Source organism: Streptomyces sp. NPDC005393 (assembly GCF_040606675.1).
GTDB lineage: Bacteria > Actinomycetota > Actinomycetes > Streptomycetales > Streptomycetaceae > Streptomyces.
This window is the reverse complement of the sequence record NZ_JBEXFG010000002.1, coordinates 55,916-111,209: the sequence shown is the minus strand read 5'-3', so window position 1 is coordinate 111,209 and position 55,294 is coordinate 55,916. Positions and strand designations below refer to the sequence as shown.

Annotated in this window: 51 protein-coding genes and 7 pseudogenes (2 of these 58 cut by a window edge); 28 read left to right on the top strand and 30 right to left on the bottom strand. The window is 71.9% G+C overall.

The genetic code is table 11. The features are described 5' to 3' along the window. The 3 genes from ABZS71_RS03060 to msrB form a co-directional block, all read left to right on the top strand. Window positions 1-120: the 3' end of an indole-3-glycerol phosphate synthase gene (locus tag ABZS71_RS03060; protein ID WP_356207068.1), read on the top strand. Its footprint begins 375 nt before the window's first position; the window shows 120 of its 495 coding nt (coding positions 376-495); its start codon lies beyond the left edge, outside the window; the stop codon is at window positions 118-120. Between the two features lie 93 nt (window positions 121-213). Next, window positions 214-1,635 (top strand): UDP-N-acetylmuramate--L-alanine ligase, encoded by a 1,422-nt coding sequence (murC, locus tag ABZS71_RS03055; protein WP_356207065.1) that lies wholly within the window; start codon window positions 214-216, stop codon window positions 1,633-1,635. A gap of 12 nt (window positions 1,636-1,647) precedes the next feature. Beyond that, window positions 1,648-2,064 carry a peptide-methionine (R)-S-oxide reductase MsrB gene (gene msrB, locus ABZS71_RS03050; protein ID WP_355852322.1) on the top strand — a complete coding sequence of 139 codons (417 nt, stop codon included), beginning with the start codon at window positions 1,648-1,650 and terminating at the stop codon, window positions 2,062-2,064. Here the strand turns inward: msrB and ABZS71_RS03045 are convergent. Next, window positions 2,036-3,004: a TIGR02679 family protein gene (locus ABZS71_RS03045; protein ID WP_356207063.1), complete on the bottom strand. Its 969-nt coding sequence runs from the start codon at window positions 3,002-3,004 to the stop codon at window positions 2,036-2,038. The genes msrB and ABZS71_RS03045 overlap by 29 nt on opposite strands. Before the next feature lie 31 nt (window positions 3,005-3,035). On the opposite strand from ABZS71_RS03045, the pseudogene ABZS71_RS03040 reads away from it, so the two are divergent. Then, window positions 3,036-3,134 (top strand): annotated as a pseudogene (locus ABZS71_RS03040) (SDR family oxidoreductase); the annotation flags it as partial. A gap of 14 nt (window positions 3,135-3,148) precedes the next feature. On the opposite strand, the gene ABZS71_RS03035 reads toward ABZS71_RS03040, so the two are convergent. Continuing rightward, window positions 3,149-3,727 (bottom strand): XRE family transcriptional regulator, encoded by a 579-nt coding sequence (locus tag ABZS71_RS03035; protein ID WP_355852325.1) that lies wholly within the window; start codon window positions 3,725-3,727, stop codon window positions 3,149-3,151. Window positions 3,728-3,829: 102 nt separating this feature from the next. On the opposite strand from ABZS71_RS03035, the gene ABZS71_RS03030 reads away from it, so the two are divergent. Together ABZS71_RS03030 and ABZS71_RS03025 are read left to right on the top strand one after the other, a co-directional pair. Continuing rightward, complete coding sequence (locus ABZS71_RS03030) at window positions 3,830-4,483, top strand: AzlC family ABC transporter permease (RefSeq protein WP_356207060.1); 654 nt, start codon at window positions 3,830-3,832, stop codon at window positions 4,481-4,483. Next, a complete protein-coding gene (locus tag ABZS71_RS03025) occupies window positions 4,480-4,803 on the top strand; it encodes an AzlD domain-containing protein (RefSeq protein WP_356207057.1) in 324 nt (107 codons plus the stop codon). Before ABZS71_RS03030 ends, ABZS71_RS03025 begins: the two co-directional genes overlap by 4 nt. A gap of 50 nt (window positions 4,804-4,853) precedes the next feature. Here the strand turns inward: ABZS71_RS03025 and ABZS71_RS03020 are convergent, their stop codons facing one another. After that, window positions 4,854-5,135, bottom strand: a complete 282-nt coding sequence (locus ABZS71_RS03020) for a helix-turn-helix transcriptional regulator (RefSeq protein ID WP_356207055.1) — start codon at window positions 5,133-5,135, stop codon at window positions 4,854-4,856. Between the two features lie 394 nt (window positions 5,136-5,529). Then, window positions 5,530-5,795: pseudogene (locus ABZS71_RS03015) on the bottom strand (serine--tRNA ligase); the annotation flags it as partial. Here ABZS71_RS03015 and ABZS71_RS03010 point away from each other — a divergent pair. Beyond that, window positions 5,792-6,007, top strand: a pseudogene (locus ABZS71_RS03010) (peptide-methionine (R)-S-oxide reductase); the annotation flags it as partial. The pseudogenes ABZS71_RS03015 and ABZS71_RS03010 sit on opposite strands and share 4 nt — an antisense overlap. Before the next feature lie 15 nt (window positions 6,008-6,022). Here the strand turns inward: ABZS71_RS03010 and treZ are convergent. The 4 genes from treZ to glgX form a co-directional block, all read right to left on the bottom strand. Continuing rightward, complete coding sequence (treZ, locus tag ABZS71_RS03005; protein ID WP_356207053.1) at window positions 6,023-7,786, bottom strand: malto-oligosyltrehalose trehalohydrolase; 1,764 nt, start codon at window positions 7,784-7,786, stop codon at window positions 6,023-6,025. A gap of 440 nt (window positions 7,787-8,226) precedes the next feature. Then, entirely contained in the window at window positions 8,227-8,412 is a 186-nt protein-coding gene (locus ABZS71_RS03000; RefSeq protein ID WP_356207050.1) for a cellulose binding domain-containing protein, read from the bottom strand. Between the two features lie 18 nt (window positions 8,413-8,430). After that, complete coding sequence (gene treY, locus ABZS71_RS02995; protein ID WP_356207047.1) at window positions 8,431-10,950, bottom strand: malto-oligosyltrehalose synthase; 2,520 nt, start codon at window positions 10,948-10,950, stop codon at window positions 8,431-8,433. 123 nt (window positions 10,951-11,073) lie between these two features. Continuing rightward, window positions 11,074-13,221: a glycogen debranching protein GlgX gene (glgX, locus tag ABZS71_RS02990; protein WP_356207043.1), complete on the bottom strand. Its 2,148-nt coding sequence runs from the start codon at window positions 13,219-13,221 to the stop codon at window positions 11,074-11,076. A gap of 233 nt (window positions 13,222-13,454) precedes the next feature. On the opposite strand from glgX, the gene ABZS71_RS02985 reads away from it, so the two are divergent. From ABZS71_RS02985 to ABZS71_RS02960, 6 genes and pseudogenes are all read left to right on the top strand, one after another. Further along, window positions 13,455-14,258, top strand: a complete 804-nt coding sequence (locus tag ABZS71_RS02985; protein WP_356207040.1) for a Tat pathway signal sequence domain protein — start codon at window positions 13,455-13,457, stop codon at window positions 14,256-14,258. Between the two features lie 221 nt (window positions 14,259-14,479). After that, window positions 14,480-15,805: a copper amine oxidase gene (locus ABZS71_RS02980; RefSeq protein WP_356207037.1), complete on the top strand. Its 1,326-nt coding sequence runs from the start codon at window positions 14,480-14,482 to the stop codon at window positions 15,803-15,805. A gap of 89 nt (window positions 15,806-15,894) precedes the next feature. After that, complete coding sequence (locus tag ABZS71_RS02975) at window positions 15,895-17,145, top strand: SAV2148 family HEPN domain-containing protein (protein ID WP_356207034.1); 1,251 nt, start codon at window positions 15,895-15,897, stop codon at window positions 17,143-17,145. Between the two features lie 120 nt (window positions 17,146-17,265). Further along, window positions 17,266-17,403: pseudogene (locus tag ABZS71_RS02970) on the top strand (GNAT family N-acetyltransferase); the annotation flags it as partial. Window positions 17,404-18,168: 765 nt separating this feature from the next. Next, window positions 18,169-18,504 (top strand): annotated as a pseudogene (locus ABZS71_RS02965) (exonuclease domain-containing protein); the annotation flags it as partial. 32 nt (window positions 18,505-18,536) lie between these two features. After that, on the top strand, window positions 18,537-19,250 hold the full coding sequence (locus tag ABZS71_RS02960) for a 3'-5' exonuclease (protein WP_355852358.1): 714 nt from the start codon (window positions 18,537-18,539) through the stop codon (window positions 19,248-19,250). Between the two features lie 91 nt (window positions 19,251-19,341). Here ABZS71_RS02960 and ABZS71_RS02955 read toward each other — a convergent pair whose 3' ends face one another. Both ABZS71_RS02955 and ABZS71_RS02950 read right to left on the bottom strand, forming a co-directional pair. Beyond that, complete coding sequence (locus tag ABZS71_RS02955) at window positions 19,342-20,166, bottom strand: ABC transporter permease (protein WP_356207031.1); 825 nt, start codon at window positions 20,164-20,166, stop codon at window positions 19,342-19,344. Beyond that, on the bottom strand, window positions 20,163-21,083 hold the full coding sequence (locus ABZS71_RS02950) for an ATP-binding cassette domain-containing protein (RefSeq protein WP_355852364.1): 921 nt from the start codon (window positions 21,081-21,083) through the stop codon (window positions 20,163-20,165). Before ABZS71_RS02950 ends, ABZS71_RS02955 begins: the two co-directional genes overlap by 4 nt. Before the next feature lie 205 nt (window positions 21,084-21,288). Between ABZS71_RS02950 and ABZS71_RS02945 the strand changes: the two genes are divergently transcribed. From ABZS71_RS02945 to ABZS71_RS02935, 3 genes and pseudogenes are all read left to right on the top strand, one after another. Continuing rightward, window positions 21,289-22,464, top strand: coding sequence for a sensor histidine kinase (locus ABZS71_RS02945; protein WP_355852367.1), 1,176 nt, complete (start codon window positions 21,289-21,291; stop codon window positions 22,462-22,464). After that, complete coding sequence (locus ABZS71_RS02940; RefSeq protein ID WP_356207028.1) at window positions 22,461-23,123, top strand: response regulator transcription factor; 663 nt, start codon at window positions 22,461-22,463, stop codon at window positions 23,121-23,123. The genes ABZS71_RS02945 and ABZS71_RS02940 overlap by 4 nt, the downstream gene beginning before the upstream one ends. Window positions 23,124-23,192: 69 nt before the next feature. Beyond that, window positions 23,193-23,519 (top strand): annotated as a pseudogene (locus ABZS71_RS02935) (TIGR03086 family metal-binding protein); the annotation flags it as partial. Window positions 23,520-23,537: 18 nt separating this feature from the next. On the opposite strand, the gene ABZS71_RS02930 reads toward ABZS71_RS02935, so the two are convergent. Further along, window positions 23,538-24,452: an aminoglycoside phosphotransferase family protein gene (locus tag ABZS71_RS02930; RefSeq protein WP_356207025.1), complete on the bottom strand. Its 915-nt coding sequence runs from the start codon at window positions 24,450-24,452 to the stop codon at window positions 23,538-23,540. 168 nt (window positions 24,453-24,620) lie between these two features. Between ABZS71_RS02930 and ABZS71_RS02925 the strand changes: the two are divergent. Then, window positions 24,621-25,066, top strand: a pseudogene (locus ABZS71_RS02925) (nucleotide disphospho-sugar-binding domain-containing protein); the annotation flags it as partial. 131 nt (window positions 25,067-25,197) lie between these two features. Further along, complete coding sequence (locus tag ABZS71_RS02920; protein ID WP_356207023.1) at window positions 25,198-26,295, top strand: CDP-alcohol phosphatidyltransferase family protein; 1,098 nt, start codon at window positions 25,198-25,200, stop codon at window positions 26,293-26,295. Here the strand turns inward: ABZS71_RS02920 and ABZS71_RS02915 are convergent. After that, window positions 26,217-26,591, bottom strand: a complete 375-nt coding sequence (locus ABZS71_RS02915) for an rRNA adenine N-6-methyltransferase family protein (protein ID WP_355854637.1) — start codon at window positions 26,589-26,591, stop codon at window positions 26,217-26,219. The genes ABZS71_RS02920 and ABZS71_RS02915 overlap by 79 nt on opposite strands. 148 nt (window positions 26,592-26,739) lie before the next feature. On the opposite strand from ABZS71_RS02915, the gene ABZS71_RS02910 reads away from it, so the two are divergent. Next, entirely contained in the window at window positions 26,740-26,865 is a 126-nt protein-coding gene (locus ABZS71_RS02910; RefSeq protein ID WP_356207020.1) for a hypothetical protein, read from the top strand. Further along, window positions 26,865-27,032, top strand: coding sequence for a hypothetical protein (locus ABZS71_RS02905; protein ID WP_356207017.1), 168 nt, complete (start codon window positions 26,865-26,867; stop codon window positions 27,030-27,032). Before ABZS71_RS02910 ends, ABZS71_RS02905 begins: the two co-directional genes overlap by 1 nt. 55 nt (window positions 27,033-27,087) lie before the next feature. Here ABZS71_RS02905 and ABZS71_RS02900 read toward each other — a convergent pair whose 3' ends face one another. The 14 genes from ABZS71_RS02900 to ABZS71_RS02835 all read right to left on the bottom strand — a co-directional run bounded on the left by ABZS71_RS02900 (window position 27,088) and on the right by ABZS71_RS02835 (window position 39,377). Then, a complete protein-coding gene (locus tag ABZS71_RS02900; RefSeq protein ID WP_356207015.1) occupies window positions 27,088-28,653 on the bottom strand; it encodes a phosphodiester glycosidase family protein in 1,566 nt (521 codons plus the stop codon). A gap of 209 nt (window positions 28,654-28,862) precedes the next feature. Further along, window positions 28,863-29,621 (bottom strand): sirohydrochlorin chelatase, encoded by a 759-nt coding sequence (locus ABZS71_RS02895; RefSeq protein WP_356207013.1) that lies wholly within the window; start codon window positions 29,619-29,621, stop codon window positions 28,863-28,865. 4 nt (window positions 29,622-29,625) lie between these two features. Further along, on the bottom strand, window positions 29,626-30,567 hold the full coding sequence (locus ABZS71_RS02890; RefSeq protein WP_356207010.1) for an ABC transporter permease: 942 nt from the start codon (window positions 30,565-30,567) through the stop codon (window positions 29,626-29,628). Further along, window positions 30,554-31,369 carry an ABC transporter ATP-binding protein gene (locus ABZS71_RS02885; protein WP_355854659.1) on the bottom strand — a complete coding sequence of 272 codons (816 nt, stop codon included), beginning with the start codon at window positions 31,367-31,369 and terminating at the stop codon, window positions 30,554-30,556. Before ABZS71_RS02885 ends, ABZS71_RS02890 begins: the two co-directional genes overlap by 14 nt. Window positions 31,370-31,449: 80 nt before the next feature. After that, complete coding sequence (locus ABZS71_RS02880; protein WP_355854743.1) at window positions 31,450-32,544, bottom strand: aliphatic sulfonate ABC transporter substrate-binding protein; 1,095 nt, start codon at window positions 32,542-32,544, stop codon at window positions 31,450-31,452. Between the two features lie 275 nt (window positions 32,545-32,819). Next, window positions 32,820-34,187: a GTP-binding protein gene (locus tag ABZS71_RS02875; protein ID WP_356207008.1), complete on the bottom strand. Its 1,368-nt coding sequence runs from the start codon at window positions 34,185-34,187 to the stop codon at window positions 32,820-32,822. A 2-nt stretch (window positions 34,188-34,189) separates the two neighbouring features. Beyond that, window positions 34,190-35,137 (bottom strand): sulfate adenylyltransferase subunit CysD, encoded by a 948-nt coding sequence (gene cysD / locus ABZS71_RS02870; RefSeq protein ID WP_356207006.1) that lies wholly within the window; start codon window positions 35,135-35,137, stop codon window positions 34,190-34,192. Continuing rightward, window positions 35,134-35,256, bottom strand: coding sequence for a hypothetical protein (locus ABZS71_RS02865; protein WP_355854668.1), 123 nt, complete (start codon window positions 35,254-35,256; stop codon window positions 35,134-35,136). Before ABZS71_RS02865 ends, cysD begins: the two co-directional genes overlap by 4 nt. After that, window positions 35,253-35,825 carry an adenylyl-sulfate kinase gene (gene cysC / locus ABZS71_RS02860; RefSeq protein WP_355854671.1) on the bottom strand — a complete coding sequence of 191 codons (573 nt, stop codon included), beginning with the start codon at window positions 35,823-35,825 and terminating at the stop codon, window positions 35,253-35,255. Before cysC ends, ABZS71_RS02865 begins: the two co-directional genes overlap by 4 nt. Further along, window positions 35,825-36,550: a phosphoadenylyl-sulfate reductase gene (locus ABZS71_RS02855; RefSeq protein ID WP_356207003.1), complete on the bottom strand. Its 726-nt coding sequence runs from the start codon at window positions 36,548-36,550 to the stop codon at window positions 35,825-35,827. The genes cysC and ABZS71_RS02855 overlap by 1 nt, the downstream gene beginning before the upstream one ends. After that, on the bottom strand, window positions 36,547-36,732 hold the full coding sequence (locus ABZS71_RS02850; protein ID WP_355854677.1) for a hypothetical protein: 186 nt from the start codon (window positions 36,730-36,732) through the stop codon (window positions 36,547-36,549). The genes ABZS71_RS02855 and ABZS71_RS02850 overlap by 4 nt, the downstream gene beginning before the upstream one ends. Then, window positions 36,729-38,423 carry a nitrite/sulfite reductase gene (locus tag ABZS71_RS02845; RefSeq protein WP_356206999.1) on the bottom strand — a complete coding sequence of 565 codons (1,695 nt, stop codon included), beginning with the start codon at window positions 38,421-38,423 and terminating at the stop codon, window positions 36,729-36,731. The genes ABZS71_RS02850 and ABZS71_RS02845 overlap by 4 nt, the downstream gene beginning before the upstream one ends. 244 nt (window positions 38,424-38,667) lie before the next feature. After that, complete coding sequence (locus ABZS71_RS02840; protein WP_309471194.1) at window positions 38,668-38,751, bottom strand: putative leader peptide; 84 nt, start codon at window positions 38,749-38,751, stop codon at window positions 38,668-38,670. A gap of 92 nt (window positions 38,752-38,843) precedes the next feature. Next, window positions 38,844-39,377 carry a GNAT family N-acetyltransferase gene (locus tag ABZS71_RS02835; RefSeq protein WP_355854683.1) on the bottom strand — a complete coding sequence of 178 codons (534 nt, stop codon included), beginning with the start codon at window positions 39,375-39,377 and terminating at the stop codon, window positions 38,844-38,846. 81 nt (window positions 39,378-39,458) lie between these two features. Here ABZS71_RS02835 and ABZS71_RS02830 point away from each other — a divergent pair, with 81 nt between their 5' ends. From ABZS71_RS02830 to ABZS71_RS02815, 4 genes are all read left to right on the top strand, one after another. Further along, entirely contained in the window at window positions 39,459-40,607 is a 1,149-nt protein-coding gene (locus ABZS71_RS02830) for a helix-turn-helix domain-containing protein (protein ID WP_356206996.1), read from the top strand. A 292-nt stretch (window positions 40,608-40,899) separates the two neighbouring features. Continuing rightward, window positions 40,900-41,490, top strand: coding sequence for a hypothetical protein (locus ABZS71_RS02825; RefSeq protein WP_356206993.1), 591 nt, complete (start codon window positions 40,900-40,902; stop codon window positions 41,488-41,490). A 204-nt stretch (window positions 41,491-41,694) separates the two neighbouring features. Continuing rightward, entirely contained in the window at window positions 41,695-42,978 is a 1,284-nt protein-coding gene (locus ABZS71_RS02820; protein ID WP_356206991.1) for a YihY/virulence factor BrkB family protein, read from the top strand. A gap of 396 nt (window positions 42,979-43,374) precedes the next feature. Then, a complete protein-coding gene (locus tag ABZS71_RS02815) occupies window positions 43,375-44,817 on the top strand; it encodes an NAD(P)/FAD-dependent oxidoreductase (RefSeq protein ID WP_356206989.1) in 1,443 nt (480 codons plus the stop codon). A gap of 145 nt (window positions 44,818-44,962) precedes the next feature. Here ABZS71_RS02815 and ABZS71_RS02810 read toward each other — a convergent pair whose 3' ends face one another. Continuing rightward, on the bottom strand, window positions 44,963-45,445 hold the full coding sequence (locus ABZS71_RS02810; RefSeq protein WP_356206986.1) for a DUF456 domain-containing protein: 483 nt from the start codon (window positions 45,443-45,445) through the stop codon (window positions 44,963-44,965). A gap of 98 nt (window positions 45,446-45,543) precedes the next feature. On the opposite strand from ABZS71_RS02810, the gene ABZS71_RS02805 reads away from it, so the two are divergent. Both ABZS71_RS02805 and ABZS71_RS02800 read left to right on the top strand, forming a co-directional pair. After that, the gene (locus ABZS71_RS02805; protein ID WP_356206983.1) at window positions 45,544-46,881 is read left to right on the top strand and encodes a protein phosphatase 2C domain-containing protein; all 1,338 of its coding nucleotides are present in this window, start codon (window positions 45,544-45,546) and stop codon (window positions 46,879-46,881) included. A gap of 74 nt (window positions 46,882-46,955) precedes the next feature. After that, window positions 46,956-48,698, top strand: coding sequence for a pyruvate dehydrogenase (locus tag ABZS71_RS02800; protein WP_355854704.1), 1,743 nt, complete (start codon window positions 46,956-46,958; stop codon window positions 48,696-48,698). Here ABZS71_RS02800 and ABZS71_RS02795 read toward each other — a convergent pair. After that, complete coding sequence (locus ABZS71_RS02795) at window positions 48,695-50,452, bottom strand: sigma factor (RefSeq protein WP_356206980.1); 1,758 nt, start codon at window positions 50,450-50,452, stop codon at window positions 48,695-48,697. The genes ABZS71_RS02800 and ABZS71_RS02795 overlap by 4 nt on opposite strands. An 83-nt stretch (window positions 50,453-50,535) precedes the next feature. Between ABZS71_RS02795 and ABZS71_RS02790 the strand changes: the two genes are divergently transcribed. After that, window positions 50,536-50,823: a hypothetical protein gene (locus ABZS71_RS02790; protein ID WP_355854710.1), complete on the top strand. Its 288-nt coding sequence runs from the start codon at window positions 50,536-50,538 to the stop codon at window positions 50,821-50,823. Window positions 50,824-50,885: 62 nt separating this feature from the next. Here the strand turns inward: ABZS71_RS02790 and ABZS71_RS02785 are convergent, their stop codons facing one another. Then, a complete protein-coding gene (locus ABZS71_RS02785) occupies window positions 50,886-54,014 on the bottom strand; it encodes a glycoside hydrolase family 38 C-terminal domain-containing protein (RefSeq protein ID WP_356206978.1) in 3,129 nt (1,042 codons plus the stop codon). Between the two features lie 231 nt (window positions 54,015-54,245). Between ABZS71_RS02785 and ABZS71_RS02780 the strand changes: the two genes are divergently transcribed. Next, entirely contained in the window at window positions 54,246-54,662 is a 417-nt protein-coding gene (locus ABZS71_RS02780) for an ATP-binding protein (protein WP_355854716.1), read from the top strand. 78 nt (window positions 54,663-54,740) lie between these two features. Here the strand turns inward: ABZS71_RS02780 and ABZS71_RS02775 are convergent, their stop codons facing one another. After that, window positions 54,741-55,294: the end of a DUF2637 domain-containing protein gene (locus tag ABZS71_RS02775; RefSeq protein WP_355854719.1), read on the bottom strand. It continues 610 nt past the right edge of the window; the window shows 554 of its 1,164 coding nt (coding positions 611-1,164); its start codon lies off the right edge, out of view; the stop codon is at window positions 54,741-54,743.

Below are 55,294 nucleotides of genomic sequence, written 5' to 3'. Positions count from 1 at the left end.
TTCGTGGAGGAGTTCTTCCACCGGGACTGGGCTTCCCAGGCGCGCCACAAGGTGGGGGTCCCGGTGCTCAAGCTCTTCTCGCACGCGGAGGACGAGGACCAGACCCCCACGGCCGGCTGACCCGGGCCGTACGGGGCCCGGCCCGGCCGGGCCGTAGGGGGTGCGAGAATCGGGCCGACACCGAGAGAACCGCGAACCAGGGGAGACCCGTACATGGCACCGGCCGGCACTGCCTCCGACGCGCTGGATCGACCGCACTTCATCGGCATCGGCGGCGCCGGGATGTCGGGCGTCGCGAAGGTCCTCGCCATGCGCGGCGCGCGGGTGGCGGGCAGTGACACCAAGGACTCCCCGATCGTCGAGGCGCTGCGCGCGCTCGGCGCGACCGTGCACATCGGCCACGCCGCCGAGCACCTCGCCGCCGACGCCAGCAGCGTCGTCGTCTCCAGCGCCATCCGCGCCGACAACCTCGAACTGGTCACGGCGATCGAGCGCGGCATCCCGGTCGTGCACCGCTCCGACGCGCTCGCCGCGCTGATGGACGGCGCCCGCCCGATCGCCGTCGCGGGCACCCACGGCAAGACGACCACGACCTCGATGCTCGCCGTCTCCCTCGGCACCCTGGGCCTCGACCCGACGTACGTCATCGGCGGCGATCTGGACGCGCCCGGCTCCAGCGCCCACCACGGGACCGGCGAGATCTTCGTCGCGGAGGCCGACGAGAGCGACCGCAGCTTCCACAAGTACGCGCCCGAGGTCGCCATCGTCCTCAATGTGGAGCTCGACCACCACGCCAACTACGCCTCGATGGACGAGATCTACGAGTCGTTCGAGACCTTCGTGGGCCGGATCCGGCCGGGCGGCACGCTCGTCGTCTCCGCCGACCACGCCGGAGCCCGTGAGCTGACCGACCGGGTCAAGGGCCGCGAGGGGCTGCGCGTGCTCACCTACGGCGACGACGAGAGCGCGGACGTGCGCGTGCGGGCCGTCGTCCCGCACGGGCTGACCAGCGAGGTCACCGTGCGGCTCGCGGAATCCCTGGGGGGTGAGGAGATCGTCTTCACCGTCTCCGTCCCGGGCCGCCACTACGCGCACAACGCCGTCGCCGCCCTCACCGCGGGCGCCGCCATCGGCGTCCCCGCCCGCGAGCTCGCCCCCGCCCTCGGCTCGTACACGGGCGTCAAGCGCCGCCTCCAGCTCAAGGGCACCGCGGCCGGGGTGCAGGTCATCGACTCCTACGCGCACCACCCCACCGAGATCGCCGCCGACCTGGAGGCGATCCGCGGTGGCGCCGGGGAGGGCCGGGTCCTGGTGGTCTTCCAGCCGCACCTCTTCAGCCGTACGCAGGAGCTGGGCACCGAGATGGGCGACGCGCTCGCGCTCGCCGACGCCTCCGTCGTCCTCGACATCTACCCCGCCCGCGAGGACCCGGTCCCCGGGATCACCAGTGCTCTGGTCATCGACGCCGCCGCGCGCCGCGGGGCGGATGTGACCGCCGAACACGACCGGGCCGCGATCCCCGAGCTGATCGCCGGAATGGCCAAGCCCGGTGACCTTGTTCTCACCATGGGCGCCGGCGATGTGACCGACCTCGGTCCGGAGATCCTCGCCCGCCTGCAGAGTCCGGAGAGCTGAGGAGGTCCGTCCATGGCGTACGACATCGACAAGCCGGAGGAGCAGTGGCGCGCGGAGCTGAGCCCGCAGGAGTACCACGTCCTGCGGGAGGCCGGCACCGAGCGCGCCTTCACCGGTGAGTACACCGACACCAAGACGACCGGCGTCTACTCCTGCCGGGCGTGCGGGGCGGAACTCTTCCGCTCCGACACGAAGTTCGAGAGCCACTGCGGGTGGCCGAGCTTCTACGACCCGGCGGACTCGTCGGCCGTCGAGCTGATCGAGGACCGCTCGCTCGGCATGGTCCGCACCGAGGTGCGGTGCGCCCGCTGCGGCTCCCATCTGGGGCATGTCTTCGCGGGTGAGGGCTATCCGACCCCGACCGACCAGCGGTACTGCATCAACTCCATCTCGCTGCGGCTCACGCCGGACGGGGACGGTCAGGGCTGAGGTCGGCCAGATCCTCCAGGAGCGCGTCCGCCATCTGCTCCTTCAGGATCGCGACCCCGCTCTTGCGTAGGACGGTGGCGAGCTCCGCGTCCCAGGGGGCGTCGGTGACGCGTCCTGGCGGCGGACCGGTCGGGGCAGCCGTATGCGCCGAGAGGTAGTCGGTGGTGGACATGCGCCAGAGACCGGCCCCGGTGGTGGCACGGACGTACGCGGCGATGCGCAGCCCCTCGCCGTCGAAGTCACCGTGATAGCGCAGGGTGGCACCGGTGGAGGCAAGCCGGCGCAGCAGGAGGACGGCCGCGCTGTTCGGCCAGCCCGCGGTGCAGACCAGGGGCGGGCAGGAGGGGCCGAAGCGGCCTACGGCGAGCGCGACGATGCTCGGGTTCTCCGTGATGTGGACGGGACCCGGTGCCAGCAGCAGTTCGCCCGGGTCGCGGAGCTGGGCCAGGGCGATGTGCGCCGCGTGCCCGGCGTCGGTGAGTGCGGTCAGGGCGCGGGCCACGGCTCCGGTGCCCTCGGGGCGTAGTCCGGCGGTCAGAACGGTGGCGGAGAGGGCGTCGTCGGCAATTCCCGCGAGGGCCCACAGGGCGCGCCGGTCCGCTGCCGAGGCCGGGGGGTCGGTGTCCTGCAGTGCGGCCAGGGCGCGCAGAACCGCGGTGGAGAGGCGGGTGCCGTCGTCGAGTGCGTGCGCGTCGCCGGCGAGCAGCCGCGCCGCGAACACCGGTAGCGGCAGCCCCTCGGCAGGGAGGGCCGCGAGGACGGTCAGGGTGTCGTCCAGGAAGCGTCGGGTGGCAACGACGGAGCCTTGGAGCAGCCCGGTGCGGCGCAACTGCGCTGCCCATGGTGCGAGTGCGGGCTGTCCGGTGAGGACAGGGTGTGTCTCCAGCCAGTCCCACCAGAGCGGTACGCTCGGCGCGTCCGGCCTCACGGACTGCCGCATGGTCGCCCAGGGGGCCGAGGATCGCCTCAGCGAGATCGCGGCGACGATACGGTTCCTGACGTCGGACGATGCCTCGTACATCACCGGTGCCGTCGTCCCCGTGGACGGCGGCATGGGGATGGGGCACTGACCCCCTCCGGGCCCCTACACGTGCTCGCTGACCAGCACGGCCCAGGTGCCCGGCTCCAGTGCGCGGAACACGTGGGGCAGATCGGCCGGGTAGGTGATGGCGTCACCGGGGCCCAGTTCCACGGCGTCGTCGGCCGGCCCCACCAGCGCCCGGCCGGTGCCCAGCACCACGTGCTCCACGACTCCCGGCATGTGCGGATCCGACGTGCGCTGGTGCCCCGGCTCGGCGGTGACGCGGTAGATGTCGCGTCGCGCGCCGGGCGGGCAGGCCGACAGCAGGACGGCGTGGTAGTCGGCCTGGGCGGAGGAGACGGCGGCACCTTCTCCGGCCCTGATCACGTGGACCCGGGGCTGACGGGGTTCGACCAACCGGGAGAACGGCGTGTCCAGCGCAACGCACAGCGCCCAGAGAGTCTCCAGGCTGGGGTTTCCCGAGCCCGACTCCAGTTGGGAGAGAGTGGATTTGGCGATCCCCGCCCGCTGCGCGACCTCGCTGAGGCTCAGACCGGCGCGGCTGCGTTCCCGGCGTAGAGCGGCGGCGATGGCCTTCAGCGGGGGCTTCGTGGAGTCGGCTGTCGGCGGGGGTGTTGTCATCGGTCGTTCGCTCCAGCAGTTGACTGTTCGTCTTGACGAACGACCTTTAGGGCGTTCATCATGAACTCCATGCGTTCGATATGGAGAACTCTAGAGCGCGAAATGCTGCGTGACGTGGCATTGGTGTGTCTGGCGGTCGGTGTCATCGGCCTGTCCTACGGCGCGATCGCGGTGGCATCGGGATTCCCTCTGTGGGTGCCGGTCCTGCTGGGAGTACTCGTCGTCGCGGCGTCCTCGGAGTTCCTGTTCATCGGGATCATCGCCGCGGGCGGCAGTCCGATCGCGGCCGTGCTGGCGGGGCTGCTCGTCAACGCCCGGCACCTGCCCTTCGGGCTGGCGATTCCGGAGGTGATCGGCCGCGGCTGGCGCCGGTTCCTCAGCACGCACCTGATGAATGACGAGACCGTTGTCTTCGCCCTGGCGCAGAAGGACCTGCCCGCCAAGCGTGCCGCGTACCGGCTGTGCGGACTCGGCATCCTGGTGTGCTGGCCGCTCGGCGCCCTCCTGGGCGGCATGGCCGGTTCGGTGATCAAGGACACGGATGCCCTCGGCCTGGACGCCATGTTCCCGGCGGTCATCCTGGCGCTGATCCTGCCGGCCCTGCGCGACCGGAAGACCCGGACCGCGGCCCTTGCCGGTGCCGCACTCGCTCTGGTCGCGACACCGTTCCTGCCGGTCGGGCTGCCCGTCCTGCTGGCGTTGGCCGGCGTCGTCCTGGCGACCGAGGGGGTACGAGAGGACGAAGGCGCGCGATGACGAACACTCCGTTGCTGGTCGGGGCGATGCTCGTGCTGGCCGTCGGAACGTACGCGTTCCGTCTGGCGGGCCCGGCGCTGCGCTCCAGGGTCGAGGTCCCGCCCGCGGTGGAGAAGCTCATGGAGCGCTCCGCGGTGGTGCTACTCACCGCACTGGTCGCCACCACCGCGCTGTTCGAGGCTCATCAGTGGGCGGGGCCGGCCCGCCCGGCCGGAGTGCTGGTGGGATGCCTCCTCGCCTGGCGCAAGGTGCCGTTCGTCGTGGTGGTCCTGGCGGCCGCCGCCTGCACGGCCCTGCTGCGGCTGGCGGGTGTCTCCTGAGCGCGTCCGGTGGCCGTCCGGGGCACGGACGGCGGCGGGAATCCGCCGGATCAGCCGCGTCCGTGGGAGTGCACGAGAGGCGGGGAGCAGGGCGGCGAGGGGAGCACGGGTGAGGTGCGGTTGCTGATGTGCACCGCCCAGGCGAAGGCGACGATCCCCGCCTGCAGGCGCGACTCCACGTCGAGCTTGGCCAGCACCTGTGCCACGTGGGCCTTCACCGTCCGTTCGGTGACTTTCAGGAATGTCGGGATCGAACGGTTCGAAGCACCCTCGGCCAGCAGCCAGAACACTTCGAACTCGCGTTGCGACAAGGCCGAGACCTTGTCGAACAAGGTCCCCCACATGTGGTCGGGCTCCGCGGCGTAAGGCCTTCGGCGGGTGCTGTGCGTAGGGATCAGGGCAGCTTGAGTGGCGTTACGGGGCTCCTGCTCGTGTGAGTCGGCCAGGGAGGCCGAGGCCGCCGCTCCATGGGGCATGCTGACGCCGGAGCGGTCACGTTCGTGGCTGTCTGCCCGGCTGAGAGCACACTGTTCGCCCATGCGTGCCCCAAGCGCCGGGTTCCCGTCCATGAGGTCTGCCTCGGCATCGCCGGCAAGTGGATCGCGGGGACCGAACACCCTTGCGTCCCATAGCCGGTTCTCCGGGGTGCAAGGGTGTTCGGCGTCGGGTCGGCGGCCGTGGGTCAGCTGGGCCTGAGCGTGCGATAGATCTCGTCCCAGTTCTCGCCTATGCCTCCGAGGGCGTTCCGTCCGCCTTGATCCGGCGAAGCCGAGGTACTTGACGAGGGGTTCGGGCAGCAGGACCGAGCCGTCGGCCTGCTGGTGCTGTTCGAGTACGGCGGCCAGGGTGCGGCCGATGGGCAGGCCGGAGCCGTTGACGGTGGCGGCCGGGGTGGGCTTGCCGTTCTCGTCGGGGGTGCGGATGCCGGCGCGGCGGCCCTGGAAGGTGCCGAAGTCGGAGACCGAGGAGATCTCGCGGTAGGTGCTCTGGGTGGCCGTCCTTCTACGACCCGGCCGACTCGTCGGCCGTCGAGCTGATCGAGGACCGCTCGCTCGGCATGGTCCGCACCGAGGTGCGGTGCGCCCGCTGCGGCTCCCATCTGGGGCATGTCTTCGCGGGTGAGGGCTATCCGACCCCGACCGACCAGCGGTACTGCATCAACTCCATCTCGCTGCGGCTGGCCCCCGAGGAGGGCCGAGCGTAGGCGGCGCGGCCCGGGTCAGCCCGGACCGCCGCCGCAGCGCAGTACGGCAGCGGTCTCGGGCGGCAGCCGTAGCCTGCCGTCCGCGCCCGGGAGGTCGACCCGGCGCCAGGCGGCGACCACCTCGGTGATCTCGCCGGACCGGGGGCCGAGCGAGGCGTCGGCCGGCCGGTCGCCCGGGTTGACGATCACGCGGAGCGGACCGCGCTGGAAGCTGAAGCAGCCGTCCGAACCGGAGGAGAGACCCGTATAGGACCAGGCGGGGTCGGTGAGCGCCGCTTCGGCGCGGCGCAGCGCGATCAGCCGGCGGTGCCAGGCGAGCAGCGCCCGGTGCGGCTCCCGCTCCGGCTCCGTCCAGTCGAGACAGGACCGCAGCCGGGTGGCCGGGTCCTGGGGGTCGGGAATGTCGCCCTCCGCCCAGCCGTGAGCGGCGAACTCGCGTCGGCGGCCGTTTCGTACCGCCTCGGCCAGCTCCGGATCCCGGTGGTCGGCGAAGTACTGCCAGGGCGTACGCGCGCCCCACTCCTCGCCCATGAAGAGCATGGGGGTGAAAGGCGAGCACAGTACTACGGTCGCCGCGCAGGCCAGCAGCCCGGGGGAGAGGCTGCCGGAGAGCCGGTCGCCGACCGCGCGATTGCCGATCTGATCGTGCGTCTGGGCATAGCCGAGAAGCCGGTACGCGGGGGTGGTGTGGGTGTTCAGCGGGCTGCCGTGCCGACGGCCGCGGAAGCCCGAGTGGATGCCGTCGTGGAAGAAGCCGCCCATCAGCGTCTTGACGAGGGCTCCGGGCCCCTCGGCGGCGAAGTCGGCGTAGTAGCCCTGCCGCTCACCGGTGAGGAAGGTGTGCAGGGCGTGATGGAAGTCGTCGTTCCACTGCGCGTGCAGACCATGGCCGCCCGCCTCGCGCGGGGTGGTGGTGCGCGGGTCGTTCAGATCCGACTCGCCGATGAGGAAGAGCGGACGGCCGGTCCGGGCGGCCAGCCCCTCCACGGCCGCGGACAGCTCGGTGAGGAAGTGCCGCGCCCGGGTGTCGCGCAGCGCGTGCACCGCGTCCAGGCGCAGCCCGTCGAGCCGGTAGTCGCGCAGCCAGGCGAGCGCGCTGCCGATGAAGTACGCGCGGACCTCGTCCGAGCCGGGGGCGTCCAGGTTGACCGCGGCGCCCCAGGGGGTGTGATGGGTCTCGGTGAAGTACGGGCCGAAGGCCGGGAGATGGTTGCCGGAGGGGCCCAGATGGTTGTGGACCACGTCGAGGACGACGCCGAGGCCGTGCCCGTGCGCGGCGTCCACGAAGCGCGCCAGGCCCTCGGGCCCGCCGTAGGGCTCGTGCACGGCCCAGGGCGCGACGCCGTCGTACCCCCAGCCATGCGTCCCGGGGAACGGGCAGACCGGCATCAGCTCCACATGCGTGATGCCCAACTCGGCCAGATACGGCAGCCGTTCGACGGCCGCGTCGAAGGTGCCCTCATGGGTGAAGGTGCCGATGTGCAGCTCGTACAGCACCGCGCCCGGCAGCGGCCGCCCGAACCACTCCCGCTCCCAGGGGAAGCGGGAGTGGTCGAGGACCGCGCTCAGGCCCTCCGGGCCGTCCGGCTGGCGGCGGGAGCGCGGATCGGGGAGCGGCGGGCCGTCGTCGAGCGCGAAGCCGTAGCGCGTCCCGTGCCCGGCCTCGGCCTCGGCCCGCCACCACCCCCGCCGGGCGGGGTCGCGCTCCATGGGCCGCGTACGGCCCTGCACATGGAGCCCGACCCGCCCGGCGTGCGGCGCCCACACCTCGAACAGCACTGGCGTCTCCTCATATCGACCGGTCGCCTTAAGGCTCCCGACCATGCTGCGGGACGCGGTGCCGGGCGCGCAGCAGGACGAGACCGGTCAGATCAGGTCACTGCGCTCCTGCGTGATGGGATATCGAGCGCGGGGTCGTGCAGGGTGTGGAACAACGACGCGTCGCTCTCGGTGAGCGCGCGGATGACCAGACCGGTCATGGGGATCCTTCCGGGAAGATGATGCGTTCCCGGTCGGATCGGAGACCCGATCAGAGGTGAGGACGCCCTGCGCTCCCGGGTGGAGCTCTCCGGCGTGGCGGCGGCCTTCGTCGAGCTGCTCGGCAGGGCCGGTCTGCCGCCCGCGAGGGGGGAAGGGGCGGCAGACCGGCAAGGATGAGGTGCACCTGACAGGTCACTGAGCGGGTCGGTGCACCTCTGTGGATCACTGCGAGACGCAGACTAGTGCACCATGCGGATCGGCGCTGCCGCCGCGTCCGGGGAACCGCCGCTCGCCGTACAGCCGAAGGTCGTCGACGCCCCGGCCGCCAGTGAGCCGTTCCCGTCGGCGTTGGTGACCGGCGCCGATGAGCCGGTGGCGGTCAGCTTGCCGTTCCAGACGCTGTCGACCCGCTGCCCGGACGGCACCGTCCAGTCGACCGGCCGTCAGCTCCGGGTCAGCAGTGCCACGGGGAGCCGGTCCAGGAGGCCGCCGAGCGGGTACGCCCCCTCGGCCGTCCGCCCGGTCAGCAGATCTCGCCAGCGGCCCGGGGGCAGTGGCAGCCGGGTGGCGCCCCAGCCACCCTCCTCCGCCAGCCGCCGCGACAGCCGGGTGACGACGGTGACGGCCGCGCCCCCCTCACCGCCGCCGCCCTCCCCACCGCCCTTGCCGCTCCCACGGTCCCCGGCCGTCCGTACGAAGGCCACACAGTGCGCCGCCGTCGGCCCCTCGGCGGCCAGCGGCACATACGCGCTCCCCGCCCCGAACCACCCCGGATGCTCACGCCGCAGCCGTAGCGCCGCCGCTGTGAGCATCAGCTTCTCGGCGGAGAGCCCCACCGCCTCCCGCCCCGCGTCCAGCTCCGCGAGCACCTCCGGGCGCAGCTCGGGCGGACGGCGGTTGTCCGGGTCGACGAGGGCCGTATAGGCGTGCTCCGTGCCCATATAAAGGTCGGGAACGCCCGGCATGGTCAGCTGCACCAGGGCCGCACCCAGCGCGTTGGCCCGTGCCGGGGCGTCGAGTTCGGCGCCGATCGCCGCCCACACCGACGCGCCGGGGCCGCCCGGCCCCCCGTCCGCCTTGAGGAAGGCGGCCACCGCCTCCTCGTACGGCGTGTTCCGCTCCGTCCATGTGGTGTGCAGCCCCGCCTCCCGCACGGCCTTCAGCACCGCGGGCACCAGCCGCCCGGTGTCCGCGAGGCCCAGCCCGAGCGCGGTCTGCCATGCCGTCCACGCCGTGTGCGGGTCGGGCACGGTCGGGCCCGCCGACGTCAGCTCCTCCAGCAGCCGCCCCCACCACCCCGGGCATTCGGTGAGCGCCGCGATCCGCGCCCTTACGTCCGCGCTGCGCTTGGTGTCATGCGTGGACAGCACGGTGCCGGTGGCGGGCCAGTCGCGCAGCAGCCGGGCGGCGAAGGCGTGGAAGTCGGCGGGGGAGACGGCCGGCCGCCCGGGGTCGCCGCCGACCTCCGCGGCCGAGAGCAGCGGTGCGTAGCGGTAGAAGGCGGTGTCCTCGACCGACTTGGCACGCAGCGCGGCGGCGGTCTGCGCGAAGCGCGCGCAGAAGTCGCGGTGGTCCGGCCCGTCGCCCAGTCTGCCGAGCGCCGCGTCCCGCACCGTGTCCACCACCCGCGCCTCCTCGCGGACCGTGAAGACCGTCCGGGCATCCCCCGCGGCGAGGGCAAGCAGGTCGGCGTCCGCCGGGCTCGCCGGGGCGTCGGGGGAGGCGTACGGCCGGTAGACCGGCAGCCGCACCAGCAGTTCGCGGATCGCGGTGCGCAGCGCCCAGGGCGCGTGGTCGCGCAGCCGGGGGCCGGCGGCGCAGATGCGGGAGGCGGTGCGCACCAGCCGCGCCACCTCGGCGGCCAGCTCGTGCCTGACCACCTCTTGGGCGGCGCGGCGCACCGTGGCGGCCCAGTCGCCGCCCAGGTCGGCCGGGGGAGCGGCGAAGCCCCGGTAGAGCGCGGTCAGCTTCTCCAGCCCGTCCGGGTCGACGAAGAGGCCGTCGATATGGTGCAGCGCGTCGTAGCCGGTGGTCCCGGCGACGGGCCAGCGCGCGGGCAGCGGCTCGTCGCGGGCGAGGATCTTCTCGACGACGGTCCACCGGCCGCCCCGGCCCCCGCTTGCGCCCCCGTCCTCCGCCGCCCTTCCCCCGTCCTCCGCCGCCCTGACCGCGCGGTCCAGCCGCCGCAGATAGCCCCCTGGGTCGGCGAGGCCGTCCGGGTGGTCCACCCGCAGCCCGTCGATCACCCGGTCGCGCACCAGCTCCAGCAGCGTGGCGTGGGTGGCGGCGAAGACCTCGGGGTCCTCGACCCGCACCGCGATCAGCTCGGAGATGGTGAAGAAGCGCCGGTAGTTGAGCTCGGTGCGGGCCAGCCGCCACCAGCCGAGCCGGTACCACTGGGCGTCCAGCAGTTCGGGCAACGGCAGCGCCTCCGTCCCGGGCCGCAGCGGGAACGCGTGATCGTAGTAGGACAGCGTCCCGTCCACGGCCCGCAGCCGCTCCCACTCGTCGCCGAGCGGCCCGCCGAGCACCGGCAGCAGCACCTTGCCGCCGTGCTCCGACCAGTCGATGTCGAACCACCGGGCGTAGGGCGAGTCGGGCCCCTCCCGCAGCACCCCCCACAGCGGCTTGTTGAGCCGCTCCGGGGCGGGCGCGGCCATATGGTTCGGGACGATGTCGGCGATCAGGCCGAGGCCGTGCTCGTGCGCCGTACGGGCGAGCGCCCGCAGCCCCTCCTCGCCGCCCAGTTCGGCGCGTACGGCCGAGTGGTCGACCACGTCGTAGCCGTGGGTGGAGCCGGGCACCGCCTCCAGCACGGGGGACAGATGCAGATGGGAGACGCCGAGCGAGGCCAGATAGGGGACGGCTCGGCGCGCCGCCTCGAAGGGGAAGGCGGGCTGTAACTGGAGCCGGTAGGTGGCGGTCGGGGCGGCGGGGAGGGGCGCGGTGGGGTCAGGCGTCATATAAACGTATGTACCCACAAGGCGCCCCTCACGAGAGGCCCGCGCCCCCGTACGGGTGCGATCCGCGCCCCCCATACGGCTTACGCGCCCTCTCGATACGGCTTACGCGAGCCCGGATACGGCTTAGGCGGGCCGCTGAAGCACCATCAGGCTGCGGTCCACCAGGGTCAGCCGGTCGCCCGCCGCCACCTTCGCGCCGCTGCCCGGCTCCACGCCCTCCGGCACCGCCGTGTCCACGATGACCTGCCACTGCTTGCCGTGGTCGACCGGCACGGTGAAGTCCAGGGGCTCATGGTGGGCGTTGAACAGCAGCAGAAAGGAGTCATCGCTGATCCGTTCGCCGCGCACCCCGGGCTCGGAGAGCGCGCTGCCGTTGAGGAAGACGGCCAGGGACTTGGCGTGCGCCGCCTGCCAGTCGCGCGGCCGCATCTCCTCGCCCTCGTGGGTGAACCAGGCGATGTCGGACAGCTCGTCGTGGGTGCCCTCCACCGGCCGCCCGTGGAAGAAGCGGCGGCGCCGGAAGACCGGGTGGTCGCGGCGGAGCCACACCAGCGAGCGGGTGAAGCGCAGCAGCTCCAGGGCGGCCTTGTCCTCCTCGTTGCCGTCCTGCCCCTTCTTCACCGGGTGGGGCCACCTCACCCAGGACAGCTCGCTGTCCTGGCAGTAGGCGTTGTTGTTGCCGCCCTGCGTGCGCGCGAACTCGTCGCCGTGGGAGAGCATCGGCACGCCCTGGGAGAGCATCAGGGTCGCGATGAAGTTGCGCATCTGGCGCTCGCGCAGCGCCCGCACCGCCGGATCGTCGGTCTCGCCCTCGGCGCCGCAGTTCCAGGAGCGGTTGTAGCTCTCGCCGTCCTGGTTGTCCTCCCCGTTGGCCTCGTTGCGCTTCTCGCCGTACGAGACCAGGTCGCGCAGGGTGAAGCCGTCGTGGCAGGTGACGAAGTTGACCGAGGCCAGCGGACGGCGCCCGTCGCCCTGGTACAGGTCCGAGGAGCCGGTCAGCCGGGACGCGAACTCGGCCAGCGTGCGCGGCTCACCACGCCACAGATCGCGCACGGTGTCCCGGAACTTTCCGTTCCACTCGGTCCACAGCGGCGGGAAATTGCCGACCTGATAGCCGCCCTCGCCGACGTCCCACGGCTCGGCGATCAGCTTCACCTGGCTGACCACGGGGTCCTGCTGGACCAGGTCGAAGAACGAGGACAGCCGGTCCACCTCGTGGAACTGGCGGGCCAGCGTCGCCGCCAGATCGAAGCGGAAGCCGTCCACCCGCATCTCGGTCACCCAGTAACGCAGCGAGTCCATGATCAGCTGAAGCACATGCGGGCTGCGCATCAGCAGCGAGTTCCCGGTGCCGGTGGTGTCCATGTAATAGCGCCGGTCTTCGGCCAGCCGGTAGTACGAGGCGTTGTCCAGCCCCCGGAAGGAGAGCGTCGGCCCCAGATGGTTGCCCTCGGCGGTGTGGTTGTAGACGACGTCCAGGATGACCTCGATGCCCGCCTGGTGCAGCGCCCGGACGGCCGATTTGAACTCCAGGACCTGCTGTCCCCGGTCGCCCCACGAGGCGTAGGCGTTGTGCGGGGCGAAGAAGCCGATGGTGTTGTAACCCCAGTAGTTGGCCAGCCCCGCGTCGACCAGCCGGTGGTCATGGACGAACTGATGCACGGGCATCAGCTCCAGCGTGGTCACGCCCAGCTCCGTCAGATGTTCGATGATCGCCGGATGGGCGAGCGCCGCGTACGTCCCGCGCAACTCCTCCGGAAGGCCGGGATGGCGCATCGTCAGGCCCTTGACGTGGCTCTCGTAGATGACCGTGCGGTGGTAGTCGGTGCGCGGTGGCCGGTCGTCGCCCCAGTCGAAGTACGGATTGACCACGACCGACGCCATCGTGTGCGGGGCCGAGTCCAGGTCATTGCGCTTGTCGGGCCGGTAGAAGTGGTAGCCGTAGACCTCCTCGCCCCAGTCGATCCGCCCGCTGATCGCCTTCGCGTACGGGTCCAGCAGCAGCTTGGCGGAATTGCAGCGGTGTCCGGCCTCCGGTTCGTAGGGGCCGTGGGCCCGGAAGCCGTAGCGCTGCCCCGGCATGATGCCTGGCAGATAGGCGTGGCGCACGAACGCGTCGGTCTCCCGCAGCTCGACCGCCGTCTCCGAGCCGTCGTCGTGCAGAAGGCACAGCTCGATACGGACGGCGGCCTCGGAGAACACCGCGAAGTTGGTTCCGGCGCCGTCGTAGGTGGCGCCAAGGGGGTAAGCCTGTCCCGGCCAGACCTGCATACGTCGACTCTTCCACTTCTTCTCCGGGGGCCGCGAGCACCCCAGGCACCGGACGGAACCGGACCGACGACGCATCCTTTCCCAACTGGGGGCGGTCAGCCGCAGTTTCGACGGAACTTCCTCAAATGGCAGGCAACCTACGGCCACCTCGGTTCGTCCTACCGGGTGACCTCCGCATACGCGATATCACGCTATGCGGGCTGATGTGACGACAGGGGGGATTGGGGGAGGATGTGCGAAAGATAATCCACCGCCACCTGGGCAAAGTGGTGGCCGGAGCGGCGGTGGCGGTCACCGCCACCGCGATCATGATCGGGGTGACGCTCCCGGACAGCGCCTCCGGCAAGGAGAGCACGGGCGGCGGACCGCAGGGTTCCGCGGCCGAGCAGGGCCAGGCGGCCAAGCAGCTGCCCGGGGTGGTCGAGGACGCGCCCGCCCAGGGGAAGAAGGGCACAGGCCGCGATCCGCTCACCGACGACGAGGTGAAGCGCGCCCAGACCCTCGCGGTCACCCGCGGCTTCCGCGACAGCAGCGAGGACGTCAAGGGCGACAAGGGCCCCGAGCGGCTCTCCACCGACCTCACGGAGCTCGAACCGGCCGATGTGGGCGCCGCCGATCCGCCGCGCCGCGCCGAGGTGACGTACTACGACTACAAGGACGACACCTACGTCACCAAGACGGTCGATCTCGGCACGGGCAAGGTGGCGAGCACCGACACCCAGCACGGTGTCCAGCCGCCGCCCAACCACGACGAGGTCGTGGAGGCCACCCGGCTGCTGCTCGCCGACAAGCTGGGCGACGGGCTGAAGAAGGACTTCAAGGACGCCACCGGCAAGGCGCTGACCAACCCCGGCCAGCTGACCGTCACCGGCTTCGTCCACCGCGCCGGCGTGGACAACCCCGGCCCGGCGTCGCTCAAGGACTGCGGCAAGCACCGCTGTGTGCGGCTGTTCACCCGGGTGGTCAACGGGCCCTGGATCGACACCCGGCAGATGGTGATCGACCTGAGCGCCCGCTCCGTGGCCAAGCTGAACTGAGGCTCCCTTTTTTGGGGGCTCGGTTCGCCTCCGGGGCGCTCAAGCCTCCCCCTGCCTTCGGCCGGGGGGACCCTGTCGACGTCGACCGTGCTCGGCCCCTCGTTCCTCAGGGCCTCCGCGCGCTCTCCCATTACGACAGGGGCGCGCCCCTTCGGCTCACTCGCCCGAACAGCGGTACCTCCACTGATCGCACACCCATACGTTCACACAGGAGTCCACCCATGCCTGAAAGAAGGCTCCGCCGCGCCCGTGCCCGGATCGCGGCAGCCATCGGCGCCTCGGCGCTCCTCAGTACCGTGGCGATCGCCGCCGGGCCGGTCGGCGCCGCCCAGGCCGCCCCGAAGGCCCCGGCGAAGGCCCCGGCGGCCGCGGCGGACTGCTCGGCCGCGTACAAGGTCGAACAGAAGCTGGACGGCGGCACCACCTGGCGGATGTGCTGGCACTACGAGAGCAAGGCCGGGCTCGTGCTCGACAACGTCTCGTACCAGCCGAAGGGCGAGTCCGCCCCGATCCAGGTGCTGACCTCGGCCAAGCTCGGCCAGATCCATGTTCCGTACGACGACGGCAGCAATGAGTACGACGATCTCACCGGACAGGACTTCGCCCAGGGGCTGCAGCAGCTGGACCCGGCCGAATGCCCCGGCGGCACCATCAAGACCGTCCATGTGCCGGGCGCCTGGGACCCCAGCCGGCAGAATGTGAAGGGTCTGTGCGCGACCACCCGGGCCCGCGGCCATGCCTACCGGATGGGCGAGGGGAACAAGGTCTACCAGCTGCAGGGCAAGGATCTGCTGATCTACACCGTCAACCAGGTCGGCTGGTACGAGTACATCACCGAGTGGCGGTTCGCCGGTGACGGCACCATGACCATGCAGGTCGGCGCCACCGGCACGCTCTCCCCGATGGACTACGACGCGGGCGACGGCCGCGGCTGGCCGATCGGCAAGGGCGCCAAGGACTACGCCACCAGCCACGCCCACAACGTCTTCTGGCGGCTGAACTTCGGCCTCGACGGCTCGCCCAAGAGCAAGATCGAGCAGTACGACTCCAAGACCACCGCGGCCGCCGGCCGGATCCCGACGACCAAGACCACCCGCACCCAGGTCACCAAGGAGCTGGCGGGCGACGCGGCGGCGGCGCGGTGGTGGCGCGTGGTGAGCACCGCGGGCAAGAACAAGGACGGCCATCCGCGCAGCTACGAGATCGTGCCCGGCCACACCACCAAGTACCAGGGGCGTAGCTACACCAAGCACGACGTCTACTTCACCGAGTACAACACGTGTGAGCAGTTCGCCAGCAACAACCTGCGCGACTGCGGTGCGGGCGCCGGCAAGAGCGTCGACAAGTGGGTGGGCGGCCAGACACTCAAACACCCGGTCGTATGGGTCAACATCGGGTTCCACCACATCGCCCGCGATGAGGATCAGGAACCGATGCCGCTGCACTGGCAGGGCTTCCAGCTCTCGCCGCGCGATGTCACCGCTATGAATCCCCTCACGCCCCCCGCACTGTCCGGACACAACGGCCATACACAAGAACCACGTTGACGCGATAGATCGATCCCGAGTGTCGCACCGCCCCCGCCCGCGCAGTAGTCTGCGGTGATCGTTGGACAGGGGTGGAAGGCGGTGCACAGGTGAGCTCGGGCGGGCTGGAGCTGCCCCCCGGTGACGGAGGTCCCGGGGGTGACGGCTCCACCGACGCACCTCCCGGCGCGGTGTCCCTGGTGCGGCCGATGGAGATCGGAGCGGAACTGGACTGGGGCGCCGACGCCTGGAGCGAGGTGCGCACGCGCGCACGCCGGGCCGGGCGGGCCTACATCTGGCTGAACCTGGTGGAACAGCGGCTGCGGGCGGTCGTCGGCGCCGTCCTGCGGCCCATCTACGAACCGGTCCACGGCGACGACTGGGTCATCGCCGCGGCCGGTCCCGCCGGGCAGGAGTGGGTGCAGCGCGCGGTCGCCGTACGCGAGGTGAGCCGCCGCAAGGGCTATCTCCTCGACCCGGCCGACGACAATGTGCTCAGCTTTCTGACCCTGCCTCAGCTGCGCGAGCTCCTCGTCCAGCACTGGCCGTGCTTCGAGCCCTATCTCGACGACCGGCGCGAGGTGGAGCTGGCCCTGGACGAGCTGGAGGTCGCCCGTAACGTCGTCTCCCGCAACCGCGCCCTGTCCGAGACGGTCCTCGCCCAGGCCGAGCGCGCCTCCGCCCGGCTGCTGGAGATCCTCGGCAGCGGCACCGGCACCCCCTCCGCCGACCGGCTGCCCATCGACGCGGTCGAGGACCTCGTCGGCGACCGGTACGCGGACGTCGTGGGCGTCCACCCCGACCGGGTACGGCTCCAGCGGCAACTCCCCGCCGAGGACCTCTTCGGCAACGCCCGCCGCCTCGACGCCGTCGGCATCGGGCTCAATCTCCTCGTCCAGAACTACTCCGGCCGCCGCCTCGTCCGGCTGGCCGAATCCGGCTGCCGCGCGCGACTGCTCTTCCTCAACCCCGCGAGCAGCGCGGTGCGGCGCCGGGAGCGCGAACTCGGTCTGAAGAAGGGCGAGATGAGCCGCTCGGTGGAGATGAACATCCTCCATATGCGGCGGGTGCGCGCCGCGCTGCGCGACCCGGGCGCCTTCGAGATCCATGTCTTCGACGAGACCCCCCGCTTCACCGCCTACCTGGTCAACGGCGACGGAGCCGACGGCCTCGCGGTCATCCAGTCCTACCTCCGCAAGGCCCGCGGCATGGAGGCTCCGGTCCTGGTGCTGCGCGGCGGCGGCCGGGGCCGCGAGGTGGTGCGCGAGGGACAGCAGCCGGACGAGGGCGACAGCGGGCTCTTCGGCACCTACCGCGAGGAGTTCGAAAGCGTCTGGGCGGACTCCCGCCCGGTCTCCTGAGCCCGCCCCTCCCACGTAGGCCGAGCCGGCCGACGCGGTGAATGCTCACCTGATGTCCCAGGGATACGAGGGCACGGTGAGCGACCGGACGATCCGCAACCGGCTGACCGGAAAAACCCGTTGGCCCACCCTGTCCTCACGGTCGACGTCACCCACCCCAAGGTGCAGGCGATGTACGAGTCCTGGGGCTACCGCAAGGTCGGAGAGGACCAGCCCTTCCCGGACTCGCCGCTGTTCGCGGAGCTTCCCCTGAGCTGACCCGAAAGCACGGAAAGAGCCCCTCACAGCCGCCTGAGTTCTAGCGATCACCGCAACACCCGACCTTCGGAACACACCTGCGGACGCGGACCAGGCACCCTCCACGACATCGTTTGACAAAACAGTTGCGCCATATCAAGCATTTTTTGGAGGGGTGTCCGGAGGCGCGGCGTCGGGACCCGCCGTCCGGCATCGGCCCAAGCCCCGGACCACAAGAGCCGCCACCGTCCCCCGCCACCACGGCCCGGCGCCCGGCGACGCGACTCGGGCCCGCCTCCACCTGCCCCATGCTCAAGGCGCCGAAGGCGCGAGACGAAACCTCAACCAGGGCCCACCGCCAACAACCCGAGATGCGCGCGGCGCGACAGGCCGTACTGCGGGGCTTCGCCGGGCCGGGAGGGCCCGGACCGGCACGGCAGGCGCGCGGGCCCGCCCTCGCGCAGGGGCACGATCCGGGGCGCGCGCCAGGTCGACGCCGTCCGCACGCGCCCGGCACGGCCGGGCTGGGCGACCGGCTGGAGCCGCACGGTCCGTGCGGCTCCCCGCCGTTGCGTACGACGGAATGTCCGTTTATCTGGCGGTCCCTCATCGGTGGCGTGCCCGTCGGCCCGTGTTCTGTCGGGCCGTTGAGGGTGGAATGTCCGTTTCCTTTGCCGGTCTCGCGCCGGCCCGTGTCCCGCCCGACCGCTGACGGGGGGTCCGTTGTCAGTGGCGCGTGGGAGGGTGGTGCACACCAGGGGGAAGTACGACAAAGGGAGGTCGGCCATGGGCTGGCACCAGGAGCTGCTGATCGGATTCGATCTGGAGACGACGGGCACGGATCCGCGGACGGCGCGGATCGTGACGGCGGCCGTGGTCGAGGTGAAGGACGGGGAGCCGATCGGGCGGCGCACCTGGCTGGCCGACCCGGGGGTGTCCATTCCGGACGACGCGGTGGCCGTGCACGGGATCACCAATGAGCGGGCGGTGGCGGAGGGCCGGCCCGCGCGTGAGGTGGTCGAGGAGATAGCGGGCGCGCTGGTGGCGCACTGGCCGGCGGGCGCGCCCGTGGTGGCGTACAACGCGGCGTTTTATCCACTCGCTTCAACAACGTCTCAGATGTCTCAGCCCACAACGATGAGCGGGGCCCTGCGATGAGCTGGACAAGCCTGCCTTTGGTGGCCTTCGACCTGGAGACCACGGGAACGGACATCGAGAGCGACCGGATCGTCACTTCGGCGGTAGTAGCCGTGGACCCGGATGGGCGGCTTCCGAAGCCCCGGACATGGCTGCTTGACCCCGGGGTGTTGATCCCGCAGCAGGCTTCGGCCATCCACGGCATCTCCACCGAGCACGCCCGCGGACACGGGATGCAGGCGGCTCCCGCGATCGAAGAGATCACCTCTGCTGTGGCCGAGGTGCTGAACTCGGGGACTCCGCTGGTCGTGATGAACGCGCGGTACGACCTCTCGCTCCTCGACCGCGAGTGCCGACGACATGGGATAAAGCCACTCGGTGACCGGTTGCGCGGAAAGACCTCGCCTGTCATCGACCCCTTGATCCTGGACAAGCACGTGGATCGGTACAGGAAGGGGTCGCGGAATCTCCAGGCACTCTGCGAGCACTACGGCGTGACGCTCGATGACGCGCATAACGCCGTCGCGGACGCGGTAGCCGCGGCATGTGCCGCGCGGTCCATGGGGGTCAAACACGCGGTTATAGGAGCGTTGGCCCCGGCGGATCTGCACGACCTTCAGGTACGGGCGGCAGCCGAGCAGGCCGCGTCGCTGCAGAAGTACCTTCGACGTGCCTCTGACCCGAAGGCGACTGTCGAGTCGGCCTGGCCCGTCGTCCCGTACGTCGGCTGACGGCCTGGATCAATCAACGCTGCGACGAGCTACCGGGGCCTTGTCCCGGGGCGTGCCTCCGGGGCAAGACGTGCGCGCCCTGGAGGCACGCTCACACGTCGCGGCGCCTCACGACGAGCACGGCGAGTGCGACCGCGATCAGTGGCCAGAGCGTGTACACGATCCAGGAGCCGGGGACCGTGGCGGTGTAGGCCAGGGAGTCGGGATCCGGCTCCCAGGGCTGGACCAGGCGAATCCACGCGGCCGAGACGAGCGCGTGCTTGATGTCCGCCGACCAGCGGTTGCTCTCCGAGAACATGGTGGGCAGCATCAGCAGGGTGAAGACGCTGGTGACCATGGTCCCGGCGGCATGCCGGAGCAGAACGCCGAGGCCCAGACCGACCAGGGCGCAGACCGGAGCCAGCAACGCGGATGCCACCAGCGCCCGGAACACCCCGGGGTGGGTGATCGGAACGCCGGCATGGTGCCTGTCCAGGATGGCCTGGGAGACCAGGAAGGAACCGGTTGAGGCGGCCGTGCCGACCGCGGTCCACAGCACGGCGGTGACGGCCGCCTTGGCCAGCACGACCGAGCCGCGGGCCGGGACGGCCACGGTGGTGGTACGGATCAGCCCGCTGCTGTACTCGCTCACGACGGTGAGGGCGCCCATGCTGCTGGCGACGAGTATCAGCGTCCAGTAGCCGGCCGCCGGGTAGGCGTCGAAGGGCAGGAACTCAGCGGGGCCGGAGGGCGGGGCCTTGTCCGCCAGTGTGGCCACGGCGGCGGAACCGACGACGAACAGGAGCGTGAGTGCGATTGTCCACGGCGTGGAGCGCAGGGACCGCATCTTGATCCACTCGGAGGCGAGCAGATCGCGGAAGCGGGCGGGCGGCCCGGCGACGGGGGTGACCGGGGAGACGGAGGTGAGTGTGGTCATCGGGGCTGTCCTGCCTGGTATTCGACGCTGTCGGCGGTCAGTTCCATGAAGGCCGCCTCCAGTGAGGCGGTGCGGGTGGTCAGCTGGTCCAGCCGGATACCGTTCTCAAGGGCGAGCGCCCCGATCCGGTCCGCGGGGAGGCCGGTCACGGCGAGCTTCTCGGTGCCCGGCGAGCCTTCCGGCTCGACTGAGGCGCCCGCCGCCGTCAGCGCCGCCACCAGCTCGGCGGCCTGCGGTGTCCCGACCACGACGCTGCTACGGGTGCTGCGGGCCGCGAAGTCCCGTAGCGGCTCGGCGGCGATGAGGCGGCCCCGGCCGATGACGACGAGGTGGTCGGCGGTGTTCTCCATCTCCGACATCAGGTGGCTGGAGAGGAAGACCGTGCGCCCTTCGGCGGCCAGGCGCCGGAAGAGCCGGCGTACCCAGAGAACGCCCTCCGGGTCCATGCCGTTGATCGGCTCGTCGAACATGAGCACGGGCGGGTCGCCGAGCAGGGCGGTGGCGATGCCGAGGCGCTGCTTCATGCCGAGGGAGAATCCGCCGATGCGGCGGTTCGCCACCTCGGCCAGCCCCACCTCCTGAAGTACCTCGCCCACCCGGCGCCGCGGGATGCCGTTGCTGCGGGCCAGAGCGGACAGGTGGGCGGCGGCACTGCGTCCGCCGTGGACCTGTCCGGCGTCGAGGAGGGCGCCGACGTGCCGCAGTCCGCGCGGGTGGCGGTGGAAGGGGACGCCGCTGACGGTGGCGGCGCCGGTGGTGGGTGCGTCCAGGCCGAGGATCATCCGCAGGGTGGTGGACTTGCCGGCGCCGTTGGGGCCGAGGAATCCGGTGACCTGGCCCGGCCGCACGGTGAAGGACAGATGGTCGACGGCCGTCTTGCTGCCGTAGCGCTTGGTGAGTTCGCTGACTTCGATCACGGCACCCACACTGCCGAGCGGACCCCCGTCCGGACGTGAGGCCGTGGGCGGCAATCGTGCGGCCGCATTGGCCCGTGGGCGTACGTCCCCGGGCTGATGCCACGCCGGCGGTGGCCGGTTAGTCTCGCGGCGTGAACCCCATGACGATCACTCCGCTGCCTGCGTGCGTCGCGCACCGCGGTGTTCCCGAGAGGGCACGCCGCCGATGACGAGAACCAAGGCCGTGGCCTGGGCGGGGGGCGCCTCCTACCTCCTCGTGGTGGGTCTGCTGGTGGGGGGCGCGCCGCGGGCGTCGGGCACGGTCCACGGTGTCGGGGCACTGCTGGCCGTGAGCCTGCTCGCCGGCGTGGTGCGACGGATGCCGCTGCTGGCTCTCGCCATGGCACTCTTCGGATCCACTGCTGTGGTCGTGGGACCTCCGAGTTCCGGCCATGAGAGCCTGGCGGCGTCGTACCAGGGCCAGTTCCTGTCGTATCTGGCGGTGGACCTCGTCCTGGGCTTCATCGTCGCCACCTGTGCACGGCGTACTTCGATTGTCGCCGTGGCCGTGTCTGTCGCCGTGCAGCTCCTGGTGATCGGCGTCTTCGCGCACGGGGACAGCCTGACCGTCAACGAGGTGATCGCCCTCCTGGCGTTGGCCGCATCCTGTATGGCCGGTCTGCTCAATCGCGAGCGCCGCGAGCACGCGGTGGCGCTGCGTGCACAGGAGGTGGCCGAGGCCGTGACCGCCGAACGGCTGCGGATCGCACGGGAGCTGCACGACATGGTCGCGCACAGCATCGGCATCGTCGCCATCCAGGCCGGTATGGGCAGCCGGGTCATCCAGACCCAGCCGGCACAGGCGCGCGAGGCCCTGCGCGCCATCGAGGCCACCAGCAGAGAGACCTTGTCGGGCCTTCGGCGCACGCTGGTGTCGCTCCGTCAGGCCGACCGGGGCGCGACCGCCTCGGAGCAGTCACCGCTCGCACCCTCGCCGGGGCTGGCGGACGTCGAACGGCTGGCGGCAGCCACCGCGGGCGCGGGGGTCCGCGTCGATGTGGGCCGCAGCGGGGAGCAGCGTCCTGTGCCGGCCGACATCGACCTGTCCGCCTACCGCATCGTGCAGGAGGCGCTGACCAACGTGGTCCGCCATGCAGACACCGGACATTGCCGGGTGGCCATCGACTACGGAGACGAGGAGCTGTCCGTGGAAGTCGTCGACGACGGGCGCGGCGCCACCGAAAACGGCTCGGCCCACGGCTTCGGCCTCGTCGGGATGCGGGAGCGGGTCGGTCTGCTGGGCGGCCACCTCAGCGCCGGGCCGCGCCCTGAGGGCGGCTTCCGGGTGGCGGCCCGGCTGCCGATGCCCGCACCCATCGGAGTTCCGGTGGAGGCCCGATGACCGTCCGGGTGGTGCTCGCCGACGACCAGCCATTGGTGCGGTCCGGTCTCCGCGTGATCATGGCCGATCACCCCGACCTGGAAGTCGTCGGTGAAGCCGCCACAGGCTCCGAAGCGGTCCGGCTCGTCAGCGACCTCAGCCCAGACGTCGTGGTGATGGACATCCGGATGCCCGGCATGGACGGGATCGAGGCCACCCGCCTGATCACGGCTGGTCCGGCAACGACCCGCGTCCTCGTCCTGACCACCTTCGACGAGGACGACCACGTCTACGGAGCACTCCGGGCAGGCGCGAGCGGCTTCGTGGTCAAGGATATGGCGCTGGATGACATCCTCGCGGCGATCCGCGTCGTCGCCGCCGGCGACGCACTGATCGCGCCGGGTGTGACGCGCCGTCTGATCGCCGACTTCATCGGGCGCTCAAAGGCTGCCCCGCAGCGCTCCCCACGGCCGGTCGAGGGCATCACCGAGCGGGAACGGGAAGTACTGACCCTGGTCGGCTGCGGCAGGTCGAACACCGAGATCGCCGAGGACCTCTTCATCACGGTGGCCACGGCAAAGTCGCACGTGTCACGGCTGCTCACCAAACTGGGCGCCCGGGACCGGGTCCAGCTCGTCATCACCGCCTATGAGACGGGACTCGTCACGCTTCCCCCCTGATGGCGCCCCCCCATGGCGAAGTTCGAAGAACAGCGGCACGGTGGCGTAGCACTGCTCGATACGACGCGGCTTGACGCGATGGCCGCCGCCTGGCGGGACCCGACGGCCTGGCAGGGCAGTACGCAGGCCGGGGGCGTCACCCTGCCCGCCGAGATGATGGGGGTCGTGGCGCTGGACGAGTTGGTGATCCATGGATGGGATCTGGCCCGCGCCACCGGCCAGCCCTACGACTGCGATCCCCGCAGCGCCGAGGCCATCATCGGGTGGCTGTCCGCGTTCCCGGACGCGGAGCGCCCGAAGGAGGCGTTCGGCCCCGCCGTCACCGTGCCGGACGACGCTTCGCCGCTGGACCGCGCGGTCGGCCTCAGCGGCCGCGACCCCGCGTGGACGGCCTGAGCCGAGCCCGCTCAGTGCTCAGAAGGCGTACCAGCGCACCGCCGGGTCCCCCTCCCGCAGGCAGGCGACCCGGCGGGCGAACTCGGCCCGCGCCGCCGGGTTGCCCGGCGCGTGCTGGGCCACCCACGCGCAGCTCGCCGTCTCCCGCGCGCCCCGCAGCACCGCGCAGCCGGGCCACTCCCGCACATCCCAGCCGTACGCCGCCACGAAGTCGTCGTACGCCGCGGGGTCGAGGCCGTAGCGGTCCCGGGTCAGGGCCATGACGACGAGGTCGTGCTCGCGCAGATCGGAGGAGAAGGTCTCCAGATCGACGAGCACCGGGCCGTCCGGGCCGATATGCACATTGCGCGGCAGCGCGTCGCCATGAATCGGACCGGGCGCAATGCGCGGTGTCACCTCGCCGACCGCCGCCGCGAAGTCGTCCCGCCGGGCGCGTAGATACGCCGCGTCCGCCGGGTCGATCGCGTCCCCGGCCAGCCGCAGCCAGCGCTCCACCCCGCCCAGCAGCTCACGGCGCGGCAGCTCCAGCGGCGGCAGACCGCGGGACGGATCCGGCAGGGCGTGCACCATCCGCAGCAGCTCGGCCAGATCGCGGGGCCCGGCGGGCCGTACGGGCTCGGGAAGCCGCTGCCAGTAGGTGACGAGATGGCCGGAGAAGGGCAGCGGCTGCTCCGCGCCGAAGCGCCGGTCGGGACGTACCGCCGGCAGACCCTCCCGCGCGAGCCAGTCGGCGACCCTCAGCTCCCGGGCCGCTCGCTGCCATACGTCGAGGTCGCGGCTGACCCGGACCACCAGGGACAGGCTGTCGAGGGCGAAGACGGCGTTCTCGCCGAGGGCCAGCAGCCGGGCCTCGGCGGCACCGGTCCGGTAGGGCGGCAGCGCGGCGGAGAGCACCGCCCGCGCCCGCTCCTCCGTGAACGCCACGTCCCCCACGCCGTACCCTCCTGTCTCCCGCGCCGGTCCAACGGCCAAGTCTCGCACCTGGCACCGCAGGTGAAACGCTGACTGCGCCGCCCGCCGTCCGCACGATGACGTGGGCCTCCCCACCGGGCCGCGCCCCGTTCCCCCGTGCCCCACCCGTTCCGCCGTGCCTGCCGCGCCTGCGTCGAGGCGTTCGGCGGTCTGCCGGGCTGGCATGTCGTGCTGCAGATCGGCCGGCTTGTCGACCCGGCCGACCTCGGTACCGTCCCCGCCAATGTCGAGGTGCACCGCTGGGTGCCGCAGCTGAGCATCCTCCGGCAGGCCGACGCCTTCATCACCCCCGCGGGCGCGGGCGGCAGTCAGGAGGGGCTGGCCCGCGGGGTGCCGATGGTCGCCGTACCGCAGGCCGTCGACCAGTTCGGCAACGCCGATTGCTCCGGGCGCTCGGCCTCGCCCGCCGGCTGCCCAAGGAGGAGGCGACGGCGGAGGCGCTGCGCGCGACGGTGCTCGCGGTCGCGGACGACCCGGAGGTCGCCGCCCGCTGTGCGGCGGTCAAAGCGCTGATGGCGGACGAAGGCGGGACAAAACAGGCGGCCGATCTGGTCGGGGCGGCCCTCTCCACCTGACCGTGCCATCGACTCGGTCCCTCTAAGGGACGGTTATCCGTTGGCAAAGGTTGCGTTGAATCGGTCTTGTCTCTTCTCTTACCAACTTCTTAGCTTCAGGTGAACATTTTTCAAACGCCAGGAAGTTGACCATGCCCCGAGACATACCGCCACTCGCCGAGGTCCGCAGGATCACCGAGAAGAAGCGAGACGCGTGGTGGACCGTCATGCTTGTGGATCCGGTGGCCACACCGCTGGTCCGCTGGACCGCGCAATACACCCGCGCCACCCCCAACCAGCTCACCTGGGGCGCGTTTCTCGTGGGTCTCGGCTCCGCCGCCTGCTTCGCACAAGGCGACTGGAAATGGCTGCTGCTCGGCGCGGTGCTCTACCACGTGAGCTTCATCTTCGACTGCATGGACGGCAAGCTCGCCCGGCTGACCGGCACCGGCTCGGTCTTCGGCGCCTGGCTTGACTTCGTCTTCGACCGGATCCGGGTACTGGTCTGCGCGGTCGCGCTGATGGGCGGCCAGTACGCGCGGACGGACGACGTCCTGTATCTCTGGCTGGCGCTGGCCGTCGCCTCCCTGGACTCGCTGCGCTATATCGACTCGCTGGAGATCTTCAAGATCCGGCACGGCATGCGCAAGCAGATCAAGGCGCGGATGCGCGCGGCCCGCAAGGCCGAGAACCAGGTCGAGCTGGCCTTCATGGAAGACCTGCTGCGCGACAACCCCGAGGCCGATATCGAGCAGGACCCCAACACGGTGGCGGCCCTGGACGGCACACCCGTCCCGGATGCCACGCTCGCCTTGGACGCCACGCTCGCTCTGGAGCCCGCGCCCGCGCCCGCCGCAGGGCCCGCGCTCGCTCTGGAGCCCGCGCCCGCGGCCGCCGCAGGGCCCGCGCTCGCCCTGGAGCCCGCCCCGCCGACGGCCACGGCCGCGGTGCGCCGCCCCGCGGTCGTCGATCTGCACCAGGAGTTCCGGCGCCGCTTCCCGTGGTGGGTCCGGTGCCGGAACTTCCTGCTGCGCCACCGCATCCGCGCCCATCTGATCAGCGGCATCGAGTTCCAGATGGGTGTGTTCATCATCGGGCCGGCCGTCGACGCGGTGGTGGCGACGACCGTCGTATCGGGTGTGCTGCTGCTCGTCTTCGAGCTGGCGATCATCTACAAGCTGCTGCTGTCCACCCGGGACTTCACCCGCACCATCAACTCCTTCGAAACGGCCACGCCCCTCAGCTCCTGAGCCAGGGCCGGCCACTGCCACGGCGTCACATACGCCACCACGACGTCCTGCCCCAGCCCGGCCCGCCGGAACGCCCCGGCCGGCCGCCGCGCGGGGCAGGCCCGGCGCAGTGACGTATAGAGCGAGCAGCCGAGACCGGAGAAGCCGAGCTCGACGAGGCCCGCGCAGGCGGCCCGCTGGTCCGCGTCCGTCAGCAGCGGGCGCGGCCGCGGGGCCAGCCGCAGAATCCCGCCGTCGACCTCCGGCACCGGCCGGAAGGCGGCGCGCGGCACCCGCCCGCACAGCTGCCACTCCACATAGGGCCAGGTCCGTACGGTCAGCGGGCTCCAGAGATGGAACGTATCGCCACGGCTTTTCGGGCCGCTGACGGACGCACTTCGCCTCAGGGCGATCGTATGGCCAGGCGAGAAGGGGGCGCCTGGACGGAGTGCGAAGGAGACCCCGATGACCTCGTCCGTCACCCCGCCCGCGCCCGCGCCGCGCTGGGCGGTCGGCGGTAATACCGTCCACCGCGTCGACGAACCGCTTTTCCTGCCGACCCTGCCGATGGTGCTGAACGGCTGCGCGTGATGGCGTCCCCGTCCGGCTCCCCGCACGATCTGCGCGACACCCTCGCCTTCGCCGCCGCGCAGGGCATCCTGCCCGCCGTCACCCCCGTGTCGCTGGACGACGCTCCCGCGACGCCGGCCGCGATGAGGGCGGGCACGTCACACGGCCGCGCGGTCATCACGTTCTGAGCCCCCGCCTCGGTCCCCCCGAGCCGGGGCCGCGGGCCGGTTCGCGGACGGGCCGTCAGCCGCGGTGCGACGGCAGCACCTGGACGGTGTCGCCCACCGCGCGTTCGCCCGTCGCGTCGGAGGGGACGTTGGCGAGCCTGCCGCGTACGGCCATGGCGCTGGAGCCGCCGCCGTCCAGGTTGAGGGCCTGCTGGGCGCCGAGGGAGCGCATGAAGCGGGCGGCCTCCTCCAGGGTGAAGCCCTCGCTGACGCCCGGCCGGCGGCCGTCCACCGTGGCCAGGATCAGCCGGCCGCGGTGGTCGATGCCGGCCATGGTGCGGGGCTGGCGTACGTTCGACCAGGCGTAGCCGAAGGTGAGGTCCTGGGGGTCGAGGGTGCCCTCGGTGGCGGCGTCGATGGCGATGCGGCCGTTCTTCACCAGGGTGGGGGCGGCGCTGACGATGCTGTCGTCGGAGTCGAGCCGGACCTGACGGCCGGCGGTGTCGCGGACGGTCTCCTTCAGCGCGATCCGCTCGCCCGGCCGGCCGTGGGCCGTCAGCCAGTCGCCCGCCGCGCCGATGCCCTGGAGCACCGAGCCGCCGGCCGGGACCGTACCGCCGCGCGGGCCGGTGGCGACCACGCGGCCGGCGGCGTCGAGCACGACCTGGACGCCGGGCCCGGTGGGCAGCGTGGTGCGGAACCTCGGGGTGAACTTCACCAGGTCGTCGGTCTCGGCGCAGGTCAGATCCTGACGGGGCCGCTGGGTCGGGGTGGCCCGGGGGCGGCCGCAGTTGCGTACCTTGCCGGGCACCCGGTTGATGCCCTCCACCGCGTAGGTGGAGGTCCCCGCCCGCGCGGTGACCGTGCTGGTCAGATCGGCGATACGGGGGTGCCGGCCGCTGTCAGCGAGGATCAGCGCGGCCCGTGAACCGGCGGCCATCGACTCCAGCTCACCGTCGTAGGCGCCGATTCCGGCCATCGTGCCCTGGACGCCGTCGGCGTCGGCGGTGACGAAGAAACCGCCGTTGACCGCCACCAGGGAGCGGAGCCTCGCGGCGACCGAGGAGGTCTTCTCACGGTCCGCGACACTCTCGTCATGGGTGCCCTCGACCGTGCCGGTGAACCTGGTCGGGTCGATCACCGCCACATGCACGCTCTCCCGGTCGGCCGGCTGCTGACCGTCGTAGCCGGTCCACTCCGCCGCCGCCGTGAACCCGTCCCCGGTGATCTTCTGGCTCGCGCTCCGCGCCTCGTCCGAGGAACCGTACGAGCCCACCCGCACCCGCCATCCCATGGTGCCGTGCGGCGTGTCCGCGTAACTCGGCCACACCACCCGCTCCACGCGCGGCGCGAACCCGGCGTCCCGCAGCTTCCCCGCCGTACCGTCCGCCCACGCCCGGCTCCCCACCGGGGCGGAGCCGGGAGCCTGCACCGTGACCGTCCAGCTCGGCTTCGCCTGCGCATGCCGAATGACCCCGGTCCGCACCTGCAATCCCGGCGCCACCGTCTCCGTCGTCCAGGCTCCGCCATCCGGCGCCGCCTGCGCCGAGGGATGGATGACCGCCAACGCGATGGCGACCCCCAGCGCGACCCCCATACGGGCGCCGACGCTCCCGCGGCCCGTGCTCTCTTCGTTGCGCATGACATCCCCCGAGGGCCTCGACATCCAAGGCGGCCAGTCCAGCGGCGCCCGGGGACCGGGTCAATACGTGGGAGAGAAGCCGTGCGGAACGCGCGGTGAAGGGCGGGAGGGAGCGGGCCCGCTCATGATCGTCTACATCCACGACCTGTACGCGGTCGAGCAACGGTTTCGCCATGGCGGGCAGTGAATCACGGAGGGCTGAGGAACGCTCAGGCGCTCAGCAACACCGGCGCCGCCACCCGCGCCTCGTCGTAGCGCCGCAGCAGCAGCCGGGCCAGTTCCGGGGCCGGGCCCAGGACGTCGGCCAGGATGTCCGCGCCCGCCTCCTGGGCGCCGTGGGCGATGCGGTCCGGGAGGCGGCCGGGGGCGATGACGTACGGGGCCACGGCCACGCGGGCGACGCCCTCGGCGCGCAGGGCGCGGACCGCGTCCTCGGTGCGGGGAAGGGAAGCGGAGGCGAACGCGGGTCGCACGGCGCACCAGCCGGTGTGCCGCCACTCCCGCGCGATTTCAGCGATCACCGCGATCGCCTCCGGGTCGGTGGAGCCCGCCGAGGCCAGGACGACCCCGGTCGAGCGTCGGTCGGCGAGGCGTAGCCCCGCCTCGTACAGGCGGCGTTCGAGGGCCCGGGTCAGGAGCGGGGAGGGGCCCAGGACCTCGGCCTGGCGGAGGGCCAGCCGGGGATGGCGGGCCCTTGCCTCGCGCAGCACCGCCGGGATGTCGGCCTTCGCGTGGAAGGCGCGGGTCAGCAGGAGGGGGAGGGCGATGACGTCGGCCACGCCCTCCTCGGCGAGACGGTCGAGGATCCGGCCCACGCGCGGCGCGTTGAAGTCCAGGAACGCCGCCTCCACCCGCAGCCCCGGCCGCAGCGACCGCACCCGCGCGCGGAGCGCGTCGACGGTCGCCGCGTGGCGCGGGTCCCGGCTGCCGTGGGCGGTCACGAGGAGGGTCGGGGGAGTGGATGTCATGGCGTTACCGGGCGCTCGCCAGCAGGCCGCGGCTGCGCAGCACCCGCCGCTCGATCGGGGCGAAGACCAGCAGTTCGATGGCGATGCCGACGACGAGGATGAGGATGATGCCGAGCAGCACGCCGGCCATGTCGGAGTTGTTGCGCTGGTTCTCCAGGTACTGGCCGAGTCCGAGTCCGAGGTCGGGGGACTTGGCGATGATCTCGGCGGCCATCAGCGAGCGCCAGGAGAAGGCCCAGCCCTGCTTGAGCCCGGCGACATAGCCGGGCAGCGCGGCGGGCAGCAGGATGTGCCGGGCGCTGACGAGTCCGCGGGCGCCGAGGGTGCGGCCGGCCCGCAGGAAGAGCGGGGGGACCTGGTCGATGCCGGCGACCAGGCCGTTGGCTATGGACGGGACCGCGCCGAGCAGGATGACGGTGTACATCATCTGGTCATTGAGGCCCAGCCAGATCACCGCGGGCGGGACCCAGGCGACCGAGGGCAGCGACTGGAGGCCGGACAGGATCGGGCCGATGGCGGCGCGTATGAAGCTCACCCGGGCGACGATCAGACCCAGCGGGGTGCCGATGGCCAGCGCGATGAGGAAGCCGAACAGCCCGCGCGAGACGCTGGTCCAGACGATGTCCAGCAGCTCGCCCTGGAGCCACAGCTGGCGCAGCGAGTTCCAGACCAGACCCGGGTCGGGAAGCTTGTAGTCGTCGGTGACCTTCGCGACGACGAGCACCTTCCAGACGGCCACCACGACGGCGATGGCCACGATGGGCGGCAGCACCTTGTGGATCAGCACCTCGGCCGGTGAGGTGCGCTTGATCTGCACCGTGTCCAGGGCGTCGAGGCCCGCCTCCAGGCCCTCGAGGTCCTGTGCGGTGGACTTCGCGGACCTGGCGGGCTTCTCGGTGGCGGTCGCGGTGGCGTCGGTCGCGCCGGTGGTCTCAGTGCCGGCCATGGCGGCGGATCTCCCCACGCAGTTCTTCGGTGATCTCAATGGACAGGTCGGCGACGGCCGCGTCCTCGATACGGCGCGGCTGCGGGATGTCCACCGCCCACTCGCGGACGACCCGCCCCGGGCGTGAGGACAGCAGCACCACGCGCTGGGCCAGCCGGACGGCCTCGCGCACGTTGTGCGTCACGAACAGGACCGAGACGCCCGTCTCGCTCCAGATCCGGGTCAGCTCGCCGTGCAGCACATCGCGGGTGATGGCGTCGAGCGCGGCGAACGGCTCGTCCATCAGCAGCACATTGGAGTCCTGCGCGAGCGCGCGGGCGAGCGCCACGCGCTGCCGCATACCGCCGGAGAGCTCATGCACCCGCTTGCCGTGGGAGCCGCCGAGCCGCACCAGCTCCAGCAGCCGCTCCGCCTCAAGGCGGCGCTCGGCGCGCGGGACGCCCCGCAGCCGCAGCGCGAGCTCGATGTTCTTGCCCGCGGTCAGCCACGGGAACAGCGCGTGCTCCTGGAACATCAGGGCCGGCCGGCCGCCGGGGACCTCGATGGCCCCGGCGGACGGCTTGTCCAGGTCGGCGATCAGATTGAGCAGCGTCGACTTGCCGCACCCGGAGGCCCCGAGGAGGCAGACGAACTCCCCGGGCTTCACCTCAAGGTTGATGTCGTCGAGGACGGGCTGGACGGCTCCGGGGCGGCCGAACGCCTTGTGGACGTGGTCGATGCGGACCGCTCCGGACGGGTGCGCCGCGTCTGCCGCGGCGACGCCCGCCCTGTCGGCCTTCTCGGTGGTCAATGCCGGGGACATCCGGTCACCTCCTGATGGATGCGTACGTGCGAACCGTGCGTGTCGTTGCGTGTCGTTGCGTACGGGAGCGGGCGGGGCGGCTACTGCGCGCCGAGGCCGGCGGCCGAGACCGTCGGCCTGCCCTCGGCCTTGAGGACCTTGTTGAGCAGGGTCAGGTCGTAGATGCCGCCCAGGTCGGGCTTCTCCAGCAGCCCCGCCTTGACCGCGTGGTCCGCCTCGGTGGACAGCGTCGAGGCCAGCGGGTCGTCGGTGACCTGGATGGACTTCCACGCCGGGTCGATCACCTCGGCCGGGAGCGGCTTGCCGGTTTCCGCCTTCAGCGCGGCGTTGGCCGAGTTCTTCGCCTGGCCGGGGTGGGCCTTGATCCAGGCGTTGGTCTTCACCGAGCCGCGCAGCACGGCCTCGACGACCTTCGGATGCTCCTTTAGGAACGACTGCTTGACGATCAGGTTGGTGATCACGAACTTCTTGTCCGGCCACAGCGAGGACTCGTCCAGCAGCGTCTTGCCGCCCTCGGCGACCAGCTTGGACGCGGTCGGCTCGGGCACCCACGCACCGTCGATGGCGCCGGACTTGTAGGCGTCGGGCGTCACCTTGTTGTCGCTGCGGACCACCGAGACATCGCCCTTGCCGCTCTGGGCGTCGACCTTCCAGCCCTTGCTCGCGATCCAGTTGAGGAAGGCCACGTCCTGGGTGTTGCCCAGCTGCGGGGTGGCGATCTTCTTGCCCTTGACGTCGTCGAGCGTCTTGATCTTCTTCGGGTTGACGACGAGCTTGACGCCGCCGGATACCGACCCCGATATGATCTTGAGGTTCTCGCCGTGTGACTTGACATAGCCGTTGATCGACGGCGACGGGCCGATCCAGCCGATGTCGATGGAGCCCGCGTTGAGCGCCTCGATCTCCGAGGGGCCGGCGTTGAAGACGAACGGCTGGGCCTTCGTCCCGCCCAGCTCCTGCTGGATCGGACCGCCCTTGCGCAGACCCACCAGGGCGGTGGCGTGCGTGAGGTTGGCGAAGTAGCCGATCTTCACCTTGTCGAGGCCGTCGACCTTCTTGCCGCCGGCGGCGGGAAGGGCCGAGGCCCCCTGGTCGTCGTCCTTCTTCTGTGAGCCGTAACCGCAGGCGCCGAGCGCGCCGATCAGCAGCGGGAGGACGGCGGCGGCCGCGATCAGACGGGAACGGCGTCGCTTGGCTGGTCGCGGGGCGGCCGCGGGAGCGGCGGCGAGGCGGTCGGCAGACAACACGGGAGGTGTTCCTCTCGGAAGGCCGGGACAGCCTCAGGGGACGCCCGGCAGTTCAGTCGGATCTTCGGTTACGGCAGTGAGCGGGGACGGACAGCGGCATCAGCGCACACATCGCCCGACCCCTCCCTGGCCGCTGCCAAGGGCGCCGCTGCCGACGCGGCCGCCCTCCTTCGCGAAGGTCGAGAACACCTCACCAGCCATGATCAGAAGTCCCATCCCTCGTCGCCCTGCCCGGCCTCGTCTGCCGCGGCCGACGCCACGAAGGAGTCGCCCGACATGCCCGCCGTCAGGGTGGTGCCGTCGGCCGGGTCGATCAGCAGGAAGGACCCGGTGCGCCGGGAGTCGGCGTACGCGTCCAGCGCCAGCGGCTCGGACGTCCGGACGACGACCCGGCCGATCTCATTGGCGGCCAGCTCGCCCGGCGCCGGGTGCTGCGACAGATCGGCCAGCGTCAGCCGGGACGGAATGTCCTTGACGATCGCCTTCACCGTGCGGGTGGTGTGCTTGAGCAGCACCCGGTCCCCGACGCGCAGCGGACGGTCGTGCAGATGGCAGACGGTCGCCTCGATGTCCCGGGTGGTGGCCGGGGCCTGCGCGCTCGAGGCGATCAGATCGCCGCGCGAGATGTCCAGGTCGTCGGCGAGCGTGACGGTCACCGACTGCGGGGCCCAGGCCAGCTCCACCGGCCCGCCCAGCGCGTCGATCCCGGCGATCGTGCTCGTACGGCCGGACGGCAGCACGGTGACGGCGTCCCCCACGCGCAGCACACCGGAGGCGATCTGGCCCGCGTAGCCGCGGTAGTCGGGGTGCTCGGCGGTCTGCGGACGGATCACGTACTGCACCGGGAAGCGCGCCGGGTCCTGGGACGGGTCGGTGCCGACGGGCACGGTCTCCAGATGCTCCAGCACGGTCGGGCCGCCGTACCAGTCCATGTTCGCCGACGGGGTCACCACATTGTCCCCGGCGAGCGCCGAGATCGGGATGGCGGTGATGTCGGGGACGCCCAGCGAGGCGGCGTACGTCGTGAACTCCTCGGCGATCGCGGCGAAGACGGGCTCCGCGTAGTCGACGAGGTCCATCTTGTTGACGGCGAGGACGACATGCGGGACGCGCAGCAGCGCGGCGACCGCCGCATGGCGCCGGGTCTGCTCCACGACGCCGTTGCGCGCGTCCACCAGGACGACCGCGAGCTCGGCGGTGGAGGCGCCGGTGACCATGTTGCGGGTGTACTGCACATGGCCGGGCGTGTCGGCGAGGATGAACCGCCGCCGCGGGGTGGCGAAGTAGCGGTAGGCGACATCGATGGTGATGCCCTGCTCGCGCTCCGCGCGCAGCCCGTCCGTCAGCAGCGCGAGATCCGGGGCCTCCTGGCCACGGCTGCGCGAGGCGTGCTCCACGGCCTCCAGCTGGTCGGCCAGGACCGACTTGGAGTCATGCAGCAGCCGCCCCACCAGGGTGGACTTGCCGTCGTCGACCGAGCCCGCGGTGGCGAAGCGCAGCTGCGAGGTGGCAGCGGACTGCTCGACGGCGGCCGCGGCGGCCTGGACGTCGGCACTGATGTTGCTCGTCATGGCTAGAAGTACCCCTCGCGCTTACGGTCCTCCATCGCGGCCTCCGACAGCTTGTCGTCGGCGCGCGTCGCGCCCCGCTCGGTCAGCCGGGAGGCGGCGATCTCGTCGATGACCTGCTCGATCGTCACCGCGTCCGACTCGACGGCACCGGTGCAGGACATGTCGCCGACCGTGCGGTAGCGCACCAGGCGCCGCTCCACGGTCTCGTCGTCCTTCGGACCGCCCCACTCACCGGACGCCAGCCACATACCGGCGCGGCGGAAGACCTCGCGCTCATGCGCGTAATAGATCTGCGGAAGCTCGATCTTCTCGCGGGCGATGTACTGCCAGACATCCAGCTCGGTCCAGTTGGAGAGCGGGAAGACCCGGACGTGCTCACCGGGGGAGTGGCGGCCGTTGTAGAGCTGCCACAGCTCGGGGCGCTGCCGGCGCGGGTCCCAGCCGCCGAACTCGTCCCGCAGGGAGAACACCCGCTCCTTGGCGCGGGCCTTCTCCTCGTCCCGGCGGCCACCGCCGAAGACCGCGTCGAAGCGGTTCTTCTCGATGGCGTCCAGCAGCGGAACGGTCTGCAGCGGATTGCGGGTGCCGTCCGGGCGCTCGCGCAGCCGGCCGTCGTCGATGAACTCCTGGACGGACGCGACATGCAGCCGCAGCCCGTGCTCGGCGACCGTGCGGTCCCGGTACTCGATGACCTCGGGGAAGTTGTGCCCGGTGTCCACGTGCAGCAGGGAGAACGGCACCGGCGCCGGGGCGAACGCCTTGAGCGCGAGATGCAGCATGACGATGGAGTCCTTGCCACCGGAGAACAGGATCACCGGCCGCTCGAACTCGCCCGCCACCTCGCGGAAGATGTGCACAGCCTCGGACTCCAGCGCGTCCAGGTGCGAAAGCGCGTAGAGCTTGTCGCTCTCGTCCGATCCGGTGCCGTTGATCGCGGCCACGGTCGTCATGCTGTGCCCCTTTCGCTCGCCCCGCCGCGGTAGCGGCTGATGTCACGGTCGCCCGCGCGGCGCAGAGGTGCGGGCATCGCCGTCGTCCGCGGGCCGGTGGCCGCGCGTGCGTCGCTCACAGCAGTCCCCTCTCACTCAGAAGTGCTCGCAATGCCGCTGCCGATTCCTGTACGCCTTGCTCATGGGTCTCGATGCGCAGATCCGGATCGGCCGGCGCCTCGTACGGGTCGTCGACCCCGGTCAGCCCCGAGATCTCGCCGGCCGCCTGCTTGGCGTACAGCCCCTTCACGTCCCGTTCCGAGCACACCTCGACCGGAGTGGCGACATGCACCTCCAGATAGGCGGTGCCCTCCGTCTGGTGGCGCTTGCGCACCGCCTCGCGGCTGTCCGCGTACGGGGCGATGACCGGCACCAGGACCTTGACGCCGTTGGAGGCGAGCAACTCGGCGACGAAGCCGATCCGCTGGACGTTGGTGTGCCGGTCCTCGCGGGAGAAGCCGAGCCCCGAGGAGAGGAACTCGCGGATCTCGTCCCCGTCGAGCACCTCCACCCGGTGCCCCTCGCCGCGCAGCCGCTCGGCCAGCGCGTAGGCGATCGTCGTCTTCCCCGCGCTCGGCAGGCCCGTCAGCCACACCGTGGCGCCTGTGTGCAGGGGCGCGCTCATCTCGTTCTCCTGATCGACAGCCATCAGCCGTGCAGCCCGCATTCGGTCTTGTTGTTCCCCGCCCAGCGTCCGGACCGGGCGTCCTCGCCCTCCAGCACCCGGCGGGTGCAGGGGGCGCAGCCGACCGACGGATAGCCGTCCATCAGCAGGGGGTTGGTGAGCACGCCGTGCTCGGCGACGTACGCGTCCACATCCGCCTGCGTCCAGCGGGCGATCGGCGAGACCTTCACCTTCCGCCGCTTGGCGTCCCAGCCGACGACCGGGGTGTTCGCCCGGGTCGGGGACTCGTCGCGGCGCAGCCCGGTCGCCCAGGCGTCGTACGCCCGCAGCCCCTCCTCAAGGGGCTTGACCTTGCGCAGGGCGCAGCACAGATCGGGGTCGCGGTCGTGCAGCCTGGGCCCGTACTCGGCGTCCTGCTCCGCGACGGTCTGACGCGGGGTGAGGGTGATGACGTTGACGTCCATCACGGCGGCCACCGCGTCACGGGTGCCGATGGTCTCGGGGAAGTGGTAGCCGGTGTCGAGGAAGACCACATCGACGCCGGGGAAAGCGCGGGAGGCGAGATGGGCCACCACCGCGTCCTCCATCGAGGAGGTGACGCAGAAGCGCGGCCCGAAGGTGTCGGCCGCCCAGCGCAGGATGTCCGGCGCCGAGGCGTCCTCAAGATCGCGGCCCGCCCGCTCGGCGAGCGCTTCCAGGTCCGTCTGCTCGTCAGTCGGCTGCTCGTCCGTCTGCTGAAGCCGGGTCATATCGCTGTGCCCCCTTCTCCGGCTTGGTCGCGCCGCAGGCCCTTGGCCAGCAGCCCGAGGAACGACAGGCGGAACGCACGGTTGCAGGACGCGCATTCCCACGCGCCGTGGCCCTCCTCGGAGGGCCGCAAGTCCTCGTCCCCGCAGTAAGGGCAGTAAAAAGGCGCCGCACGCTCGCTCATGAGAGGTCCTCCTCACTCGCCCGCGCGGCCCAGGTCGCGAACCGCTCGCCGTCCTCGCGCCGCTCCTGGAAGCGGCGCAGCACCCGCTCGACGTAGTCGGGCAGCTCGGCGGCGGTGACCTTCAGACCGCGCACCTTGCGGCCGAAGCCGGGCTCCAGGCCCAGCGCGCCGCCGAGGTGGACCTGGTAGCCCTCGACCTGGTTGCCGTCCGCGTCCGTGACCAGCTGGCCCTTGAGACCGATGTCCGCGACCTGGATACGGGCGCAGGCGTTCGGGCAGCCGTTGATGTTGATGGTGACCGGCTGGTCGAACTCGGGCAGCCGGCGCTCCAACTCGTCGATCAGGGAGGAGCCGCGCGCCTTGGTCTCGACGATGGCGAGCTTGCAGAACTCGATGCCCGTGCAGGCCATCGTGCCGCGCCGGAACGGGGACGGCTTGACCTGGAGGTCCAGCGCCTCAAGCCCCGCGACCAGCGAGTCCACCTGGTCCTGCTCGACGTCGAGCACGATCATCTTCTGCTCGACGGTGGTCCGCAGCCGTCCGGAGCCATGGGCCTCGGCCAGCTCGGCGATCTTGGCGAGGGTCTTTCCGTCCACCCGGCCGACGCGCGGTGCGAAGCCGACGTAGAAGCGGCCGTCGCGCTGGCGGTGGACGCCGACGTGGTCGCGCCACTGCTCGACGGGCTGCGCGGGGGCCGGGCCGTCGACCAGCTTGCGGTTCAGGTACTCGTCCTCCAGCACCTGGCGGAACTTCTCCGTGCCCCAGTCGGCGACCAGGAACTTCAGCCGGGCGCGGTTGCGCAGCCGCCGGTAGCCGTAGTCGCGGAAGATGCCGATGACCCCGGCCCAGACCTCCGGGACCTCGTCCAGCGGGACCCAGGCGCCGAGCCGGACACCGATCTTCGGGTTGGTGGAGAGCCCGCCGCCGACCCACAGATCGAAGCCGGGGCCGTGCTCGGGGTGGCGTACGCCGACGAACGCGACGTCGTTGATCTCGTGGGCGACATCGAGCAGCGGGGAGCCGGAGACCGCCGTCTTGAACTTGCGCGGCAGGTTGGAGAACTCCTTGCTGCCGATGTAGCGGCGGTGGATCTCCTCGATGGCGGACGTGCCGTCGATGATCTCGTCCTCGGCGATCCCGGCGACCGGGGAGCCGAGGATCACCCGGGGCGTGTCACCGCACGCCTCGGTGGTGGACAGGCCGACGGCCTCCAGACGCTTCCAGATCTCGGGCACGTCCTCGATCCGGATCCAGTGGTACTGGATGTTCTGCCGGTCGGTGATGTCCGCCGTACCGCGGGCGAACTCCTCCGAGACCTCGCCGATGACGCGCAGCTGCTCGGTGGTCAGCCGTCCGCCGTCGACCCGGACCCGCATCATGAAGTGCTCGTCGTCCAGCTCCTCCGGCTCCAGGATGGCGGTCTTGCCGCCGTCGATGCCGGCCTTGCGCTGGGTGTAGAGGCCCCACCAGCGCATCCGGCCCCGCAGGTCGGCGCCGTCGATGGAGTCGAAACCACGCTGGGAGTAGATCGTCTCAATGCGTGTCCGCACATTGAGACCGTCATCGTCCTTCTTGAACTGCTCGTTGCCGTTGAGGGGGGTGAAGTGCCCAGCGGCCCACTGGCCTTCGCCGCGGTGGCGTCCGGCCTTACGGCGGGGCGTTGCTGCTGCGCGTTCCGGGGTGGCGGCCATGGCGGTGTGTGTCCTTCTGAGCGGCTCTGGTGCGGCGGATCGTGCTCGCGCGCACCCTCTGACCTGCGCATACCCAGGCGGGTGACCTGCGCATACCCAGGCGGGCACGGCGCTGCGGCGGATACCGGTGCGATGGTGCGGCAGGGGGAGTGTCAAGGCGTGCGCGCTCGCCCACGTCGTCGGGGGCGGCGGGAGTGCTTGCGGTGGTGCTGCCCGGGGCCCTCGGGGCCCTGATGAGTGCGGGTCAGCCCGCGGGACAGATCGCGCTGGACATGCGGCCGAGGTCGACGTGGCGTCGACTCACCAAGGCAATTCCAGCTCGAGACATGAGGGAAGCGTGGCACGGTGGTCTCCGGGGAGTCCACCGCTATCCACTATCCGGACGACTCTGTCTCGCATCACGAGACGATGTGGTGTGGGTCACCCCTCCGTCCCGGTCGTGACGTCAAAGACCCGGAATCCCCGGCGACGGTAGTTGTCCAGGGCATGCGGCCCGTCCTTGCTGCAGGTGTGCACCCACACCCGCTTGGTCGGGGGCAGCCCCGGCCGGCGCTCGGCCAGATCCCAGGCCCGGCGGGTGCCCCAGGTCAGCAGATGTCCGCCGATGCGGCGGCCGCGGAAGGCCGGCAGCAACCCGAAGTAGACGATCTCGACCACGCCCTCGTCCTGGCTCTCCAGCTCGATATACCCGGCCGGGGTACCGCGCTCGTACGCGACCCAGGTCTCCACGCCGGGCCGCGCCAGAAACTCCTCCCACCGCTCACGTGACCAGGCGAGCCGGTCGGTCCAGGAGACGTCGGAGCCCACCGCCGTGTAGAGGAAACGGCTGAACTCAGGGCTCGGCACCTCGGCCCGTACGACCGCCACCCCCGCCCCGGCGTCCGGCTCCCGCGCCGGTCCGAGGTCCGAGGGCGAGGTCTGCTCCAAGGACCACGTGGTCACTGTGATGCTCATGGTGGACAGATAACCACGGGACATCGTTCACTCGCTCCTGTCGGATAGCGCTCACAGCGGAGAGCGGAGAGCGGGGTCGGGGTGGCCGGGACCGGGGATGTGGACGAGTTCGCCGAGCTCCTGCGCGAGCTCAAGGGCAGGACGGACCGCAGCTACGCGGCGCTGGCGGCCCGCAGCGGGGTGAGCGGCTCGGCGCTGCACCGCTACTGCTCGGGGGCGAGCGTGCCCGGCGCGTACGAGGTGATCGCGCGCTTCGGGAAGGTGTGCGGGGCCAGCAGCGAGGAACTGCTGGAGCTGCACCGGCGCTGGGCCCTGGCCGACGCGGAGCGCAGGCGGGGCGTGGGCGTATCGGGCGGATCGGGGACCGTGCCGGTCTTACCGCCCGCGGAGCGGGAGCCGGAAGCCGAGCTCTCGGCCGGCCAAGGACCGGAACCCGAGTCGTCGGCCGGCCAGGAAGCGGAACCGGAGCCGGAGCCGTCGACCGGCCCGGGGCCCGCGCCCGGCCTCCGGGCTGATCCGGCGCCTCTGCCCCCCGCCCGGCCCCGGTGGCGACGGCCGTTGACCATCGGGGTGGCCATGGCGCTGGCCGCCGCCGCACTGACCGCGGTCGGGGTGTTCCGTGACGTCCTGATGCCGTCGGACGGATCGGCCGGGTCCTCGCACCGGCTGCTGCTCTCCTCCCGGTGCCCGGTCGTGGTGAGCATGGGGCAGACGGACGAGTGCGTGCGCGAGCTGCAGTCCCTGCTCGCCCGCGCGGGCGGAAAGCTCGACATCGACGGAGCCTTCGGCCCGGTCACCCAGATGCGCGTCGTGGTCTTCCAGCTCCGCGCCGGACTGACGCCGAACGGCTCGGTGGACGAGCGGACGAAGCGCGCGCTCTACGAGCGCACGGGAAGACCGCTGGACACCTGGACGCCCGAGCGCGTGACCCGGCGGATCGGTGAGGTCTTCACCGAGGATCCGGACCGCGCGGTCGGCATCGCGGACTGCGCCTCGTATCTCGACCCGATCTACACCCTCCCCAACTCCAACGCCACCCGGAACTGGGGCGTCTTCCAGCTGTACGACGGCACCCTGCGCAAGCTCGGCGGCACCCGCACCCAGGCCCTGGACCCGGAGTGGAACATCCAGGCGGCCCATCGGCTGTGGGCGCTCACCCACGACTTCAGGGCCTGGGCGTCGTGCGACCGGGCCTATCGCGCGGGCGCGAAGCGGCCGGGCCGAGGCTGACCGATGGGCCGGTATCCCAGCGGCCGTCCCAGGCCCCGCAGTCCCGGCAGGTCACAGGGGGTTCGGGATCCCGCTGTCCCGATTTTCCCCGGCAGGCGGCCCGCCCGGGCCCGGGGCTGGAATCCTGCTGCCCGCCACGCCCCGGCCCGGGACGTCATGCGTCACGGGGCGCATGAAGTCTGCGGCCTTCATGGACCGGGAAGAGCCCCAGAGCCATGCGAGCCATCCGACGGACCACCCGAAGAAGACGCCCGATGAAGATGCTCGAAGACCTGCGAAGACGAAGGAGACCATGGCTGTGACCAGTATCAGGACCACGCTCGGCGCCCTGATCGGCGGCGCGGTGCTCGCGACCACCGGTGTCGTGACCGCCCAGACCGCGACGGCCGCCCCCGCCGCCCCCACGGCTGCCACCGCCCCGACGGCTGCCACCGCCCCGACGGCCGCCACCGCCCCGTCCGTCGCCGCCGTGACCAAGCTCAGTCACTCCGACGCGGCGAACCGGTTCCGCTCCGCCGGGATCAGCTGGACCTCCAGCGGTGGCTGTTCGGACCGGAACAACTCGACCTGCACCTCGTTCGAGCAGATAAACCTGTCCACCGTGCAGGGCGCCATCACCCTGAAGCAGGCCAGCGGCTGCGCCCTCACCATCACCGGTGGCACGGAGACCGGGCACGCGTCCGGTACGTACAGCCACTGGAACGGCTACAAGCTCGACTTCAGCCCCACCACCTGTCTCAGCAACTACATCACCGGCACCTTCACCAACATCGGCCCGCGCCCCGGCGACGGCGCACAGCAGTACAAGTCCGGCTCGGGCAACATCTACGCGCGGGAGAGCAGCCACTGGGACGTGCTCTATTACAACTGCGGAGGCTGCTGACCCACCCCACCCGTCCGCCCCCGGTTGCAACGCGGCGCAACCTTTGCGCATGGCTGTATCCGGCACGGACAGTGGGCCCAGCGGGCGGAGGGCGGTGCCGAGTCGGCGCGGTATCCCCTCCGCCAACGCCTTTTGCGGTAATTCGGCCTGGTCATCGCTGGTCACCGGGTGAGCGGTGGTGAAACCGCCCGATACGGTGAGAAGGTGCAGCCAGCAAAAGATCCGTCGAAGCCGTCCGGCCGGCTCCACAAGGCCCGCGCCCTGTATCGCAATGTGTCCAAGCGCAGGATGGTCTGGCTGCTGCTGAAGGACACCGTCCACTCCTGCATGGAGTACCGGGTCACCGGTCTCGCCGCCGAGGCGGCCTTCTTCACCCTGCTGTCGCTGCCCCCGCTGCTGCTGGGCCTGATCGGTCTGCTCGGCTACTTCGACGCCTGGACCAGCAGCGACACCGTCGCCACCATCAGGGAGAACATCCTCAACGCCTCCGGGACCGTGCTGTCCGACCGGGGTGTCAAGGAGATCGCCCGGCCGCTGCTCGACGATGTCATCAAGGGCGGCCGGCCCGATGTCATCTCGCTCGGCTTCGCCATCGCCCTGTGGTCCGGGTCGCGCGCGGTGAACGTGTTCGTCGACACCATCACCATCATGTACGGGCTGGAGGGGCGGCGTGGGATCGTCCGGACCCGGCTGCTCTCCTTCCTCCTCTACCTGGTCGCGCTCCTCGTCGGGGCGGTGGCGCTGCCGCTGATGGTCATCGGCCCCGAGGCGGTCGTGGACCTCGTACCGTCCAGCGGCGATCTCGTTCGGGTGCTGTACTGGCCCGTGCTGATCATTCTGTCCATCGCCTTCCTCACCACGCTCTACCACGTGTCGGTGCCGGTGCGCTCGCCCTGGCGGGAGGACATCCCCGGTGCGCTGGTGGCTCTCGCGATGTGGGTGCTCGGCAGCTTTCTGCTGCGGATCTACCTGGTCCATACGGTGGAGGGCCCGACGATCTACGGATCGCTGGCCGCGCCCGTCGCCGTACTGCTGTGGATCGGGGTCTCCGCCTTCGCGGTGCTGGTCGGAGCGGCGGTCAATGCCGCCATCGACCGGGTCTGGCCGTCGGTGGCCACGGCCGCCGCCCGCGCGGAGCGCGCCGCCCGCGCCCGGGAGGGGTCGGCGCGGGAGCGGGCCAAGGAGCAGCGCACCTCCGACGACGGGGCGGCGGAGATCACCCCGCCGTCGGAGTTCCCGGAGCGCTGGGCCCAGTTCCTCCCGCACGCGGACATACGCTCCCGGCTGCACGGAAAGCGGGACTCGGGGGAGAAGACCCCTGCGAAGGCCGCCGTGAAGCCCGCCGCGAAGCCCGGGGAGAAGCCCTCGGGGAAGCCGTCCGGCGAGCCCCGCGCGCCCCGGCAGGGACCGAGGCGCCCGGAGGTCAGGGCCGCGGAGGACGGGGCGACGGACGACAGCGCGGCGGGCGACGACCACCCCGTCCGCTAGGCCGTTTCGCTTGGATCATCCGGCTGACCAGAGGAAGATGCCCGCAGCTGCTCGGGCATCGCGGCCTGCTGGTGCGCTACGACGTCGTACACGTCCCGGCTGCCGGGTGCGCGGGCGATGCTCGCGCGTCCACGGTGGCCGGCCGGCCGATCCGCTGGGTCGCGAGACAGCCGCGCTCGGGTTCGGTGAAAACACTCATGGGATCACTGTCGCGCGCGCGGGCCCCGCCCGCATCGGGCCCGTGACCGAGGTGCCAGGGAGGCGCGACCCGGGGCGCTCAAAGGGCCGGAACGCCGATTCGGGTGGCTCTTGGCGGTGACTCGACCCCAGGATGGCCCCAGGCGCCAGGCGCCCCAAAACGGTCAAACCGCCGGAGTCGGCAGAGAGCGGGTTGCGATGAACGACGCCATGGATGAGTACGACGTCATCGTCCTGGGCGCGGGTCCGGTCGGCGAGAACCTGGCCGACCGGACCCGCGCGGCCGGGCTCTCCACAGTGATCGTGGAGAGCGAGCTGGTCGGCGGCGAGTGTGCGTACTGGGCCTGCATCCCCAGTAAGGCGCTGCTGCGCCCGGTCCTCGCACGCGCCGAAGCACGCCGCGTCCCCGGGGTGCGGAAGTCGGTCGGTGGGCCCTTGGACACCGCCGAGGTCTTCGCTCACCGTGACGACTACGTCTCGCACTGGAACGACGACGGCCAGGTCGCCTGGCTGGGATCGGCCGGTATCGACTTCGTCCGCGGCCATGGGCGGCTCGTCGAGCCGCGCCGGGTCGCCGTGGCGGGGCCGAACGGCTCCGACGGCGACGAGCGCTTCCTCACCGCCCGGCACGCCGTGGCCATCTGCACCGGCAGCCGGGCCGCGCTCCCCGATCTGCCCGGCCTCACCGAGGCCCGCCCCTGGACCAGCCGCGAGGCCACCAGCTCCTCGACCGTGCCGGGGCGGCTGATCGTGGTGGGCGGCGGCGTCGTGGCCGCCGAGATGGCCACCGCGTGGAATGCCCTCGGGTCACGGGTCACCATGCTGGTGCGCGGCTCCGGGCTGCTGGACCGCATCGAACCCTTCGCGGGCGAACTCGTCGCCGAGACGCTGGCCGAGGCCGGGGTCGAGCTCCGCACCGGTACGTCCGTGACGGCCATCGCGCGGCGGGGTGGGGCGGTCACCGTGACCCTCGACACCGGGGAGGAGCTCGAGGCCGACGAAGCGCTCTTCGCCACCGGGCGCGCCCCGCGCACCGACGATGTGGGCCTGGAGACCGTCGGGCTCACACCGGGCAGATGGCTGCGAGTCGACGACACCTGCCGGGTGGAGGACGTCCCGGGCGGCTGGCTCTACGCTGCGGGCGACGTCAATCACCGCGCGCTCCTCACCCACCAGGGCAAATACCAGGCACGGATCGCGGGCGCGGTGATCGGGGCGCGTGCGCGGGGCGTCCCCCTGCTGGAGACGGACCGCTGGGGCGCCCACGCGGCCACGGCCGACAAGGCGGCCGTCCCCCAGGTCATCTTCACCGACCCGGAAGTCGCGGCGGTCGGCCTGACCGCGGACCAGGCCAAGGCCGCGGGGCGCACCATCCGGGTGGTCGACTACGACATGGGCCGGGTGTCGGGCGCGGCGCTCTACGCGGACGGCTACCGGGGCCGGGCCCGTATGGTCGTCGACCTGAACCGGGGCCATCTGATCGGCGTGACGTTCGTGGGCCCGGGGGTCGGGGAACTGCTGCACTCGGCGACGGTGGCGGTGGCGGGCGAGGTGCCGTTGGAGCGGCTGTGGCACGCGGTGCCGTCGTTCCCGACGGTGAGCGAGGTGTGGTTGCGGCTGCTGGAGGCCTATCGGGGCTGAGAGCGGGGTCAGGGGGCTCCGCCGCCCTGGATCCGGGTGCGCTTGTCGCCGGGGCCCCGGGCCGGTGCCGGGGCTGTGAGTGCCCCGCCCCTGGCCCCGCCGGGCTGCGCCCCTACCCGCTCCTGAGGCGCCCGACGCGCTGGATTCAGGCCGTCAGGACCGCCGTCAGCCAGCCCGCCGTGACCAGGAGGCACGCGAAGAGCTCCACCAGCACGCTCGTCCCGATCGCCCGCATCGCCAGCCGCGTCGACAGGCACGCCTCCCCGTGCCCGCCCAGCCGGTGCCGTTCCGCCCCGTAGATCGCCGCGATGAAGCCGAGCGGGGCGCCGAGCACGGGGAGGACGAAGAAGCCGACGATGGCCGCGGCTCCGGCCAGCAGGAAGGTGCGGCGGGTGATGCCCGCGCCGCTCAGCCGGCGGGCGGGGAGGAGCCACTTGAGGGCCTGGCTCAGGAGCAGCAGCGCGGTCGCCCCGGCGAGCACGGTCCAGGCGAGAGTGGTCTTCTCGGCCATCGACCACCACAGCACGCCCGCCCACACGATGGGCGGGCCCGGTACGCCCGGTACGACCACGCCGATCAGGCCGAGCAGCATGACCAGGCCGCACAGGACCAGCTGCCACGTGCCCATGTTCCCAGGCTGCCGGAAGCGGCGGCCGAACGCTCCCGGACCTATGCCCGAACCATCGCGTGGTGTTCCCCCGAAGCCTCCCTGTGGACAATGTGGGGATGAGCCAGCAGGGGGACCGACGCGGTCACGAGGACGACTGGTGGGGCGAGTTGTACGACCCGGGGCGGGCCGACGCGGGGCCCGCCGCGGCGGCGGACTCCGTCGACGACCGCTTCGACTCGGCCTCCCGCACGCTCGCCGGCGCCGACGGCGACAGCGAGGGCGGCGCCGGCGGCCGGCGGCCCGCCGCGGGCGCCCCCTGGGGCCCGCGGCCCGGTGAGCCGGGCGGTGCCGCACCGGGCCCGGACGCCGTCGCGGGAGGTGGCCCGCAGGGGTGGCGATCTCCCGGCGGCGGCGAGGGGCCCGGTGCCGCACCGCCCTCCCCGACGGGCACGGCGCCCCCCGCTCCCGACCCCGCCCGGCCCTGGCGGGCCGCCGGGGCCGGGTTCGTCGGGGAGGGCCCGCCCACGTACGAGGCCGAGCCGACCACCCTGCCCGTCGCCGACCCCGAGGAGCTCGGGGATCTGGTCCCCGACACCGTGCTCGACGGCGCCCGCTACGGCACGCTCACGCTCCGCGCCGCCTCCCTGCGCGGCGACTCGGCCCGCTCCCGCGGCGAGCCGCGCCGCGACGCGCTGCTCACGGCCCGGTTCGGGACCGGGGACGGCGCGCTCGTCCTGGTGGCCGTGGCCGGCGGGGCACGGGCGGTCCCGGGGACGCACCGGGCGGCGCGGGAGCTGTGCGAGTGGATCGGCGAGGCGGTCGGCGGCAGCCGGGTCCGGCTGGCGGAGGACATCCACACCGCCGACCGCGGCGCGCTCAAATCCGGGCTGCACCGGCTCATCGACCGCGGCTACGGCCGGCTGCGCGCCCGCGCGGCCGAGCTGGGCCTCGACCCGGCCGAGTACACCGCGTCGGTGCGCTGTCTGCTGCTCCCGGCCCATCCGGCCTGCCGCACCCGGGTGTTCTTCGGGGTCGGCGGCGGTGGTCTGTTCCGGCTGCGCGAGGGCGCCTGGCAGGACCTGGAGCCGGCCGAGCGGGAGGGGGACACCGTGGGCGGGCCCGTGCTCGGCTTCGGCGGCGGGCCGCAGGCCCCGTCGGCCGGCCGCGAGCCGTCGCCGACGGCACCGGACGCCGAGCGGTCCCCCGAGCGGCCGAACGCCACCCCCGGCCCCTTCCTCTTCCGTGCCTCCGTCGCCCGACCGGGCGACACCCTCCTGCTGTGCGGTACGGGCCTCGCGGACCCGCTGCGCGGTGCGACGGCCCTGGCCGATCACCTGGCCGGACGCTGGGCGGCGGCGGAGCCGCCGGGGCTGGCCGCCTTCCTGGCGGATGCCCAGACCCGGGTGAGGGGATACGCCGACGACCGTACGGCGGCGGCCGTCTGGGAGGCGTGAGCGCGCCGTCCATGGGTTGATGGACAGGGGTGACGAACCCCCACGATCCGGGACGAAAGGAACGAGGGCGCGAGATGGCCAAGCAGACCGTGGCGGAGCAATGCGTGGACATCCTGGTGCGCGCCGGGGTGCGGCGGCTGTACGGGGTGGTCGGCGACAGCCTCAACCCCGTGGTGGACGCGATCCGCCGTAACGCCGCCATCGAGTGGATCCAGGTCCGGCACGAGGAGGTCGCCGCCTTCGCCGCCGGCGCCGAGGCCCAGCTGACCGGCAACCTCGCCGCCTGCGCGGGCTCCTGCGGCCCCGGGCATGTGCATCTGATCAACGGGCTCTACGACGCCCACCGCTCCATGGCCCCGGTCCTCGCCCTCGCCTCGCACATCCCCAGCAGCGAGATCGGCACCAGCTACTTCCAGGAGACCCACCCCGAGCGGCTGTTCCAGGAGTGCAGCCACTACTGCGAGCTGATCTCCAACCCCCAGCAGATGCCGCGCGTCCTCCAGACCGCCGTCCAGCACGCCATCGGCCGCGGCGGGGTCAGCGTCGTCGCGCTGCCCGGCGACATCGCCGCCCGCCCGGCGCCCGAGCGCGCCGAGGAACACGCCCTGGTGACCTCCCGGCCCACCGTGCGCCCCGGCGACGACGAGATCGACAAGCTGGCGCGCATGGTCGACGAGGCCCAGCGGGTGACCCTCTTCTGCGGCAGCGGATGCGCCGGGGCGCATGAGGAGGTGATGGCCCTCGCCGAGCGGGTGAAGGCACCGGTGGGGCACGCACTGCGCGGCAAGGAGTGGATCCAGTACGACAACCCGTACGACGTGGGCATGAGCGGACTGCTCGGCTACGGCGCGGCGTACGAGGCCACCCACGAATGCGACCTGCTGATCCTGCTGGGCACCGACTTCCCGTACGGCGCCTTCCTCCCCCAGGACGTGAAGACCGTCCAGGTCGACGTCCGCCCCGAACATTTGGGCCGCCGCTCCAAGCTCGACCTCGCCGTATGGGGCGACGTCCGCGAGACGCTGCGCTGTCTGACGCCCAAGGTGCGCCCCAAGACCGACCGCCGCTTCCTCGACCGGATGCTGAAGAAGCACGCGGACCAGCTGGAGGGCGTGGTCAAGGCGTACACCCGCAAGGTCGAGAAGCACATCCCGATCCACCCCGAGTACGTCGCCTCGGTGCTGGACGAGGAGGCCGCGGAAGACGCCGTCTTCACCGTCGACACCGGCATGTGCAACGTCTGGGCCGCCCGCTATCTCACCCCCAACGGCCGCCGCCGGGTCATCGGCTCCTTCACCCACGGCTCCATGGCCAATGCCCTGCCGCAGGCCATCGGCGCCCAGTTCCTGGACCGCCGCCGTCAGGTCGTATCGATGTCCGGCGACGGCGGATTCACCATGCTGATGGGCGACTTCCTCACCCTCGTCCAGTACGACCTGCCGGTGAAGGTGATCCTCTTCAACAACTCCTCGCTGAGCATGGTCGAGCTGGAGATGCTGGTCTCGGGCCTGCCCTCGTACGGCACGACCAACCACAACCCCGACTTCGCCCAGATCGCCCGCGCCTGCGGGGTGCACGGCGAGCGCGTGGAGAAGCCGAAGCATCTGCGATCCGTGCTGCGGGCCGCCCTGCATCACAAGGGCCCCGCGCTCGTGGACATCGTCACCGACCCCAACGCGCTGTCCATCCCGCCCAAGATCAAGGCGGAGATGGTGACGGGATTCGCGCTGTCGGCCAGCAAGATGGTGCTGGAGGGAGGCGTCGGCAAGATGGTCCAGATGGCCCGCTCCAACCTCCGCAACCTGCCGCGCCCCTAGGGTCCCTTCGAGGGGCCCCACTGCGGTGCCGGCGGGTCCGCCGCGGGCCGGGTGATGGGCTTGCCCTTCGCCCAGCCGCGGTAGGTGATCTCGAAGGGGTCGTGATCGAACCTCGCCAGATATCCGGTGTGGCGCACCGGGACGCGGAACTTCACGCTGACCGGGAGGTAGGAGCGGTCGGTCGTGATCGTGAAGCTGACCGTGGCGGCCGCGGGCGACTTCTTGAGGTAGGGCTGGTAGAAGAAGGCCCCGGCCGGGTCGGCGGCGAGGGTGCGCAGCGGGGCCTGGCCGGTGAAGGTGCGGTTGCGCGCGGTGTCCTTCTCCTGGAACCGGTCGGCCCGGCGCAGCAGTTGCCCGATGTTCGCGGGTGAGGCGAGCCGGCGCGTCTGCAGGGCGTTGCCGACGTTGGTGTCCTTGCTGGCGGAGGCCCGGTCGACGACGGTCGTGGGCCCGTAGGCCGAAGCGCCCGTCTCGGCCGGTGTGCTGTCGGGGGTGACATACGCGCGGTCGCCGATCACCACCACATCGGGCGGGAACCAGGGGTCCTCGCCAGGGTCGTAGAGCACGTGCGTCGCCGCGGAGACGGTGCCGTCGGCCGTCATGTCGATGCGACCGCTTCCGTAGAACTGCGCGGGGTCGCTCGGATTGCGGGCTTGGACATCGAAGGCCACCAGCCCTTTCCCGACCATCGCCTTCGTGAGGGAGGCGGCCACCCCGTCCTGGGGACGGGGCGCGGGCGCGTCCCCGCCGGAGGACCAGGATCTGATCGCGAGCAGGGCGACGACGGTCAGGACGGCGGCGACGGCCGAGGCGCCGGCCTGGAGCGTGCGGAGCCGTCGGGTCGCGGGCCGCCGCCCGGCGGCAGGGGGCGCCGGGGGAGGGGGCGGGGGCGGGCTGTCGGAGGGGAGGGAGGCGGAGGCGTTGGCGGTACGGATCTCGGTGTCGATCCGGTCGCGCAGGGCCATACCGGCGGCGATCGGCAGCAGTACGGGGGCGTACGGGCGGATCAGCCGGGTCTTTGTCTCGCGGCAGACGGCGCAGTTCCCGCAGGTCTTGCAGGTGTCCATATGGCGCAGAATGCGCAGCCGCAGCACCTTGGTGAAGTTCTCGCCGTCCCAGGCGGCCTCGTCGAGCAGCCGGGCCAGCTCGGGACAGTGGGGTCTGCCGTCCTTGGCCAGGACATAGGCGCCGAACCCCTTGGTCAGGCGCAGTTTGTTCTCCCAGGTGTCGTCGTTGGCCTCCTTCTCGCTGACTCCGAGGGCCTTGGCCAGGGCCTTGCCGCGAAGGTGCTGCCGGGTGCTGAGGTGGAAGATGCGCCGCTGCGGGTCGGTGAAGCTCGCGGCGACGATGTCCAGGATGCGGTCGACCTCGGCGAGGCGCCGTCGGCTGGCCGACTCGTAGGTGTCGCTCTCCACCTCCTCCGGCAGACCGGCCGAGGCCCGGCCGCGTCGGCGCAGCTCCTCGGCGCACCGGTGCCGGGCGATGCCGTACAGCCAGGCGCGCAGCTTGTGCGGCTCACGCGGGGGCCGGCCGGCGGTCAGATCGCGGTACGCCACGGTGAAGGCTTCGGCGGCGGCCGACTCGGCGGCGGCCGGATCGTCCGCCAGCAGCGACGCGCACCGGTACAGCACGGCGTCGGCGTGCCGTTCATGGATCCGGGTGAACGCGGCCTCCCGGCCGGCGCTTCCGCGAGCCTCCAGGAACCCCCGCACCAGGTCCTCGTCCCCGATGGGCTCCGTGCCCTCGTGATCCACAACTTCCTCCCCCGCTTTTCGGGGGAGATTCCGCGCTCTCTCGCCCCAACCCTCCACACGGCATCGGCCCACTGGAGGAAGCCATGAACATCCGTCGCCTCGCCGCCCCGGCCGCCGCGCTCTGCGCCGCGACCGGGGCCACCGGCGCCACCGGCCCCGGCCGGATCGTGATCGGCGCGGTGGTCGCCGTCGTGGTGGGGCTGGTGCTCCGGCTCGCGCCGGAGCTGCCACGGCTGTACTGGATGACCCACTACACACGCCTGGTGAAGAAGGGCGCCGCGCTCGCCACCACCGCCGCCGAGATCGAGCGGCTCATCGCCGCCCTCGCCACCGCGCAGCGGAACACCGACTGCCAGGAACATAGCGGTTGATGAGACGGCAAGACAGATATTCGGCCGATTTGAGGGAGATCGCCGAGTCGTGCGGCTCCCCCCTACCCGGACACCGGCCGCAGCCGGAGGGTGAGGATCTGGTGCGGGCGCAGGGTCAGGTTCAGACCGGCCGGGCCGGTGGCCGCCGGGTGGAGGGGGCGTTCCAGGAGGTCCGTCACCTCCGCCCGGAGGACCGGGAAGCCGGTGACGAGGGTGCCGGCCGCCCGGCCGCCGTGGGACTCGTACAGCCGCACCACCACATCCCCGCTTCGGTCCTCCGCCAACTTGACCGACTCGACGGTGATCGCCTGGTTGTCCACGGAGACCAGGGGCGCCGGTTCGGCCGGGCCGGCCGGGAGGGTGCGCAGCGGCAGGTTCAGGGCGAGGCCGCCGGCGACCGCGTCGCCGACGCTCGCGCCCGGCAGCAGCGCGTAGCGGAAGCGGTGGGTGCCGAGGTCGGTCTCGGGGTCGGGGCTGTGCGGGGCGCGCAGCAGGGTCAGCCGGACGGTGGTGCCCAGCACCTCGCCCTCGGCCGTCTCGTGCGCGGTACGGGTCACATCGTGGCCGTACGTCGAGTCGTTGAGCAGTGCGGCCCCGTACCCGGGTTCGGCGACCCGCAGCCAGCGGTGGGCGCAGATCTCGAACCGGGCCGCTTCCCAGCCGGTGTTGGTGTGCGTGGCCCGGTCCAGATGCCCGAACTGGATCTCCGCGGTCGAGACCCGGGCGTGGATGTCCAGCGGGAACGCCGCCTTGAGGACCTTCTCCGACTCCTGCCAGTCCACCTCCGTGGCGATGTCCACCTGGCGGCTGCCCGCGGCCAGGGTGAGGTCCTGGACGATGCGGGAGGCGCCGAAGGACCGTACGACCCGGACCGTGGCGCGCAGCGGTCCCGACTCGGTCAGTTCGACGGACTCGGCGGCGGTCAGATCGGTGCGGGCGCGCAGGTAGTGCCGGTCGATGTCCCAGGCGTCCCAGTGGTTGGGGTGGTCGGGGTGGAGCTGGAGGAGATTGCCGCGCGCGCCGGGGGCCAGCGCCTCGCGGCCCGCGTCCAGCTCCAGCACCGAGGTGAGCAGCCCGTCGGCGTCGATGGTCACCCGCAGCAGGTCGTTGTCGAGGACGATGGACCGGCCGTCGCTCAGAGCGGTCACCGTGGACCGGGGCGGCTCGGCGGCGAAGGCCGCCCCGGTCAGCCCGGCAACCCGCACCGCGACCGCCGCGCGCCCGTCGCCGAGCGGCTGGACCCGGGCCTCCGCCGGCAGGGCGGCGGCCGTCTCCCCGTCGACCACGGCGACCTCCTCGCGCTCGTACGGCGAGGCGTTGAGCACGGCGGGCCCGGTGCCGCCCAGCGCCGCCACCGCCGTCGCGATGATCTCCTCCAGCTCCGCGCGCACCCGCTCATAGGTCTCGCGCGCCTCGCGGTGCACCCAGGCGATCGACGAGCCCGGCAGGATGTCATGGAACTGGTGCAGCAGCACCGTCTTCCAGATCCGGTCCAGGGCGTCGTACGGATAGGCGTAGCCGTCGGCACGGAGCGAGGCGGCCGCGGCCCACAGCTCCGCCTCCCGCAGCAGATGTTCGCTGCGCCGGTTGCCCTGCTTGGTCTTGGCCTGGGTGGTGTACGTCGCCCGGTGCAGCTCCAGATACAGCTCGCCCGACCACACCGGCGCCTTGGCCCCGTACTCCCGCTCCGCCTCCGTGAAGAACTCCGACGGCTTGTGGATCTCGACCCGCGGCGAGCCCTCCAGATCGCCGAGCCGCCGCGCCTTCTCCAGCATCTCGCGGGTCGGGCCGCCCCCGCCGTCGCCCCAGCCGAACGGCACGAGAGAGCGGGTCGCGAGCCCCTTGTCGGCGAAGTTCCGCTCCGCGTGGGCGAGTTCGCTCGCATGGAACTGGGCGTTGTAGGTGTCCACGGGCGGGAAGTGGGTGAAGACGCGGGTGCCGTCGATGCCCTCCCACCAGAAGGTGTGGTGCGGCATCTTGTTGGACTGGTTCCACGACAGCTTCTGGGTCAGGAACCACCGCACTCCGGCCAACTTCGCGAGCTGCGGGAAGGCGGCCGTGTAGCCGAAGGAGTCCGGCAGCCAGATCTCCTCGGTGTCCACCCCCAGCTCTTCCTGGAAGAACCGCTTGCCGTGCACGATCTGCCGGGCCAGCGCCTCGCCGCCGGGCATATTGGCGTCCGACTCGACCCACATCGAGCCGACCGGCGCCCAGTTCCCGTCCGCCACCGCCTTCTTGGTCCGCTCCCAGATGTGCGGCTGATGCTCCTTGACCCAGGCGTACTGCTGCGCCTGTGAGCACGCGAAGACCAGCTCCGGGTACTCGCCCGCCAGCGCGGTGACATTGGCGAAGGTGCGGGACGCCTTGCGCACGGTCTCGCGCAGCGGCCACAGCCACGCCGAGTCGATATGGGCGTGCCCGGCCGCCGAGATCCGGTGCGCGCTGGCGTGCGCGGGGCGGCTGAGCGCGTCGGTCAGCTCGGCGCGGGCGGCGGCCGCGGTGCCGGACACATCGTGCAGATCGAGCGCGTCCAGCGCGTTCTCCAGGGCGCGCAGGATCTCATGGCGGCGCGGCCGGTCCTCCGGCAGCTCGCGCATCAGCTCCGACAACACCTCGATGTCCAGGACCAGATGCCATACGTCCTCGTCGAGGACGGCGAGATCCGCCGAGGCGAAGCGGTACAGCGGCCGGTCCCCGGCGGTCAGCACGTCGCCGAGGGAGGTCGGGGTGAAACCGTCGCGCAGCACGGCCGGGTTGGCGGCCGCCTCCAGCAGCAGCCGCACCGGTTCGCCGCCGGCCGCCGGGGACGCGATCGGGACATGGCGGTTGCGCGGATGGATGCCCTTGAGCGGCACCCCGTGCGCGTCGTACACCATCCCCTCGGCCTGGAAGCCCGGCGCGTCGCCGGTGAAGCCCGGGTCGATGACGGCCTCGACCCGCCGCCCCGCCCACTGCGCGGGCACCGCGCCCTCCAGCCGGAACCACCATGTCGACCACGGACTGCCCCAGTCCGTACCGGGCTCGAACGCCTCGTACGTCCCCGCGAGCGCCTCCGCGACCGGCACCGGCTCACCGGGCGTCCGCCACGCGGACAGGGCGAGCGGCCGGCGCGCCGCGTACTGGGCGGGCCTGATGAACTGGCGCAGCGCCCGGTCCAGGCGCCCCTCCACCAGTGGTCGGTCGTCGTGCATCACAGCTCCTCGGGCTCGGCGCGTCTCGGCTCAGCGGATCATTCCCAGCTTTTCCCTCGGTGTGTGGAAGGCAACACGCGGGCATGCATTCCGTGAGCGTGTTCGACGACATTCGACGCTGGCCGCCGCCAAGGGCGGCCGGGGCGGGGGAGGATGAAGCGTCAGCCTGTACGGCGGGGCCGGTTGCCCGGTCGGCCGGATTCGAGGGCGAAGGCTGCGGAGGCTGTCCAGGTGGAGCGTGGCCCGGTCCTCAGCAAGCGATTGGCGCACGACGATCTCTCCGCGGTGGCGGAGGTCCGCGCGGAGCTGCGTGAGCTGCTGCGGCACTGGGGCGGGCCGGGCCGGGCCGATCTCGCCGAGCTGCTCACCAGCGAGCTGGTGACGAACGCGCTGGTGCACACCGGCCGCGGCGCCCATGTCACGGCCACGCTGGGGGACGGGCCGGGCGCGCGCGTCGCCGGCCGATTACGGGTCGAGGTGCGGGACTTCGTGTCCCGGCACCCGACGCTGCGCGCCCATCCGCCGCGGGACAGCACCTCCGGGCGCGGACTGCTGCTGGTGCATACCCTCGCCGACGCGTGGGGCGTACGGGCGCACGGGGTGGGCAAGGCCCTGTGGTTCGAGCTACAGGCGGACGGAGATCTGTAGCGCCGCCGCACAGCGGCACCTCGGGCGGACCGGCCTGAGCGGGCGGCGGGCGAGGACCGGTGTCCCCGCCCCGCCCGCTCAGCCGAATGCGCGCTCGATCTGCGCGAGCTTCGCCTCCAGGGAATCCAGCCGCGGAATGGTGAGGGTGTCGTCCTCGGCGGTGAGATCGATGGTGCGGGAACGGTCGGCCTCGGCGTCGTTGTCCTTGTCACCGAAGCCGAAGGTGAAATCCCGCTCCCGGTCCCAGTCCTTGTCGCGGTCCCGGCTGCCGGACTCGGCGACGCCCGCGGACTGCAGCGCGGGCCGGGCGGAGGACGAGGACAACCGCCCCGACTCCGCGGCTCCGGCGCTCTCCAGCACCTTCTCCCCTATAGCAGGCTCCGAACCGAGCTGCGCCGGCTGCGCGGTGGAGCCGGAGACCTCCACCTGACGGCCGCCGCGCCGCCCCCACGCCCGGTGCTGCCGGTTCAGCGCCCGGATCCGGGCCCGGTCCAGCTTCTCCTGGCCCCGCCTGCGGTTGCGGTTGTGCTCCTTCTCGCGCCGGTCCTCGCGGACCTCCTCGACCGCCTCGTCCAGCGTCCGTACGCCCTCCAGCAGCATCAGCGACCACGCGGCGAAGGTCTCCCGGGGCG

Excerpts from the sequence above, each read along its gene's own strand:
- murC (WP_356207065.1), top strand. The coding sequence starts at position 214 with ATGGCACCGGCCGGCACTGCCTCCGACGCGCTGGATCGACCGCACTTC.
- msrB (WP_355852322.1), top strand. The coding sequence starts at position 1,648 with ATGGCGTACGACATCGACAAGCCGGAGGAGCAGTGGCGCGCGGAGCTG.
- ABZS71_RS03045 (WP_356207063.1), bottom strand. The coding sequence starts at position 3,004 with ATGCGGCAGTCCGTGAGGCCGGACGCGCCGAGCGTACCGCTCTGGTGG.
- ABZS71_RS03035 (WP_355852325.1), bottom strand. The coding sequence starts at position 3,727 with ATGACAACACCCCCGCCGACAGCCGACTCCACGAAGCCCCCGCTGAAG.
- ABZS71_RS03030 (WP_356207060.1), top strand. The coding sequence starts at position 3,830 with ATGCTGCGTGACGTGGCATTGGTGTGTCTGGCGGTCGGTGTCATCGGC.
- ABZS71_RS03025 (WP_356207057.1), top strand. The coding sequence starts at position 4,480 with ATGACGAACACTCCGTTGCTGGTCGGGGCGATGCTCGTGCTGGCCGTC.
- treY (WP_356207047.1), bottom strand. The coding sequence starts at position 10,950 with ATGACGCCTGACCCCACCGCGCCCCTCCCCGCCGCCCCGACCGCCACC.
- glgX (WP_356207043.1), bottom strand. The coding sequence starts at position 13,221 with ATGCAGGTCTGGCCGGGACAGGCTTACCCCCTTGGCGCCACCTACGAC.
- ABZS71_RS02980 (WP_356207037.1), top strand. The coding sequence starts at position 14,480 with ATGCCTGAAAGAAGGCTCCGCCGCGCCCGTGCCCGGATCGCGGCAGCC.
- ABZS71_RS02960 (WP_355852358.1), top strand. The coding sequence starts at position 18,537 with ATGAGCTGGACAAGCCTGCCTTTGGTGGCCTTCGACCTGGAGACCACG.
- ABZS71_RS02955 (WP_356207031.1), bottom strand. The coding sequence starts at position 20,166 with ATGACCACACTCACCTCCGTCTCCCCGGTCACCCCCGTCGCCGGGCCG.
- ABZS71_RS02945 (WP_355852367.1), top strand. The coding sequence starts at position 21,289 with ATGACGAGAACCAAGGCCGTGGCCTGGGCGGGGGGCGCCTCCTACCTC.
- ABZS71_RS02940 (WP_356207028.1), top strand. The coding sequence starts at position 22,461 with ATGACCGTCCGGGTGGTGCTCGCCGACGACCAGCCATTGGTGCGGTCC.
- ABZS71_RS02920 (WP_356207023.1), top strand. The coding sequence starts at position 25,198 with ATGCCCCGAGACATACCGCCACTCGCCGAGGTCCGCAGGATCACCGAG.
- ABZS71_RS02910 (WP_356207020.1), top strand. The coding sequence starts at position 26,740 with ATGACCTCGTCCGTCACCCCGCCCGCGCCCGCGCCGCGCTGGGCGGTC.
- ABZS71_RS02905 (WP_356207017.1), top strand. The coding sequence starts at position 26,865 with ATGGCGTCCCCGTCCGGCTCCCCGCACGATCTGCGCGACACCCTCGCC.
- ABZS71_RS02900 (WP_356207015.1), bottom strand. The coding sequence starts at position 28,653 with ATGCGCAACGAAGAGAGCACGGGCCGCGGGAGCGTCGGCGCCCGTATG.
- ABZS71_RS02895 (WP_356207013.1), bottom strand. The coding sequence starts at position 29,621 with ATGACATCCACTCCCCCGACCCTCCTCGTGACCGCCCACGGCAGCCGG.
- ABZS71_RS02890 (WP_356207010.1), bottom strand. The coding sequence starts at position 30,567 with ATGGCCGGCACTGAGACCACCGGCGCGACCGACGCCACCGCGACCGCC.
- ABZS71_RS02885 (WP_355854659.1), bottom strand. The coding sequence starts at position 31,369 with ATGTCCCCGGCATTGACCACCGAGAAGGCCGACAGGGCGGGCGTCGCC.
- ABZS71_RS02875 (WP_356207008.1), bottom strand. The coding sequence starts at position 34,187 with ATGACGAGCAACATCAGTGCCGACGTCCAGGCCGCCGCGGCCGCCGTC.
- cysD (WP_356207006.1), bottom strand. The coding sequence starts at position 35,137 with ATGACGACCGTGGCCGCGATCAACGGCACCGGATCGGACGAGAGCGAC.
- cysC (WP_355854671.1), bottom strand. The coding sequence starts at position 35,825 with ATGGCTGTCGATCAGGAGAACGAGATGAGCGCGCCCCTGCACACAGGC.
- ABZS71_RS02855 (WP_356207003.1), bottom strand. The coding sequence starts at position 36,550 with ATGACCCGGCTTCAGCAGACGGACGAGCAGCCGACTGACGAGCAGACG.
- ABZS71_RS02850 (WP_355854677.1), bottom strand. The coding sequence starts at position 36,732 with ATGAGCGAGCGTGCGGCGCCTTTTTACTGCCCTTACTGCGGGGACGAG.
- ABZS71_RS02845 (WP_356206999.1), bottom strand. The coding sequence starts at position 38,423 with ATGGCCGCCACCCCGGAACGCGCAGCAGCAACGCCCCGCCGTAAGGCC.
- ABZS71_RS02840 (WP_309471194.1), bottom strand. The coding sequence starts at position 38,751 with ATGTCTCGAGCTGGAATTGCCTTGGTGAGTCGACGCCACGTCGACCTC.
- ABZS71_RS02835 (WP_355854683.1), bottom strand. The coding sequence starts at position 39,377 with ATGAGCATCACAGTGACCACGTGGTCCTTGGAGCAGACCTCGCCCTCG.
- ABZS71_RS02825 (WP_356206993.1), top strand. The coding sequence starts at position 40,900 with ATGGCTGTGACCAGTATCAGGACCACGCTCGGCGCCCTGATCGGCGGC.
- ABZS71_RS02815 (WP_356206989.1), top strand. The coding sequence starts at position 43,375 with ATGAACGACGCCATGGATGAGTACGACGTCATCGTCCTGGGCGCGGGT.
- ABZS71_RS02810 (WP_356206986.1), bottom strand. The coding sequence starts at position 45,445 with ATGGGCACGTGGCAGCTGGTCCTGTGCGGCCTGGTCATGCTGCTCGGC.
- ABZS71_RS02805 (WP_356206983.1), top strand. The coding sequence starts at position 45,544 with ATGAGCCAGCAGGGGGACCGACGCGGTCACGAGGACGACTGGTGGGGC.
- ABZS71_RS02800 (WP_355854704.1), top strand. The coding sequence starts at position 46,956 with ATGGCCAAGCAGACCGTGGCGGAGCAATGCGTGGACATCCTGGTGCGC.
- ABZS71_RS02790 (WP_355854710.1), top strand. The coding sequence starts at position 50,536 with ATGAACATCCGTCGCCTCGCCGCCCCGGCCGCCGCGCTCTGCGCCGCG.
- ABZS71_RS02785 (WP_356206978.1), bottom strand. The coding sequence starts at position 54,014 with ATGCACGACGACCGACCACTGGTGGAGGGGCGCCTGGACCGGGCGCTG.